The sequence below is a fragment of the Pseudomonas sp. NCHU5216 genome, assembly GCF_052156495.1.
GTDB lineage: Bacteria > Pseudomonadota > Gammaproteobacteria > Pseudomonadales > Pseudomonadaceae > Aquipseudomonas.
The window spans coordinates 113,620-171,290 of the sequence record NZ_JBQLIX010000008.1 but is presented as its reverse complement, the minus strand read 5'-3'; the positions used below and the strand labels follow the sequence as shown (position 1 = coordinate 171,290).

The window sequence follows — 57,671 nt, the reverse complement described above, 5'->3', positions numbered from 1 at the left end:
GCCGCAACTCCTGCGCATAGCCTTGACCACAAGCCTTGGCATAAGGATCTGCGCATAGCACCGTCGCGTAATATGCCAACTTGGCATGGGAACGCATCCGAGAGGAGAGAAAGACGCTGCGCAAACGAAAGTTCAGACGGTGCCACCAGACAGGTCTGGGCTTATCCGTTGGCACTTCTCGAACAGCCTCTATGGCCTGCGCAGAGAAATGTTCGCCATGACGCTGGAAGAATGCAGCGACCATATGACGCCAGTAGTTCTTCCCGGAGAAATAGTGCTTGACTACCCCCCGGGATTCCTCTGGCCGCCCTAGATGCCTGGCAGCGACGCCCACGGCGAACTGCTCGATGATATGAATCTTGGGAACCATCGGGTGCAGGATATCGATGAGCCTCAGCGTTTCATCCATAAGCAGAGAGGCATCGCTCCGAAAGCCCAGAACCCCGGAGTTGATCAGCAACATCCGTTGATCAATGCCATATTGCTCGGCCAAGTAAGGCGAGAGCACCGTATGCAGTTCATCGCCTTGGTACTCCCTCCAGACGCCCTCGATCTCATCGACCAGCCATGGAGCCTTTGCAAGACGCTCGAAAAGCTTAACCGGCGAGGCCAGGAAGAAGGTATCCGTATCGATGAAAATGCTTTGCTCGGCATACTGCAACGCGTCGCGGATGGCGGCTGCCTTGCGCCGGTGCAGATAGCTCGCCGGCCCCGTCCAAGCCCTCAAGGTCTGATCATCGAGCGCGATCACCTCGACCGGCCAACCGATGAACTGAGCGGGCTCATCGGTGTAGAGCAGGATACGCGGGCACGCCCCCTGCGCATGATGCAATGCAGAAAGAATGCTGTACTTGGCCTCCTGGTGATACTCGACCTTGCCGCCGTAGACCAGATAGACCAGTTGCTTCGATACGCGCTCAGGCATCACGACGCCCTCGACTGCATGAAGCACAGCATCGGTAGCGACCAGAAACGGGCATAGGCGCCTGCATCACTGAAAGGGGTTTGAATACTCTGCACACTCGGCTGAGTACCTGCGTTGGCTGCACTCAGCAGACGTGCACAAAGCGCCGTCTCATCGGCAAAGGCAAACAAAGCCTCCGCCTTATCCACCACCTCTGGCGCCCCACCGCAGTCACTCGCCAACACCGGCACCTCAGCCGCCATCGCCTCCAGCAACACCATGCCAAACGGCTCGTGGTCGGAGGTCAGGGCAAACACATCGAACGCCTTGAAGTAGCGACGTGCATGCGGCACCTGGCCGAGAAAGCGCACCGACTCGCTAACGCCCAACTCCGCCGCCAGAGCCTTGAGCTGTGCCTCCAGGCGACCACTGCCCATGATCGCCAGCAGGCTGCCTGCCGGCAGTTGCGGCAAGGCCTGGGCGAAGCCGCGAATCAGCGTGGCCTGATCCTTGTCCGGATGCAGGCGGCCGACGTTGCCGACCACCCAGGCATCCTGCGGCAACCCCAGATGCTCGCGCGCGGCCTCGCGGGATACCTGCTCGGCCTGCACGGCCTCGACATCGATGCGGTTATACAAGGTCTCGATACGCTCGGCCGGCCAACCAGGCAGACAGGCGCGCATATCGTCACGCACCGCATTGGACACCCCAAGCAGCGCCAGGCGCTTGCGGAAAAAATTGGCGAACAGTTGCCGGGAACGGCGCTTGTAGTCGCCGAAAGCATGATGCACGCCGATCACCGGCAGATCGCTGCCCAGCAGGGCGACGTAGATCGGCTTGAAGCGATGGGCGATGCACAGGGCGAAGTCACGCGAGGCAGCGATTCGACGGAAGTCGCGGATCGCAGCCAACTTCAGGCCACGCACCTGGGCGCTGGAATAGTCGAGGAAGATCACCTCGTCGGAAGCCGAGCCACGCTCGACCTCCGCTGACGGCTTACCCGTCAGGTAAACGGTGCAGACCTTGTAGGACGTGCCCTTGAACAGCACGGCGTATTGCCGTGCGCAGTCCAGAAAGGGGCCGTCATAGCCGTGGCAGAACTGCAGAACCCAGCGCTGCGCCTGGCCAGCAGCCTGCTCAGACGCCGTCATACCAGTCCTTGCCGTCCTTGACCACGAGGATGTCTTCCATGATCAGGTACTGCAGATCCGAGCCATAGAACATGTTCAGCGCGTCGGTCGGCGAGCAGATCATCGGCTCGCCACGGCGGTTGAGCGAGGTGTTCAGCGACACACCATTGCCAGTGAGTTTCTCCAGCTCCAGCATCAGGTCGTACCAACGCGGGTTGTACTGGCGCTCCAGCACCTGGGCACGCGAGGTGCCGTCTTCATGCACCACCTCGCCGACGCGCTCCTTCCACTCTTCGTTGACCTCGAAGGTGAAAGTCATGAACGGGCTCGGGTGATCCACCTTGAGCATCTTCAGCGCCACGGTGTCGAGCATCGACGGGCAGAAGGGTCTCCAGCGTTCGCGGAACTTGATCTGCTCGTTGATACGGTCGGCTACGCCCGGCACGCTCGGGCAGCCGATGATGGAGCGACCACCCAGAGCACGCGGGCCGAACTCCATGCGCCCCTGGAACCAGGCCACCGGGTTGCCGTCGACCATGATCTTGGCGATACGCTCGGGCGTGTTGTCGATGCGCTTGAACACCGGCTGGTTCGGGTGCTTGGCACAGGCGGCGATGACCTCTTCGTTGGAATAGGACGGGCCGAGGTAGACATGCTCCATCTTTTCCACCGGCACGCCGCGCTGGTTCGACACGTAGGCCGCCGCCCCAACGGCCGTGCCGGCATCGCCAGAGGCTGGTTGCACGAACAGCTCCTTCACATCGTCACGGGCGATGATCTTCTGGTTGAGCTTGACGTTCAGCGCGCAGCCACCGGCAAAGGCTATCTTGCCGGTTTCCTTGAGGATGTCGCCCAGGTAGTACTCCATCATCTGCAGTGCCAGCTTCTCGAACAGCGCCTGCATGCTGGCCGCGTAATGGATGTAGGGATCGTCGGCGATGTCACCCTCGCGCTTGGGCCCCAGCCACTCGATCAGCTTGGGCGAGAAGTAGTAACCCTTGCCGTTTTCCTTGTAGCGACGGAAGCCGATGACGTTGGCGTACTCGGTATTGATGATCAGCTCGCCGTTCTCGAACTTGGCCAGGCGCGAGAAATCGTACTTGGCGGCATCGCCATAGGGCGCCATGCCCATGACCTTGAATTCGCCGTCGAGCATCTCGAAGCCCAGGTACTCGGTGATTGCGCCATAAAGGCCGCCGAGCGAATCAGGATCGTAGAACTCCTTGATCTTGTGGATCTTGCCGTTCTCGCCGTAGCCGAAGAAGGTGGTGGCGTACTCGCCCTTGCCGTCGATGCCGAGGATCGCGGTCTTTTCCTTGAAACCCGAGCAGTGGTAGGCGCTGGAGGCGTGCGCCAGGTGGTGTTCGACCGGTTCGATCTTGACCTTCTTCAGGTCGAAGCCGAGTTGCACCAGGCACCACTCGATACGCTTCTTGTAGCGCTTGTAACGACGGTTGCCGAACAGGATGGCATCCAGGGCACGATCCGGCGCGTAGGCGTAACGCTTGGCGTACTGCCAGCGGGCCTTCTCGAAGATGCTGATGGGGGCGAAGGGAATGGCCACCACATCGACGTCCGAGGGCTTGATGCCCGCCTGCTCCAGACAGAACTTGGCCGACTCGTAGGGCATGCGGTTCTTCGCGTGCTTGTCGCGCACGAAGCGCTCCTCTTCCACGGCCGCGATCAGCTTGCCGTCGATATAAAGCGCGGCGGACGGATCGTGACTGAGGGCGCCGGACAGGCCGAGAATGGTCAGTGCCACAGGTTTGAGCCTCTAATTCGGGCAGGTGCCGGGCACCTGCGGTAAACGTTGGTCGAGCAACTGGTGCAGGGCGGAGTCCGCCGGCCAGTTGCGCAGAAAACGGGCGCGGTCGCGGGCATAGGCCCGGGCGAAACTGCGCGCACTGCGATGCTGACGCATGGCATCCAGGTCGATCAGCGACCAGGCACCCTGCGCGTCATCCCAGAACAGGTTGTGCCCCTTGAAATCACCGTGGCTGATGCGTTCACGCAGCAGCGCTGCGAACAGACGATCCAGCGCCAGCAGTTCGTTTTCCGGGGGCGTTGCCTGCTTGTATGCTTCAAAACGCGCGATTATATCCTGCCCGCCGCAATAGTCGGTAATCAGGTAGGCGCGACCGCGCAGCCAGCACCAGCGCCGCTCGATCACCGCCAGTGGCGTCGGCGTGGCGATACCCAGCAGTTGCAAGCGATTGCCCTCGCGCCAGCTGTGCCAGGCGCGGCTCGGCCGCCAGAAGCGCTTGAGCCAGTGCAGCCAGCTCTTCACGTTGTAGCGCTTGACCACCAGTGGCCGAGCATCGAGCTCCACCCGCGCAACGGTAGCGGCGCCGCCGGTCTTGTAGATATACCCGGCGTCGATCCGAGTATCCAGATCGGCCAACAGCGGCTGCAAGACCGGCTCGGCCTCGCGGCGTACCACGCGCAGACCGAACGCACCGATCCGCGCGGCGAACAGGCTGCAGTCGCGCGCCGCCTTCTTCAGATAATCACGCAGGCGCCAGCGCCGTACCTTGGCGATTTCCGCCTGGAGCATCTCCAATGGCAGGGCATGCTCGCCGTTGGCCAGCAGATAGTGAATCAGCAGCTCTTCGAGAACGGCATCCAGCTCGGCCGGCAATTGAGCGAAGAACACCCCGAGGTTTTCCAGCACCTTTGCCCGTGACAACGGTTGCCCCGGTGTTTCGCAGCGCACGCCGCCACCGTCGATCAGGTACAGGCGGCCGTCATGCCGCAGCAGGTTGTCCAGATGCAGGTCGGACTGCCACAGGCCCTGGGCATGCATCTGCCCGATCGCCCCTAGCGCCTCGGCCAGCACCGCCTGCTGGGCATCGCTCAGCAGCGGCTCGTAAGCGGCCTGGCGCCAGGCATCCCAGAGGCTCTGCGCCCCGGAGAGATAGTCGAACAGCAACCAGCCGCCCTGCCCCTCGACGAAGCCCTGTGCCAATAGCTCGGGCGTGACCAGGCCCTGCCCGGCCAGCAATTCGGCGCCCTCCAGCTCCCGCTGAAAATGGCGCTGCGCCTTGCTGGCGACCAGTAGCTTGGCCAACACCTGGCGCCCCTGCCAATGAGCCACAGCGACATAACGCTGCCCAGGTAGCACCCGCAGCAGGCGCTCGAGCACCAGCGTCTCGCCGGCGATATCCAGCGCCAGCGGCAGTGTAGGTGTACGCCCGGCCTGGCTAAGTTCGCTCAAGCCCATTAACGTGCCTCCTTGTTACGCTGGCGTGCCTCGAGCAGGTGCCACCAGGTATCCACATCCGCCATGCCGCCCAGATAGGCCACCAGCAGTTCACGTACCTCGGCCTCGTTCCAGACCCTGGCGCGGCGCAACAGCGGTTCGAGATCCTTGATGCGATCACGTTGTCCCAGCAGCAACGGGCGGGTTTTCTCCAGATCGATCAGTTGCGCCTCGAAGCGGCCGTCCCGCTCACGCAGGAAGATGTGCTTGGGATAGAAGCAACCATGAATCTGCCCCGCCTGATGCAGACAGCGCGCAAGCTCACCACAGGCACGCAGGATGGCCAGACGCCTGGCGCCGTCGAGGCCAGACCATTGCATCAGCCAGTGTTCGAGTTCCAGCCAGCCATCCAGCGCGCGCGTTAGCAGCACCGCACGCCGCTCGCCCGGCACGCGGCGCTCGGCAAAGAAGGCGGCCTGCAAGGCGGGGATGGCCAGGTCGGCATAGCGCCGGATATTGCGAAACTCACGTGCGAAGGTGGGCTCGCCGAACGGGTGTAGCAGACTGCGCGTCAGGTGATTGCTCTGCCGCTTGAGGTAGAAGGCGCGCTCGTCCAGTTCCAGGCGATACACCGTGCTCCAGCCACCTCGCTCGGTATTGGGCTCATCCACCGCCTCCAGCTTCAGCGACCACAGTGCGTCGAAACTGGCGAGGCCGTGGCGTTCGAGCAGGGCGCGATCCTGCGCTGCGATGAAATCGCTCATTCGCGTCCCTCGAAGAACTTGAGAATCTGCAGCACACGCCGCTTGTCGCCCTCACTCAGGCGCCGACGCCCTCGATACTGCAGATAGAAGCGCAGGCGCTGCGTGCGCGACAGGTGATACTTGGCGACCTTGTCCAGGCAGGCCAGGTCCTTGACGATGCGGTAGCGCAGCAACGGCCCCCACCAGAAACTGCCAGTGGGGCAATCGATGAAGAACAGCTCGGCGTTGTCGTTGACCAGCAGGTTGCGCCACTTCAGGTCGTTATGGGTGAAGTGGTGGTCGTGCAGGGTTCGGGTGCCATCGGCCAGTTGCCGGCTGATCCGGTCGACCCAACGGGCATCAGCCAGACGCGTATCGCGCCTGTTCGCCATCTCCGCCAGATCCAGGGTGCCTTTGAGTTCACGAGTGACCAATGCCCCCCGTACGAACGCGCCAACCTTGCGCTCGAGCCCATAGGCCACTATCGGTGCGGTAGGGATGCCCCACTTGGCGAACAACTTGAGATTCTGCCACTCGGCCTTGACCCTTGGCCGCCCGAGATAGCGCCGCAATCCCTTGCCTGCCCCCCAATAGCGCTTGACGTAATAACGCACCCCCTGGATATCAACCCGGATGACCTCGGACAGAGGGTCGGATGTCAAGCGCTCACCTTCGAGGGCAAACACCGCCTCGAGCGTACCGAACGCCTTGAGCAACTGCGGATCCTGCAACTCTTGCCGCCAGGCCGTCATGCCTGTCTTCCTTTCCAGTTCGGCAAGGCCTGGACAATCCGGCGTAGCGGAATGAAAGGACGCCACACCGTCTTGCCGAGCCACTTGAAACTCAGCACCGGATTGACCACGCAGTTGAGTTCGTTGAAGCCCGGACGCCAGGTGAAATCGCTACGGCGTCGGGTCACTGTGAAGGTGCGCAGCCCCATGAGAGAGCCGAGATGACCACCGCCGGAATCGTTGCTGACAACCACCGAGCAGGTGCGCAGAAAGTCGATCAGCCCTTTCAGATCGCTGAATGCATGCACGGGATAACCGGGATACTCGTCACTCAACATGTGCTGTTCAGACGGAATACCGACGAATTCGACCAACCACCCCCTGGCAACCAGACGACGCGCCAGACGGCGAAACCCGGAGGGTGAATAGTTCTTGCTGGCATGGGGCGTCGTCGGAAAGATAGCCACACGCCGATCCGCGTCATTGGCCACGTCAGGTAACGCCTGCAGGCCTGCAACCGGCTGACCCAGGTCTAGCCCCAGCACCTCCTGAGCGTACAGGTCGATCCACTGCACCATGGTCTTGCCAGCCTTGGGGTCACGGCAGATCACGTTATGTGCTCCAGCGATCTCACGCCCCTGCAGCAAAACCGGTTGCTGCTCGGGCTTGAACCCACGCGGCAGCTTCTTGCCCGCCAGATAAGCCACATTGCTCAATGGCAGCTCGATCTGCCAGTCGATGGCGCAGATCACCAGATCGTTGCACACTGCCAGACCAGCAACATCGGGAGTACCGCCCACTATAGCCAGGCCCGGCAAGTAGTCGCGCACCGATGCCAACGAGACGGAAGCCAGGGTGACCTGCGCGCCGGCGGCTTGCAGGCGCCAAGCTAGGCGCAGGAACAGGGAGGTATCCCCGAGTGCCGGGCAAGGGACGAGCGCGATTTTCATACCCGGGGCGATCAATGTCTTGCTCTTCGACATCTACAGTCGATCTCCATAACGCTGCTTACGCTCATACAGTTTCGCCGCCTTGCGCTCCAGCCAGGCCAGCAGGCGTGCCTCCCCGCGCAGCACCTGGCGCAGGGGGCGCTGGAAGTAGGTGCGCAGAAAGCGCAGCTTGTCGCGGCGGGTCAGGCCGATGTCCAGTGCCGAGAAATACAGGGCGGCCAGATCCTTGTCGCGCCAGCGGCGCGGCACTGCGTCGCGCACCTGGGCGCGGTGCAGGTCGATGACCGACAGGCGCAGGTCGCTGGCCTGGATCGGCCGATCCGTATGCAAGAGGAAGTGGCAGATATAGCAGTCGCGGTGATTGACCCCAGCCCGGTGCATACCACCGGTCATCTGCGCCACGCGCTCGATCAGCGCCCACTTGAGCGTGGGCTTGGGCGGTTGCTCGGCCCAGTTGAGGCTGAGCTGCTCCAGGTCGACGGTGGGCGCCAGCTCTTCGGTGACGATGAACGAATGCTGCTGCGCCGGATTGCTGCCGCGCTCGCCATAGGCCACGGCGGTCATGGTCGGCACGCCAGCCTCGCTCAGACGCTGGATAGCACGCCATTCCTGGCCAGCACCAAGCACCGGCGCCTTGGCGCTGAGCAGGTTCTTGACGATCTCGCCCCAACCGATGCCACGATGAATCTTGACGAAATAGCCACGGCCATCGACCTCGGTGCGCAGGGTGCGGCGCCCCTCCAGTTCGCGATAGACCTGGCCTTCGAGCGCCTCGACGGCCTCGAAGGCATCCCGGCCCGCCCACAGACTCTTGAAGGGTTCAGCGAGGATCAGCTTCACGCGTGCTTCTCCGCGAGAATCACGTCGGCAGCCTTCTGCGGCATCGAGTACAGATCGGCGCTGTCGGCATAGGCCAACCCATTGCGCCCCCAGAACGCACGACGTTCGGGATCGGCCAGCATATCGGCCAGGGTGCGGTTGAGCTGCTCCTGCGCGAAGGGGCTGGGCACGACCCGGCCACAATCGGCATCGGCAATGTAATGGGCATAGCCGCAGACATCGGTGACCAGCACCGGCAGGCCGGACACCAGCGCCTCCAGCAGTACGGTGCCGGTGTTCTCGTTGTAGGCCGGATGGATCAGCAAGTCGGCACCGAGCAGAAAGCGCGGAATATCGCTACGACCCTTGAGAATCTGTACCTGATCGGACAGCCCCAAGGCCTTGACCTGCAACAGGAAGGGTTTGGGATCGTCCTGGCCGATAGCGATCAGGCGCGTGCGCTTGCGCAGCTCACGCGGCAGCGCGGCCAGCGCCTTGAGGCTGCGATCCAGGCCCTTGGTCTTGAAGCCGGAGCCGATCTGCACCAGCAGCAGGTCATCCTCGGCCAGTGAGAACTCGCGACGGAATTCGGCACGAATCTCGGCAGCATTGGCCGGCGCACGGCGATCCTGGGCAATGCCTGGCGGCAGCAGGTGGAAACGCTGCAGCGGGGTCTTGTAGTGCTTGATGAACAGCGGCTGCTGCACTTCGGAGATCATCAGGATCTCGGTTTTCGACTCCGGCGCGAACACCGCGCGCTCGTACTCGGCGAAGTGCTTGTAGCGGCCCCAACGCCGGTAGATCGGGTTGCGCAGGGTCTGCGCCTTGTCCTCGAAACAGCCGTCGGCGGCGTAATACACGTCGAGGCCCGGCATCTTGTTGAAACCGATCACCCGGTCGACCGGGTCGCGCGACAGATCGGCCTGCAACCAGGCGCTGAATTTCTCGTTGCGTCGATGGTTGAACAGCGCCCGCACCGGCGCCACGCGCACATCGAAGCCGCCGGGGTTGTCCCCTTCCCAGATCGGCGTGTAGACGCGAATGGCATGGCCACGCGCCTGGCACTCCAGGGCGATGCGCATGAAATCGCGCTGCAGCCCGCCGAAGGGGAAATACTTGTAGAGAACGAAGGCCAGTTGCATAGCCGCTCCTTAAAGGGTGCCGGGAGGCGCCAGCAGCAGCGCCTCCAGTTCCAGACCGACGCGCTCGGCGCCGAGGCCATCGAAGCAAGGCTTGTCACGGTCACCGCTGCCGGCGTTCGGGCCGCTGGCGCACAGGTGAATCTGGCTACGGCCGTAGGCGCCCACCTTGCCTGGCAGGGTCGGGCCGTAGAGGGAAATGTTCGGCACATCCAGCGCCGCCGCCAGATGGCCGAGGCCGGTATCGACAGAGACGCAGGCGCTGGCACCGGCGATCACCTTGGCCACACCGGCCAGGTTCAGTTTCGGCAGCACAGCAGCATGGGCGAGCCCGGCGGCGATGCGTTCGGCGCGCGCCTTTTCCGCCTCGTTGCCCCAGGGCAGGCGCACGGCCCAACCCAGCTCGTCCATGCGCTCGGCCAGGGCGCGCCAGTCGGCTTCCGGCCAGTGCTTGCTGGCCCAGGTGGTGCCATGCAGGAACACCAGATAGCGCTGCGCTGTTGCATCCATCATCGCCGCACGGTTCAGCCCGTAATCAGCAGTGCCGGACGGCAGCGGGTAGTCCAGCGCCTGGGCGAACAACTGACGTACCCGCTCCAGGGCGTGTTGATCCTTGGGTACCGCATAGCGCCGATCATAGAAGCGGCTGGCCAGCGGCTCACGCGCCGAATCAGCATCCAGCCCGGCCACCGGCGCAGCCACATGGCGGGTCAGCCAGGCGCTCTTGAGCAGGCCCTGGGCGTCGATTACCAGGTCATAGCGGGTTTCTCGCAGGCGCTTCTTGAAGCGCGCCCACTCGCCACTGCGCCAGGTACGCAGCGGATGCTTGCGCCAACGACGAATGGCTACAGGGATGACCTGGGAAACCGCCGGATGCCAGGCGGGGATCTCGGCAAAGCCTTCTTCCACCACCCAATCGAAGCGGATGCCGGGAATGGCGCGGGCTGCATCGGTCAATGCCGGCAGGGTATGCACCACGTCGCCGAGCGACGAGGTCTTGATGATCAGCACCCGCAAATCAGTCGCCCTCGACCAGGATCAGGGCGTCACCGACCAGACGTTCCAGCGCCTCGATCACCGGCTGTGGCTTGAGCTCGCGCAGGCAGTTGTAGTGCCCGTAACGGCAGGTACGCTCGAAGCAGGGGATGCACTCCAACCCCAGACGAACGATCTCGACGCGATCGGCCAGCGGCGGAGTGAAGGCCGGCGAGGTGGAGCCATAGACCGCCACCAAAGGTCGATTCAGCGCCGCCGCGACATGCATCAGCCCGGAATCGTTGGACACCACAGCAGTGGCCGCCGACATCAGGTCGATGGCCTCGGCCAGGCTGGTCTGCCCGGAGAGGTTGCTGACTTCCTCGCGCAACCCGGGGATCAGGCGCAGGCGGATATCCTCGCCGCCGGCATGATCGTTCTTCGAGCCGAACAGCCAGACCTGCCAGCCCTCGCGAATCTTGGCCTCGGCCACCTTGGCGTAATGCTCGGCCGGCCAGCGCTTGGCCTCGCCGAACTCGGCGCCCGGGCACAGCGCCAGCACCGGGCGATCCAGTTGCAGGTCGAACTTGGCCAAGGCGGCGTCGCGGCTCGCCTCGTCGATCTGCAGGCGCGGCTGTGGATAAGGTTGCGGCAAGATCGCCCCAGGCTCGAAGGCCAGCGCCATGAAGCGCTCGATCATCAGCGGGTAGCGTGCCTTGTCCAGGGTGCGGATGTCATTGAGCAGGCCGTAGCGCATCTCGCCCTTCCAGCCGGTGCGCGTGGGGATGCCGGCGAACCAGGGCACCAGCGCAGACTTGAGCGAGTTGGGCAGCAGGATGGCCTGGTCGTACTGGCCGACCAGCGACTTGCCGATGCGCCGACGCGTGGCCAGGTCGAGCACGCCATGGCCCAACGGCAGGCTCAACGCGGCACGCACCTCGGGCATGCGCTCGAGGAGCGGCCGACTCCAGTCCGGGGCCAGCACGTCGATCTCGCAGGTGGGGTGGCGTTGCTTCAGGCACTGGAACAGAGTCTGCGCCATCACCATGTCGCCTACCCAGCTCGGCCCAACGATCAGTATTTTCATAAGAGCGGCTTCAGGCCGCAGGCTTCAGGCCGCAGGCAGAAGCGGCTACGAACCGCCTGCAGCCTGCAGCCTGCAGCCTGCCGCTTATTTGACCAATGTCCGCCATTCGGCGTGCGCGCTGGTCTTGCCGGTGACCAGGTCGAAGTAGGCTTTCTGCAGCTTCTCGGTGACCGGGCCACGACGGCCGGCGCCGATCTGGCGACCGTCGACTTCGCGGATCGGCGTGACTTCGGCGGCGGTGCCAGTGAAGAAGGCCTCGTCAGCGATGTACACCTCGTCACGGGTGATGCGCTTCTCCACCACCTTGATGCCGTGCTCGGCGGCCAGGGTCAGTACGGTGCTGCGAGTGATGCCATTGAGGCAGGAGGTGACTTCCGGGGTGTACACCACACCGTCCTTGACCAGGAAGATGTTCTCGCCCGAGCCCTCGGCCACGTAGCCTTCCGGATCCAGCAGCATGGCTTCGTCGGCACCGCCGGAGATGGCTTCCTGCAGGGCCAGCATGGAGTTGATGTAGTTGCCGTTGGCCTTGGCGCGAGTCATGGCGATGTTGACGTGGTGGCGGGTGTAGGAGCTGGTGCGCACCTTGATACCGGCTTCCAGCGCCTCTTCGCCCATATAGGCGCCCCAGTGCCAGGCGGCGACGATCACGTGCACCTTGAGGCCGGCGGCACGCAGGCCCATGCCTTCGCTGCCGAAGAACACCATCGGGCGCAGGTAGGCGCTTTCCAGGCCATTTTCACGCACGGCGGCGCGCTGTGCCTCGTTGATCTCTTCCTTGGAGAAGGGGATCTGCATGTTGAAGATGTGCGCGGAGTCGAACAGGCGGTCGGTGTGCGCCTGCAGGCGGAAGATCGAGGTGCCGTCCGGGGTGTTGTAGGCCCGCACGCCCTCGAACACGCCCATGCCGTAGTGCAGGGTGTGGGTCAGCACATGGGTGGTCGCATCGCGCCACGGTACCAGTTCGCCGTCGTACCAGATCACGCCATCACGGTCGGACATCGACATCTTGCCTGCTCCTCAATTCGCTTCGCGGTTCGGTCATGCTCGGGGCTTGGCCCCTCTCGTTCAACTCAGTTCCAACTGGCGCCACAGACGCATCACGGCGCGGCGCTCATCCTGGAACTGGTCGCCCGGCACCACCCCGGGCTGCTTCTGCAGCGCCTGGCGATGGGCAGCCGAGCGGTAAACCTTGTAGACCTCGCGCAGCAAGCCGGCATCTTCCGCCGTCATCAGGCCGACCCGCTCCAGGCCTTCCAGGATGCGGATGTTGTCGGTGAATTCGAGCAGTTGCGGGTATTGCCACGACCAGGCCAGGGCCGCGTATTGCACCATAAATTCGATATCGACGATACCACCGGCGTCCTGCTTCAGATCGAAGGAGGCCGCGCCATCGAAGGCATTCGCTCCGGTGCCGGCAGCGGTCGCACGGGTGCCGAGGTTGTCGCGCATCTTCGCCCGCATCTCGCTGACTTCGCTGCGCAGGGCCGCCACGTCGCGCTGGCGCCCCAGTACTTCGGCGCGCACCCGGGCAAACTCCCCGGCCAGGCGCTGGCAGCCCACCAGCACCCGCGCGCGCACCAGAGCCTGATGCTCCCAGGTCCAGGCCTCGTTTTCCTGATAGCGCTGGAAGGCACCGAGCGAGCTGACCAGCAAGCCGGCCGCGCCCGAAGGTCGCAGGCGCATATCCACTTCGTAGAGCGCGCCGGACGTGGTCTGGGTGGTGAGCAGGTGGATGATGCGCTGGCCCAGGCGGGTAAAGAACTGCGCGCCATCGATGGGCTTGGCGCCATCGGTTTCGGCCTGCGGGTCGCCATCATGGATGAACACCAGATCCAGATCCGAACCATGGCCGAACTCCAGGCCGCCCACCTTGCCGTAGCCGACGATGATGAAATCCGGGTCACAGGGCGAACCATCGGCGCGCTGCGGCCGACCATGGCGCTGCACAGTATGCTGCCAGGCCAGCGCCAGCACCTGATCGAGAATCGCCTCGGCCAGCCAGGTGAGATAGTCCGACACCTTCATCAGCGGCAACGTGCCGACGATCTCCGACGCTGCCACACGCAGGCTGTGCGCCAGCTTGAAATGGCGCAGCGCCTCCATCTGCTGCTCCAGATCGTCCTCGGGAATACGGATCAATCTATCGTGCAACTCGGCCACCAGTTCCGGCGCCAGCGGCGGCGAATACAGACGCCCTTCGTTGAGCAGCTCGTCGAGCAACAGCGGGTAGCGGGCGATCTGCTCGGCAATCCAGGGGCTGGCGGCGCACAGGGTGATCAGCCTCTCCAGGGCGCCAGGGTTCTCCGTCAGCAGTACCAGATAGGCCGAGCGCCGCGCCACCTTCTCCACCAGCGGCAGCACACGCTCGAGCACCAGATCTGGCTGGTCATGCTCGACGGTCTGCGCCAGCAGGCGCGGAATGAAGGCATCCAGACGCTCACGCCCGAGACGCTGCATGGCGCGCACCTGCGGGCCGTTGCGCAGGTCGCCCAAGCGCCGATTGGCCGCTACGGCCTCGCTGAAACCAGCCTCCTGCAACTGCTGGATGGCCGCCTCCTCGTCCAACGCGCCTTCCCAGAGCGGCAACCATTCGGCACCGACAGCGGCCTCGCCAGATTCGCCACCCTCCTCGTCGGGGTCGGCGATCACCTGTTGGAAATGCCACTCGATGCGCCCACGCCAATGCATCAGGCGCTCGTGGAAGCTCGCCCAGTCGGCGAAGCCCATGATCGCCGCCACCCGCACCTGATCCTGAGGGTCAGCCGGCAACATCTGCGTCTGCCGGTCGCCGATGCCCTGCAGGGCATGCTCGGTGTAACGGAGGAATTCGTAGCCTTCGCGCATTTCCGCCACCACCGCCGGCGGCAGATAACCCTGCCCTTCCAGCGTGGCCAGCACCTTGAGCAAGGAGCGCTGCTGCAGGCTGAGATCACGCCCGCCATGGATCAGCTGGAAGGCCTGGGCGATGAATTCGATCTCGCGAATGCCGCCCGCCCCAAGCTTGATGTTCTCGCTCATACCCTTGCGCCGCACCTCCTGCTGGATCAGCAGCTTCATCGCGCGCAGCGCCTCGATGGCGGAAAAATCCAGGTAGCGGCGATAAACGAAGGGTCGCAGCATCTCCAGCAATTCGGCACCAGCGGCCTGATCGCCACCTACCACCCGCGCCTTGATCATGGCGTAGCGCTCCCAGTCGCGCCCCTGATCCTGGTAGTACTGCTCCAGGGCATTGAAACTGAACACCAGCGCGCCGGAGGAACCATAAGGACGCAGACGCATATCGGTACGGAAAACGAAACCATCGACAGTGATCGCATCCAGCGCCTTGATCAGCTTCTGCCCCAGGCGGATGAAGAACTCCTGATTGTCCAGCGGGCGTTTGACGCCCTCGGTCTCGCCGCCTTCCGGGTAGCCGAAGATCAGGTCGATGTCCGAGGACAGGTTCAGCTCGTGCGCCCCCAGCTTGCCCATGCCGAGGATGACCATGTGCTGCGCCTGGCCGCTGCGCCGACCGGTGGGCGTACCGAACTGCTCGCAGTGGTGTGGATAGAGCCAGTGATAGGCCAGGTCGATGCAGGCATCGGCCAGATCGGACAGGTCACGGCAGGTTTCCGCCAACGCGGCCTGACGGCTGATGTCGCGCCAGATGATGCGTACTTGCTGGCGATTGCGAAAACGCCGCAGGCAGCGCCCCAGCGCCTCTTCGTCGGCGCATTCGGCCAGACGCTCGGCCAACTGGGCGCGCAACTCGCCCGGCGCCAGCGAGCGCTCCAGCTCACCGGAGCTGGCCAGGGCCATGAAGGTGTGCGGATCGCGCGCTGCCTGCTCGGCGACGAAATCACTGAGGGTCGCCACCCGGCGCCAACTGGCCAGCCGTTGCGCAGGCCAGCCCTGCCACTGCGCCTGCAACTCAGCCTGCTCGGCCAGCGCAGCACTGAGAAACTGCTCGGCGCGGTCGCCAAGGTGATCGAGAGAGGCAGGCAAATCGAGCAGCGCAGGCAGGCTCATGGTCTATCCTTTTTGCGGGCTGCGAACCGCAGGCCAGGGTCTCCAAGACCCTGGCGCCGCCCGAGGTGCGCGGCATACGGCACAGCTCACTGTAGTTTTACTACTGGTCAAATGTGCCCAGAGGGCTGAATCTGCCGTCGAAATGTAGTAAAACTACACACCGGCCGGTCCTACCCCCGGTACATCCAAGAATTCAGCTCGCCCGCTCAAAAAGCCAGCGAGACCCACTGGCCTCCGATTCTGGAAGCCTTTCCGCCCTGGAGCAAGCCATGCAAGACCTCGATCCGATCGAAACCCAGGAATGGCTGGACGCCCTTGAATCCGTCCTCGACCGTGAGGGTGAAGACCGAGCCCACTACCTGATGACCCGTCTGGGCGAGCTGGCCACCCGTAGCGGTGCGCAACTGCCCTACGCGATCACCACGCCGTACCGCAACAGCATCCCGGTCACCCACGAAGCGCGCATGCCGGGTGATCTGTTCATGGAGCGTCGCATCCGCTCGCTGGTACGCTGGAACGCCCTGGCCATGGTGATGCGTACCAACCTGGAAGACCCGGACCTGGGCGGCCACATTTCCAGCTTCGCCTCCTCGGCGACCCTCTACGACATCGGCTTCAACTACTTCTTCCAGGCCCCGACCGAAGAACATGGCGGCGACCTGGTGTTCTATCAGGGCCATGCGAGCCCCGGTGTGTACGCTCGCGCCTTCATGGAAGGCCGCCTGAGCGAAGACCAGATGCAGAACTTCCGCCGCGAAGTCGACGGCAAGGGCCTGTCTTCCTACCCGCACCCCTGGCTGATGCCGGACTTCTGGCAGTTCCCCACCGTATCCATGGGCCTCGGCCCGATCCAGGCCATCTACCAGGCCCGCTTCATGAAGTACCTGGAAGCGCGCGGTTTCATCCCCGCCGGCAAGCAGAAGGTCTGGTGCTTCATGGGCGACGGCGAGTGCGACGAGCCGGAGTCCCTCGGTGCCATCGCCCTGGCCGGCCGCGAGAAGCTGGACAACCTGATCTTCGTCATCAACTGCAACCTGCAGCGCCTCGACGGCCCGGTACGCGGCAACGGCAAGATCATCCAGGAGCTCGAAGGCGTGTTCCGTGGCGCCCAGTGGAACGTCAACAAGGTGGTCTGGGGTCGCTTCTGGGATCCGCTGTTCGCCAAGGACAAGGACGGCGCACTGCAGCGTCGCATGGACGAGGTGGTCGACGGCGAGTACCAGAACTACAAGGCCAAGGACGGCGCCTACGTGCGCGAGAAGTTCTTCAACAGCCCCGAGCTCAAGGAGATGGTCAAGGATCTCTCCGACGACGAGATCTGGAAGCTCAACCGCGGCGGCCACGACCCGTACAAGGTCTATGCGGCCTACCACCAGGCGGTCAACCACAGCGGCCAGCCGACCGTGATCCTGGCCAAGACCATCAAGGGTTACGGCACCGGCGCCGGTGAAGCGAAGAACACCGCGCACAACACCAAGAAGGTCGACGTGGAAAGCCTGCGTCAGTTCCGCGACCGCTTCGACATCCCGGTCAAGGACGAAGACCTGGAAAACCTGCCGTTCGTGCGCCCCGAGCCGGGCAGCCCCGAGCACAAGTACCTGCATGAGCGCCGCGCCGCCCTCGGCGGTTTCGTACCGCAGCGCCGGCAGAAGAGCTTCAGCATCCCCACCCCGCCGTTGGATACCCTCAAGGCCATCCTCGACGGCTCGGGTGACCGCGAAATCTCCACCACCATGGCCTTCGTGCGCATCCTCGCGCAACTGGTCAAGGACAAGGACATCGGCCAGCGCATCGTCCCGATCATCCCGGACGAAGCCCGTACCTTCGGTATGGAAGGCATGTTCCGCCAGCTCGGCATCTACTCCTCGGTCGGCCAGCTCTACGAGCCGGTGGATAAGGATCAGGTGATGTTCTACAAGGAGGACAAGAAAGGTCAGATCCTCGAGGAAGGCATCAACGAAGCCGGCGCCATGAGCTCCTTCATCGCCGCCGGTACCTCGTACTCCTGCCACAACCAGCCGATGCTGCCGTTCTACATCTTCTACTCGATGTTCGGCTTCCAGCGCATCGGTGACCTGGCCTGGGCCGCTGGCGACAGCCGTACCCGTGGCTTCCTCATCGGTGGCACCTCGGGCCGCACCACCCTCAATGGTGAAGGTCTGCAGCACGAGGACGGCCACAGCCACATCATGGCCGCGACCATCCCCAACTGCCGCACCTATGACCCCACCTACGGCTACGAGCTGGCGGTGATCATCCAGGACGGCATGAAGAAGATGACCGAAGAGCAGCAGGACGTCTTCTACTACATCACCGTGATGAACGAGTCCTACCAGCAGCCGGCCATGCCCAAGGGTGCCGAGGAAGGCATCATCAAGGGCATGTACCTGCTCGAAGAGGACAAGAAAGAAGCCGCGCACCACGTACAACTGCTGGGTTGCGGCACCATCCTGCGCGAAGTGCGCGAGGCGGCGAAGATCCTCCGGGACGAGTACAACATCGGCGCCGATGTGTGGAGCGTCACCAGCTTCAACGAACTGCGCCGCGACGGCCTGGCCGTGGAGCGCAGCAACCGCCTGCACCCGGGCCAGAAGCCCAAGCAGACCTACGTCGAAGCGTGCCTGAACGGTCGCAAGGGCCCGGTCATCGCCTCCACCGACTACATGAAGCTGTTCGCCGAACAGATTCGCCAGTGGGTACCGAGCAAGGAATACAAGGTGCTGGGCACCGACGGCTTCGGCCGCAGCGACAGCCGCAAGCAACTGCGCCACTTCTTCGAGGTGGATCGCAAGTGGGTCGTGCTGGCCGCTCTGGAGGCACTGGTCGACCGTGGCGAGATCGAAGCCAAGGTACTGGCCGATGCCATTGCCAAGTTCGGCATCGATGCCGATAAAGCCAACCCCCTGGACTGCTAAGGAGCGTAGCGATGAGTGAGTTGATTCGCGTACCCGACCTCGGCGGTGAAGGCGAGGTAATCGAACTGCTGGTCAAGGTCGGCGACCGTGTCGAAGCCGACCAGAGCATCCTCACCCTGGAGTCCGACAAGGCCTCCATGGAAGTGCCCTCGCCCAAGGCCGGCGTCATCAAGGAACTGAAGGTCAAGCTCGGTGACCGCCTGAAGGAAGGCGACGAGCTGCTGGTGCTGGAAGTCGAAGGTGCCGCCGAAGCGGCGCCTGCGCCGAAAGCCGAAGCTGCTCCTGCCGAGGCGCCGAAAGCGGCGGCCCCGGCTGCTGCGCCTGCCGCCGCTGCCACCAGCAGCAGCGTGCAGGATGTGCACGTGCCGGACATCGGTTCGGACGCCAAGGGCAAGGTCATCGAGATCATGGTCAAGGTCGGCGACCGCATCGAAGCCGACCAGAGCCTGCTGACCCTGGAGTCCGACAAGGCCTCCATGGAAATCCCCGCGCCGGCCGCCGGTGTGGTGGAAGAGCTGCTGGTCAAGCTGGATGACGAGATCGGCACCGGCGACCTGATCCTCAAGCTGAAAACCGAAGGGGCCGCACCCGCTGCGGCTCCGGCCCAAGCCGCAGCACCCAAGGCCGAAGCCGCTCCCGCGGCAGCCCCGGCACCGGCTGCCGCGCCCAGTGGCAGCAGCGTGCAGGACGTGCACGTGCCGGATATCGGCTCCAGCGCCAAGGGCAAGGTCATCGAGATCATGGTCAAGGCCGGCGACAGCATCGAAGCCGACCAGAGCCTGCTGACCCTGGAATCCGACAAGGCCTCCATGGAAATCCCCTCGCCGGCTGCCGGCGTGGTGGAACAAGTGCTGGTCAAGCTGGACGACGAGATCGGTACCGGTGATCTGATCCTCAAGCTCAAGGTGGCCGGTTCGGCTCCGGCAGCAGCACCCGCGCAAGCCAGCCAGGAAGTGCACCGCGTACCGGAAGGCGCCGCCCCGGAAGTGGCCGCAGAAGTGCGCGCCATCGCCTCGCTGTCCGCCGCTGCGGCCGAAGTGGCCAACGCGCCCAAGCGCGATGGCGCCAAGGTGCACGCCGGCCCAGCCGTGCGTCAGCTGGCCCGTGATTTTGGCGTGGAACTGACGGACATCGCCGGCACCGGCCCGAAAGGCCGCATCCTCAAGGAAGACGTACAGGCGCACGTCAAAGCCATGATGCAGAAGGCCAAGGCCGCACCGCAGGCAGCTGCCGCCGCCAGCGGCGGCGCTGGCATCCCGCCGATTCCGACCGTGGACTTCAGCAAGTTCGGTGAAACCGAAGAAGTGCCGATGACCCGCCTGATGCAGGTCGGCGCCGCCAACCTGCACCGTAGCTGGCTCAATGTGCCTCACGTAACCCAGTTCGAGTCCGCCGACATCACCGAGCTGGAAGCCTTCCGCGTGGCACAGAAGGCCGTGGCCGAGAAGGCCGGCGTCAAGCTGACCGTGCTGCCGCTGCTGCTCAAGGCCTGCGCGCACCTGCTCAAGGAGCTGCCGGACTTCAACAGTTCGCTGGCCCCGAGCGGCAAGGCGCTGATCCGCAAGAAGTACGTGCACATCGGCTTCGCCGTGGACACCCCGGATGGCCTGCTGGTGCCGGTGATCAAGAACGTCGATCAGAAGAGCCTGCTGCAGTTGGCTGGCGAAGCCGCTGCACTGGCCGAGAAAGCGCGCAACAAGAAGCTTTCGGCTGACGACATGCAGGGTGCCTGCTTCACCATCTCCAGCCTCGGCCACATTGGCGGCACCGGTTTCACGCCGATCGTCAACGCGCCGGAGGTGGCGATCCTCGGTGTGAGCAAGGCGAGCATGCAGCCAGTGTGGGACGGCAAGGCCTTCCAGCCGCGCCTGATGCTGCCGCTGTCGCTGTCCTACGATCACCGAGTGATCAATGGTGCAGCCGCCGCCCGCTTCACCCTGCGCCTGTCGCAGTTGCTGGCCGATATCCGCACCATCCTGCTGTAAACCCTTTCGAGCACGCCACGCTCGCATCCTCAACCCCGCCATTAAGGCGGGGTTTTTTTTGCTGCGTTGGAGGAGACTGGGTGAAACGGCGCGCGTCAGCCTTTCTGCAGATTGCGAATCAGGAAGCTCAAGGCCTTGGCCAGTTCGGCCGCGCCATTACGGTCACGCAGGATGCTCAGCAAGGGCTGGCCATCCCCCGGGCTGCGCAGGGTGCAGCGGATACCGCCAGCAGGGCATTCATAGGCAATGAAAGGGTCGAGACCGAACAGCGAGATACGCCGGTTACGCACGCTCTGGGTAACACCCTGGGTGCTACGAATTTCCTCACGTAGCACCAGCTCGCCCGGCTCACCGAGGCGCAACTGGTAAAGCAGATCCTGGCGTTGCGGCTGGCCAACCTGATAGGCCGCTCGCAAGGCATAGGTGTCGAGCAGAGCATTGCTGTGCAGCAGCAGCGCCTGACGCTCGTTCTGAGTCAGGTACAAACGTTTCAGGTTGTCGAGGTAAACCTGCCGTTCACCGCCGTGAAGGCCGGAATCGTCTTCGGCAAAGGCATGAAAAGTGGAAAAAAGCGCTCCCCAGAGCATCAAGACCATGAGTCTTCTTGTAAGTAACGATTGCATCATGCACCCTTGTCGAACGCTGTAGAGAAGTAGGCTCAAGTCAAAGTCATCATCCGTGTTGTCAGTGCTACTGAAGTAGCCATGCCCAATGCGGAAACCTTTGTTCGCCTGTTCAGCATACTGGAAGCCCACCGCCTGATGAAAAGCCGTCCCGATACTGGCAACCGCCCAGTAGCCGAGGTTGTGACGCAGTTGCCAGTGCCTTCGAGGCTCGGCATGTTGCGTTTCGAGCGCTTGAACGAGCCCAGTTGGTCATTACTCTTTCTCGACGCCACCTGTGAGCAGGTCTTCGGCGTCAGTGCCACGGATCTCTGCGCGCTGGTGGATGCGCCCTACGCCAGCCTGATGGAACCGGAAGCGCGCTACAGCCTGCATGACGACATTCAGCGTCAATTGCTCGGCGACAATCATTACCAGGTACGCTACACCCTGCATACCACGCATGGCCCGCTCGAACTGCTGGAAATTGGCGAACCCTTCAAGCAACGCAACCGCCAGTTGTTACGGGGCTATCTGCAGGTCATCGGCGAACCGGATCGCCTGTCTCCTGCCACGGCTCCGGCCTTGCAACTGACCGACCTGGCCCTGCACGATACGCTGGAACACTATCAGCGTACGCAGCACGAGCACCTCGAACACCTGGCTCGCTCACGCACGCAACAAAGCCTGATCGTGCGTCTTTCCAGGCAGCGTTACGTATCCGCCACCCCCCTGATCGAAGCGGCCGAGCTGATCACCAAGGCTGCCTGCGAGTTGTATGGCGTGGCCAGAGCCAGTATCTGGCGGCTCAATCATCATCACCTCGAACCCGTTGCCTTCTATCGCAGTGATCTGGCCCGGCACGAGCAACCCGCGCCGATCGATGCACGTCACTTTCCCAAGTACCTTGCGGCGCTGCGCAGCGGGCGCGCCATCGATGCCTACAACGCCCTGCAAGATCCGCGTACCGACGAGCTGAAAGCGTCCTACCTGCTGCCCAGCGGCATCACCTCGCTGCTCGACGCCAGCATTCGTGTCGAGGGAGAAGTGGTCGGCATCCTGTGCCTGGAGCACACTGGCTCCGAGCGCATCTGGCAGGCCGATGAAGTGGCCTTCGCCGGCGAGCTGGCCGACCAGTACGCTCAGGTGCTGGTCAATCAGCAGAAGCGCGATGCCACTCAGGCCCTGCACCTGTTCCAGCGCGCCGTGGAACAGAGCGCCAGCGCCTTCCTGCTGGTCGACCGCGATGGCCGGGTGGAGTACGTCAACCCGAGCTTCACCGCCATTACCCTGTACAGCAGCGAAGAGGTCTGCGGTTATCGCCTGTCCGAGCTGTCGGCCATGAGCAACATCAGTGACCTGCTGTTCAACGCCGAATCCAGCCTGGCCGAACACAATAGCTGGCAGGGCGAGTTCCGCAGCCGCCGCAAGAATCAGGAGCCCTACTGGGGGCACCTGTCGATCTCCAAGGTGTATGGCGACGACGGCGAACTGACCCACTACATCGGCATCTATGAAGACATCACCGAGGCCAAGCTGGCTCAGCAGCGCATCGAGCGCCTGGCCTATACCGACAACCTGACCAACCTGGGCAACCGCCCGTCCTTCATTCGCGGCCTGGAAGAGCGCTTCGCTCGCGGCTCGCAGCAATCGCTCGGGTTGCTGCTGGTGGACATCGACAACTTCAAGCGGATCAACGACAGCCTCGGCCACCAGACCGGCGACAAGCTGCTCGCCGCGCTGGCTCGGCGCCTGCGCAACAGCCTCGGTACGCAAGGCACACTGGCCCGTTTCGCCAGCAACGAATTCGCCATTCTCCTCGATGGCTGCGACCAGGACAGCGCCCATACCGTCGCCCACCAGGTGCTGCAAACCCTGGACAAGCCCCTGTTCGTCGACAACCAGCTGATCAGCATCACCGGCTCGGTGGGCCTGGCGCTCGCGCCGGCTCATGGCGGCGACCCGCAGACGCTGATGAAGCATGCCGGCCTCGCTTTGCACAAGGCCAAGGCCAATGGCAAACACCAGGTGCAACTGTTCACCGAGGCGCTCAATGCCGAGGCCAACTACAAGCTGTTCGTCGAGAACAACCTGCGCCGAGCCCTGACCCAGAGCGAGCTGGAGGTCTTCTACCAACCCAAGCTGTGCCTCAAGACGGGTCAGTTGCTCGGCATGGAAGCCCTGCTGCGCTGGCAGCACCCGGAAAAAGGCATGATCCGCCCGGATCAGTTCATCAGCGTCGCCGAAGAAACCGGCCTGATCATCCCCATCGGCAAGTGGGTGGTACGCCAGGCCTGCCGCATGAGCCGGCAGATCAAGGCGATTGGTCTGGGCAACCTGCAGGTGGCGATCAACCTGTCACCCAAGCAGTTTTCCGACCCGGATCTGGTCGGCTCAATCGCCGCCATTCTGCACGAGGAACAGCTCGACCCCCGGCTACTGGAGCTGGAGCTGACCGAGAGCCTGCTGCTGGAAGCCACCGACGATACCCGCCACCAGCTCAGTCGCCTGAAGAGCCTGGGCCTGACCCTGGCCATGGACGACTTCGGCACCGGCTATTCCTCGCTCAGCTACCTGAAGAAATTCCCCATCGACGTGATCAAGATCGATCGCAGCTTCATCAAGGACATCCCGGACAACCAGGACGACATGGAAATCACCTCGGCGGTGATCGCCATGGCCCATAATCTCAAGCTCAAGGTGGTGGCCGAGGGCATCGAAACCGGCGCCCAGCTCGGCTTCCTGCGTCGGCAGAAGTGCGACGTCGGCCAGGGCTATCTGTTCGACAAGCCGATTCCTGGCCGCGAACTGGTCGAAAGCCTGCGCCGCTATCCTTGTCGGCCAGCGACTGCGACAGAGCAGCGCGTGTAATACGCCGCCTCAGGCGTTGTCCATTGCCAGACCGACACAGGAGGACACCCCATGGTTCTGCGCTCCCAGATTCTCGCCCACAAGCTCGCCCTGCCGACACCCGAGCAAGCGCTGCCCGGCCGCGCCGAAGCCTTGCCGGTGGCCGACACTCACCACGTCAACGGCAACCCGATCAAGCCGCCCTTCCCGGCCGGCCTGCAGCAGGCGGTATTCGGCCTGGGCTGCTTCTGGGGTGCCGAGCGACGCTTCTGGCAACAACCCGGCGTGTTCAGCACGGCAGTCGGCTATGCCGGCGGCTTCACCCCCAACCCGACCTACGATGAGGTCTGCTCCGGCCTCACCGGGCACAGCGAAGTGGTGCTGGTGGTATTCGACCCAGGCCAGACCAGTTTCGAGGCGCTGCTCAAGGTGTTCTGGGAAGCGCATGACCCCACCCAGGGCATGCGTCAGGGCAACGACCGGGGCACCCAGTACCGTTCGGCGATCTACTGCCAGGACGAAGCGCAACTGCAGGCAGCGCTGGCCAGCCAGGCGCGCTTCCAGAGCGAGCTGGACAAGGCCGGTATAGGCGCCATCACCACCGAAATCGCCAAAGCACCGACCTTCTACTACGCCGAGACCTACCACCAGCAATATCTGGCGAAGAACCCCAATGGCTATTGCGGCCTGGGCGGAACAGGCGTATGTCTACCCCCTGACACCCCAGCATGAGTGCAGCACCGTGGAACTGAGCAGCCTCCCCAGCCAGGTATCCAGCCAGGCCTCTTCGCAGATCGCCGCGCAGATGTCGCTTCTACTGCTGCGCAAGACCCTGGAGCTGCAGTCTTCCAGCGTCACCGGGTTGGTGCAGGCGGCGGCGCCGACCAGCCTGGCGAGCAACCCACCCAACCTGGGTAACAGCATCGACGTGATGGCCTGAGCCTGCTCATCGGAAGAAAGGCTACGCAGCCTGGCATGCGCCGGACTAGAATGCCGGCAAACAGCCATTAGTCTGTAAAAACAAAACATGTCCGCCAGCCCTTCCTACATCACGCCAGAACAGCTCTGTGTCGGCCTCTATGTGCAGTTGGATCTGAGCTGGTGGGAACATGACTTCGCCTTCAGCAACTTCAAGATCAAGGACGAAGCGCAAATCCGTGCCTTGCGCGCCCTCAAGCTCAAGCAACTGCGCTATGACCCGGCACGCAGCGACTGCCCGCCGCTGCCACTGGGTGAAGAACCGCCACCGGCACCCGTCGAAGAACCGCAGCTCGATCCCGAGACCCAGGCCCGGCAAGTGCGGGCGCAGAAGCTGCGCCAGTTGCGTACGCGCCTGGCCGAAGTGGATCGACGCTTCATCGAAGCCAGCCAGCGCATCAAGGCGCTCAACCAAACCCTGCGCAGCCGCCCCGAAGATGCCATGCGCCAGGCCGGCGCCATCGTCGGCGAGATGGTCGAAACCCTGCTCGGCGCTCCCGGCGTGGTGCTCCATGGCATCACTGGCAAGGCCGCCGAGGACAGTTATTTCCATGCCCTCAACGTCACCGTGCTGTCCCTGCTGCTCGGTCGTCAGCTCGGCCTCGACAGCGAGGCCTGCCACAGCCTCGGCCTCGGCGCGCTGTTGCATGACATCGGCAAGCTGGAAGTGCCGAGCAAGGTGCTGCTCAAGCCCGAACCGCTGACCCGCCCGGAGCAGCAATTGCTGCAGATGCACACCGACTTCGGCCTGCGCATGGGGCAGAAGCTGATGCTTGATGACGAGGTGCTGCGCATCATCCACGAGCACCACGAACACTGCGATGGCAGCGGTTATCCACGCGGCCTGCGCGAAGCCGCCATCGGCCGCCTGAGCCGTCTGGTGGCCATCACCAATCATTTCGACGGCCTGTGCAACCCGCTCGATCCGCGCCAGGCGCTGAGCCCGCACGAGGCCCTGGCGCTGATGTTCAAGCAACAGCGCGAGCACTTCGACGAAGTGGCCTTGAAGGCCTTCGTCCGGGTCATGGGCGTCTACCCGCCCGGCAGCCTGGTGCAGCTCGAAGACGAACGTTATGCCCTGGTGCTGGGAGTGAACCCGACGCAGGCGTTGAAACCGACGCTGATTCTTTACGATGCCGAGGTGGCCAAGGAGGAAGCGCTGATCGTCGATCTCACCCAGGAGCCCAGACTGGCCATCGCCCGCAGCCTGCGCCCCTCGCAGCTACCGCTGGACGTGCTGGAATACCTCAGCCCACGGCGCAACCTGAGCTACCACATCGAGCCGAATCACAAGCGCGGTTGAGCCCCTTGTAGCCCGGATGCAATCCGGGGATCGGAGGCCACGGCTCCCGGATTTCATCCGGGCTACGCTTATGGCTTGCCGCTTGCCGCTTCTTCTATCAACCAGTCCAGGCGCCAGCCGCCCTGGCTCTGGCCGAGCGCATCGGCCAGCCAGGGCAGCAGTTGCCGAAGTTCGTCCTCCAGGCCCCAGGGCGGGTTGCTGATCACCAGGCCCGAGCCGCTCAGGCGTGTGGCATCGTCCGGCGCATGCACGTACAACTCGGCGCGTAACAGCTTGGGCGCGGCACTTTTCTGCAGGTCGCGATAGAAACGCGCCAACTGGCGCTCATCCTTGATCGGGTACCAGATCGCCACGATGGCCTGGCGCATGCGTCCGTGCGCCTCGTTCAGCGCCTCGACGCAGCGCTGCAGCTCGTCGGCCTGCTCGAAGGGTGGGTCAATCAGCAGCAGCACGCGCTTCTCACGGGTCGGCATCAACGCCCGTGGCACATGCCAGCCCTCGCCCAGGTGCACGGCCACGCGGCGGTCGCCGCGCATGTTGTCCTTGAGCAGACGGCCATCCTCAGGGTGCTTCTCGTTGAGCTGCAGGCGATCCTGCTCACGGCTGAGCAGCCGTGCCCACTCCGGCGAGCCGGGGTAGTAACGCAGTTCGCCATCGGGGTTCATCGCCCGCACCACTTCCAGGTACGCCTCCACCGCATCCGGCAGTTGCGTGGCCTGCCACAGCCGGCCGATGCCCTCCAGGTACTCGCCGGTGCGGCTGGCCTGGTCACCTTGCAGGTCGTACAGGCCAAGCCCTGCATGGCTGTCGAGGTAGGCGAATGGCGCTTCCTTTTTCGACAGCAGGGCGATCAGGCGGGTCAGCAGCAGATGCTTGAGCACGTCGGCGTGATTGCCGGCATGGAAGGCGTGGCGGTAGTTCATGGATGTCTCCGAAGCGGTCGCCAAGTTTACCGGCTGAGCGAGCTTTGCGCGCGCATCAGCTCCAGCAGCAAATCCAGAGGGGGATGCTCGCCCGCGTCGCGGCGGCGCGCCAGCAATGTGGTGGTGGCCCCGAACTCCGGGGCAATGGCCTGATAATGCACCAGATGCGCGCGCGGGTGATGCTCGAGCAGGCTACGCGGCAACAGGCCGATGCCCATACCGGCGGCGATACCTGCGAAGATCGCGTCGATCGAGCCATAGCTCTGCCGCGTCGCCACCTGCAGCTCAGCGTGGATCATCCAACGCTCCAGCCGCTCACGGTAGTGACAGCCTTCAGGAAACCCCAGTAGCGTTTGCGGGCGCCTCGCCAGATCGGCGAAGTCCTGCTCTGGCGGCAATACCAGCATCAACTCCTCCTGCCATATCGGCAGACAATCGAGCTGCGGATGCTCGAAAGGCCCAGCGATCAGGCCGGCATCCAGTTCCCCTGCCAGTATCCCCTTGACCAGTTGCCTGCTCGGCCCGGTACTCAACTGCAGATTGACCCTCGGCGCACGCTGATGAAAGGCTGCGAGCAGCTCTGGTAACCCCACTGCGGCAGTGGTTTCCATGGAGCCCAGGCGCAGGTCACCACTCCACAGATCCTCCTGAACGCTACGCCAGGCCATCTGGCAGAGCTGCTCGAGATGCTCGGCATGAGGCCTCAGCCGCTCACCGGCCTGACTCAGCCGCAAGCGCTGGCCCTGACGCTGGAACAAGCGCGTCTCGAGCTGCCGCTCCAACTGGCGCAAGCGCGCCGAAACGTTCGACGGCACGCAATTCAAGTGCGCCCCAGCAGCGCTCAGAGACCCCTCGCGGGCAACGGCGAGGAAATAGCGCAGCAGTTGCGGATTTAGGCGCTGCCAGGCATCCAAAGATGATCACCTAAAGTGAAAATTCAGCTCAGTATTTTTCACTAACAGTAATCCAAGAACAACAGCTATGGTGCGCAGCACGACCGGAGGCCCGATGCTCAGACTCGACCGCGACTGCACCCAAGCCATACTCGCCGCTGCCTTGGCACTGGTGGCGGTGCATGCCTTGGGGCGTTTTGCCTATACGCCGCTGCTGCCCCTGCTGCTCGACGACGGCCTGTTCGACCTTGCCCAGGGTGCCCAGTTGGCCACCTGGAACTACCTGGGCTACCTGCTCGGCGCCTTGCTCGCCTTGCCCATGGCCAACGCTCGAGGTCTGCGCCTGGGGCTGCCGCTGGCGCTCATACTGAACGCCGGCCTGACTCTAGCCCAGGTCTTCACTCACGACATCGACCTGCTCGCATTCCTGCGCCTGAGCAATGGCATCAGCAATGGTGTGGTCTTCGTGCTCGCACCAGCACTGGTGCTGGAGTGGCTGGCCTTGCGCCAGGCCACGGCCTTGAGTGGCCTGGTGTACCTGGGACTGGGCGGCGGTATGCTGCTGTGCGGCCTGCTGGTGGCCCTCACGCCCTGGCAAGGGCCGATGCGCTGGCTGCCTATCGCTCTGGTCGCCCTGCCGCTTGCCGCTATCAGTGCCAGGATGCTGCGACGCCTGGCTCTGGAATTGCCCGCGACACCCCAGGCCAGCGTACATGGGCGACTGATCGATCGCCGCAGCGCACCGCTGCTCTTGGCCTATCTGGGTGCGGGCCTGGGCTATATCCTGCCACTGACCTTTCTCCCCGCACTGGCCCGTGAGCAGTTGCCGCCAGATCACCCCTTGCTGATCGGCAACTGGTGGTGGACGGCGCTGGCCTGCCTGGTTTCGGCCACCTTGTGGAATCGCCTCGGCGCCTGGCTGGGAGATCGCCGCGCCTTGCAGGTCAACTATGCTTTGCAGCTATTCGGCACCCTGCTGCCGGTACTCCTACCCGGCCCACTGGGCATTCTGGGCTGCGCCGTGCTGGTCGGCGGCACCTTCATGGGCACGGTTCTGCTCACGCAGCGACTCGCCCGAGCGCTCAAACCAGGCCAGGGGCCGCGCCTGGCAGCGCTGTTGATCAGCCTCTACGGCAGCAGTCAGCTAGCCGGCCCCTGGTTCGTGGAACACTGGACGGCAGCCGGTTACAGCCTTACCAACAGCTTCGCCATCGGCGCCCTGGCACTGCTCTGGTCACTATTGTGGATCTGGCAGACACCCGCGCCTGAACCACGCCCAACCCATTGATAACGGAGACCGCCTCATGTCCGTGAATGATCTTTTCGGCACCGACCTGGCACTGATCCAGGCGCCGATGGCCGGCTCGCAGAATCATCGCCTGGCCGCTGCCGTATGCCAGGCCGGTGGTCTTGGCTCGATTCCCTGCGCCATGCTCACACCAGCCGCCCTGGGCCAGGAGCTGGAAGCTATAAAGAACCTCACAACGGCGCCCTTCAATCTCAACTTCTTCAGTCACATACCGCCCGAGCCGGATGCCGCCCGTGAGGTGACCTGGCGCGAAGCGCTAGCGCCTTACTATGACGAGCTAGGTGTGGACGTGGCGAACATCGCCAGCGGGCCTGGCCGCCTGCCGTTCAACGACGAGGCCGCCGCGCTGGTGGAGGAATTCCGCCCGGCCGTGGTCAGCTTCCATTTCGGCCTGCCAGAGGAAAACTTGCTGGAGCGGGTACGCCGCAGTGGGGCCAAAATCATCTCCAGCGCCACCACCCTTGAGGAGGCCCTGTGGCTGCAGGCGCGCGGCGTCGACGCGGTGATTGCCCAAGGGCTGGAAGCCGGCGGCCATCGCGGGCACTTTCTCGATCATGAACTGAGCCGCCAGCTCGGCACCTTCGCCTTGCTGCCGCAACTGGTGGATGCACTCTCGGTGCCGGTAATCGCCGCTGGCGGTATCGCCGACGCCCGTGGCGTGGCCGCCGCCATGGCCCTTGGCGCCACCGGCGTGCAGGTGGGCAGCGCTTACCTGCTGTGCCCTGAGGCCAGCACCAGCCCCCTCCACCGCGCCGCCCTGCAAAGCCCAGCCGCGCGCCATACCGCCCTGACCAACCTGTTCAGCGGCCGCCCGGCACGGGGCATCGTCAATCGCCTGATACGCGAACTGGGGCCGCTCAGCACGCAAGGGCCGGAATTCCCCCTGGCCACCGCCGCCATCGCCCCACTGCGCGCCGCAGCCGAAGCAAAGGGCAGCGGCGATTTTTCACCGCTATGGGCCGGGCAGAACGTCGCCAATTGCCGACCGATGCCAGCGGCGGAGCTGACCCGTGAGCTGGCGCGAGGCTTCCGTCGCGCATAGCGATGAGCGCTCTAACCTATGCACAATTGGCACGTTAAAAGTGGGCTTGTATCTCCAACATCTACTCCTTGCCTGCTCTTGACTCGCATTGGATGCCCAACTCAACTCATGATGAAATTTAATATAACCTCCATACAAATCCACTGCCTATGGATTGTAAACATAATTGATCTTGCAACGCCCATAAAGCACTTCAGAGCTAACAACCTGCATACAAATTTTATTTCCTTGTGCTTTTTCAGCCAAAAGAAAACTCATAACATAGCTTTTATTATCCGACTGATGCGGCAAATAAAACCCACTAGGACACGCCCCTGGATTGGCTTTATACTCCACCCAGATTCCATACGTATCACTTCCAGCAGCCCATATCCTGAACCTTTCGACTTGACCGCAGTAGCTAGCCAGCTCGGCAAATGTGCTCGTGCTCAGCAAAGCTAAAAACAGAAAAGTCAAATATCTCATCTCACATTCCCTCATGCACATTAAAAATAACTCAAGACACACACCACCTTAAACAAATTTGCCCCACAGAATAAAACGCCTGACAAAAAGCAACAACACCAACGAGCATGGTATTTTATTTCCACCAAGCAAACTCAATCACGAACCAGGATATAATTAATATCCTCACCATCTCCCCATCTGGAACAAGTATTTGAACCCACTATAGTGACTTTCTTACCTGTCATTTGCGCAGCAAGCAACTGACTAAATTGTGATTTACCAGCAACTGATGCTTCATCTTTAATCAACCAATATTTATGTGTAGCACATGAAGGGGATCCTGTCTTTTCCGTCCCGCCCGACAACTCGACCAAATGCAAGTTATCACTCGCCCGCGCAAATAGAGTGCTGACCTTACCAACCTGCTCTCCCGCAAGAGCACACCCACTCAGCAGGGCTAGCACCCCTAAAATTAATTTCATGTGTCCCCCATACTTTAAATCCATACCAAACCACAACCTGAAAACCCTTTACTGCCGGTCATGCATGATATAGGTAACGGTGCAGCCCTGGCTGCCATCTACAATCCTTAGCGACACCTTACGATCCGAAATCTGTGCAGCAAGAAGAGTCGAGTAAAATACATTCCCAGCAGGTTCGGAGAGATCAAAAGTCAAATACACCTGTGAAACCGCACTGCAATTCAACTGCGTTTCGTCGCCACTAGTAGCAACATACACTTTCCCATTAGCATTCGGATTGAGCCTTTCCACATAGACATTCTGACACATCACAGAACTGCAAGCAGAATATGCCATCTCGGCGAAAGCCAAGACGCTCACCCCTAAAACCCATTTAGCACGCATACAACACCTCAGTCTTGCCTCTCAAGGCTATTTAGTTACCCTCGTAAACCCATTCAAAATCACCCACCCCAGACATCCGCATTTAAACCTCGAAAAGTCAACCAGCACAATCAGCAGATGAAACCTAAAGCAATTGAGAAACTATAAAGCACTACACCAGAGCACTTCATAATGCACCTCAAGGCGCAGTCACCATATAGGCATGCCTTAAATCTTCTGACCCATTAGACAATGCGCAAGTACCTTTACCACCAATGCTGATCGTCTGCCGGGATACCTGAGCTGCGAGTATGATGGAGAGCAGATTTTTCCCTTCAGAGGTACTGCCATCAAAGGTATAGTGCCAACTGGATGTTGCACAGGCAGCTAAATTAGGGGAACCATTTAATGAAACCTGACAGAGTGGAGAAACATTCCCAGCATGACACACCACACGAAGGACAGTCCCTGTAGAGTCCGCATAAGCGCTTTTACACAACACCGAAAAAATAGCAAAAAGCAGAAATACCTTTTTCATAAACCCCGCCCCTAATAACGATAACAGCGATAAACCAGACCTGAAACAATGTTGACCCAAGCCCACTCAATCAGCATGAAGGCTCTTATTAAACTATTCGAGAAAAACAGCCCGAACCTTACAATAAGGGGTACTGGAGCCAGCCCAGTACTGGTCATCATACACCTGCACCCTGACGGTCTTATTTGCGACATAAGCACTCAGGGCCGCAGAGTAAGCCTTGCTGGAGTTTTCGGTATCCTTAATATAAACACCATTTGGACACTGAGTTAAACCGGTGTCTATATGCAAGACCGCATCCCCATCTACTGAAGTCTCTGTTTGCGCCCAAGACCAAAACCCGCTGATGGTCGCGGCTTTTGAATAGACAACCTCACCCAGACAAACACCCGGAAGCAATAACACAGCAAAACCTAATTGCCACACCTTATTCATCGCCTCTCTCCCTTGCAACGGCGTCCCTTAACCGAATGGCGCCCCATTAAAATCAAGCGCGACCAGTTACCCTGAACAAGGCTTAGTAAATAAAATGACGTATATTGGCTGACTGCCAATTAGACCATGCATCACAGGCTGCAGGCACTTGATCGCCATCAAAGAAAAGGTTATTGATCGGCTCGCCAGACATTCTGGCAGCAAGGAAGGTCGAATAAAATGCTTTACAAGTCTCTGCTCCGGTTTTATAGCCTGTACCCGCAACAACCCACTCACGCTCCGGACTACAGAAAAAAACCGGAACATTCATACTGCTCAGCTTTATCATAAATTGGTTATTAGCATGATAAGATAAAGCTTCAACCTTACCGCTACAGACCAAACTTGCCGAATACGACGAGCTTGCACTCGCAATCAGCCAAAAGCCTACAACCAAGCTTGAAAGTCTTTCCTTATCCATACTACCTCCATATCATCGCCATTTAACCCGACATCTCAAACAGGTTCCCTCAGCTGGCTTTCCTTTCAAACAATACGTATTAAATTAAAAATCAAACAGCAAGATCCATATAGCGGGAGTAATTTTGCATCCGAAGCCAAAAGCCAGGACATGTGCACCCCAAAAAGCAAATCCGCCCCTTTCCCCATCATTGTCTTATTGTCTCAATTAGAAAGCGCAACTTTTTCTAGATACTCAAAAAGATCTCTGTATTTCGCACCTTGCCAGACGCCTACATCGTGATCATAGAAATATATCTCCGAATCACAAACACCATTAACCACCTTATACCCATAAAAGTCCCCAACACCGTTCTCCGAAACCAAAACATAATCACCACGGAGTTTTTTATACTTGCAATTCATATCAACCAAATTCCAATCACTTCCCACCTCCAGGGAATACACAGATGAGAACGCAAAATATCCTCCACCATATTCACAAACGAAATCCTTATAATCAACAGGAAGCTTTACACCGAGCTTTTCTTCCGCGTCGCTCACAACAAAATTCGAGGGCGCGTCATCAGGCTCCATATCAAACCATACCGGGTGGTTTTTTTTAACTTTATCAACTAGCTTTTTGAAATTTTCAAAATCCACAAATCAACCCCTTAGTCATATATCCGATCTGGCAAAACATCATCTGCGCCTTGCTCTCGAGCCCGGTACCACCAATGTAATTTTCTATCAGAATCCCTCATCTCCGGGGTAACCCCCTGGTTAAATTTATTGGGGTGCAAATCTTTGTTACCGCGATGCAAATCAGGTAGTATTTCATGAATACCAGAACCAGGCATTTGATCTGCATGATGTAGGTCTGGCCTCCCTAAGCCTTTAGGTGGATGACCAAGCAGAGCAGCTTTCATGTCGTTAATGGACCAATTACCATCAATTCTCACCGGAGGATCATTCGGGCCATACCTTGTAGCTCTTTCATATCTTTCATAGAGCCCGTCAGCAGCACGCACATACGGGTTTTTCTTTACAAGAATTCCTCCAATAGCTAGCGCTCCATCCTGCGCCACCTCTTGTATTATCGCCTCCGGCCTATAACCATCAAGCAATTCTTTCGCGTTGCGGGCGAGAGCTCCCCTCGTCCATTCACCCGAACTATAACTATTGGCTAACCTGTCACTTTGCACTCCATATTTGAATTGCCCCAGCGGATCGCTACCCATGTACCTACGTTCAGGCTGCAGATCATTTCCAAACAGTCCATTCAAGAAGCTGTTAAATGACTGTAGCGGGCTCGTATAACTTAGGTTATTTAGTTCAAACCCAAGCGGAATATTAGTAAATGGTATATTCCAACCACACAGGCCGATACAAGCATACCCCGTCGGATCCACCCCACTAAACGGCGAGTTAAACCCATACGAATACCGATTAAACGCCTGCCCATTGGCCGTATCCTGATACACGATATCGGCACTCAGAAAACGCCCCAGCGCTGGGTCGTAGACCCGGCCGTTCATATGGATCAACCCGCTTTCCGGCAGGTGTTCATGGTCGGTAAAGCCACGGCGGGTGGTCATCAGAGGCGCAGGCGTATCACTCCAATCCGCGCCACGCACCGCACCAAAGGGTGCATAGCTGCGCCGCTCCACCAACGCGCCACTGCCATCGGTGACGCTCTCCAACGAGCCTAGCTGGTCGCGCAACTGGTAGTTGAACTGGAACTGCTCGCTGCCAACGACGCGTGACACCTGAAGGTAATCACCGATATAGCTGTTCTGCCGCCGTTGACCTTGCTCGTGAACCTCCTCGAAGCGCCCTTCATCGATATAGACCGTGAGGCGAGCACTGGTTGTCTGCAGATAGCGACGGCGCTCGGGGTCGTAGCGAAAGTCGCTATGCTGGCCACCTTCGCTGATGCGCAGAGGCTTGTCGTAGAGGCTGTAGTCGATCGTGCGCCCTGGCGCGCCGATCTGATTGCCGCGCGCGTCGTAACAGTAATAGCCACTCGGGCTCTGTAGCACGGCATGTGGGCCAGGGCTGGCCACCCCACCCTGAGCCGCACAGGTCGACTGCCCGGCATCGCTGTAACCGCCATAACTCAGTTCGTTGAAATTGGGGTTCTGCAGCAGATTGCCCAGCGCGTCGTAGCGGTATTGCTGCTGCAGTGTCTGCCCGGCCAGTTGCCGGGTGCTGCTGGTAAGGCGCTGCAGCAAGTCGTAGTCGAAGCTTTCGCGCAGTCCGCGACCGTCCTCGCGGGTCAGGAGCAGGCCATTCTGCGCATAGCTGTAACTCAGTTGCTGGAAGTTGCCCTGGGCAGTACCAGCCAGTTGTTGTTCGAGCCAGCCGGTGGCCTCATCGTACTCGGACTGACTGGTTATGCCATTGCCATAGACCACGCGCGTGATCTGATCCCGCACGTTCTGGGCTTCGATACGCCGTAGCGATGCACCACTGGCCTGGTCACTCTCACCCTGCAAATAACCATAGCCATTGTAATGCTTGACGTAACGGAAGCCGCTGGCGTCCAGGACGCTATTAGGCCGACTGAAGCCGTCGTAGTTCATGCCGTCGTTATAGGTCAAGGTCGACCCGGCTGCCTGGATGCTGGTTTGCCGGGCCGAAGGGCGCGACAAGGCATCGTAGCTGTAGACCTGCATGAAACCCTGGTCGTTACTGGCCATGGCCGATAGCTGGCCAAGGCCATTGGCTGCCTGGTCGTATTGCCAGAGCGAACCTTCTTTAACCTGGCCGTCTACATCATAGTCGGTACGACTGATACGCCGCCCTAGCAAGTCGTACTGGCTGACCACACGGCTGCCATCCGCGGCCTGTGCCTCCAACAGATTGCCCAAGGCGTCATAGCGCATGCGCAACTCGCCGCTGTTGGGATCATGGAACAGGGTACGGTTGCCGGCAGCGTCATAGGCCATGCGGATGACAGTACGCGGGTCACCATTGACCCGTGTCCAACGCAGGTTACCTGCCGCGTCATAGGCATATGCCGTGGTGGTTTCCAGCGCAGAGCCAACGGCATTACGGCTCAGTACCAACTGGCCGAGGGCATCGTTTTCACGACGCTCGACGCGGGTCTTGCTGCCTTGCTGCTCGTAGCTGAGGCTGTACTCGCGCCAACTTCCGCCGCCGCTGCGTGCTCCGTAGGAGTAGGCGATCTGCATGCCACTGGGCAATGTCCGGGTAACAGGCCTGTCCTTGAAGTCCCAGCTGGCTTCCTCATACACAGGCGCCTGAGTATAGGGTTCACTCTGCCGAACCAGGCGCCCCAGTGCGTCGTAATCGCTGTCAACATTGATCCAGGCACCATCGAAGCCTTGGTGGCGCGTGCGAACCTCTCGACCAAGGGCATCCAGATAGCGCCAGCGCTCTGGAGCCCCTTGCTGGTTGCCACTGGCATTGAGGATACGCTCCCGTATGGCCAAGTGTGCCAGGGTCGGGCATGCCAACATGCCGGAGCAGCGCTGGTAGCTACGCTGAACCTGCGAGCCATCGGGTTTGCGCACCAATACTTCACGCCCGAAGGGGTCATAGCTGGCAAGGGTGAGAAGACCGTTTGCATCCTGATGCTGGCTGACCAGGTCTGTGCCCGGCACATAGCTAAAACGCTCTTCATGGCCTAGGGCATTACGTTGATACCCCGGTGAAGCGCCTTGGTAGTCGCCATACTGCTCGCTACGGCTGGAGAAACCCGCTCCAGAGCGCGAAACCTTAGCAACACGCCCCCGAGTATCGCGTTGATAGGTGATGCTCTGCTTTAACGCCGGGTCATCGGCATAACGTTCTTCCTCGGCGACCAACAAGGTGCCTGCCTGAGGGCTGAAGCGATGCAGGTAAGAAGTGCTGTAGCCGTCGCTCTGGATCTGGGTCTGTTCCTGGCTGAGAAAGCCGATCAACCACGTGCTGTCTTCATTAAGGTACTGACGCACGGTTCGGGTGGTGCGCAATGCCGGCCCCGTTGCGCTTGCAGCCTCTTCCAGGCGTTCTTCGAGCAGAGTGCCGTACTGGATATCCAGCGTCTGCTGGCGACGGGTAGCGGATACGGCGACGCCCTGCTCGAACTGCTCCTGCACGCTGGACTCAAGCTGGGGAACATGAACCTTACCGGCGAAGGTGGTATCCGAGCGCCATTGCCAGGTCGCACGAGATTGCAGCTCACCGTTACGCTCGACACGCTCCTGGCTCAGGCGACCAATGAAGGGGAAAGTCTGCTGCAACTGCTGCATCTGGGTAAGCTGGCGAGCCGGTTCATGGCGGATGATTTCGGCAAAACCCAAAAAGCCGCGACCCAGCAGATTGATCTTGCCATTGCGATACTCGAAGCGAGTCTCGCGCAAACCTCCGATGCCATCGCTTTGCTTAAGAGCGGACACCAACCAGTTAGGTCCACGCCAATCCAGCACCGGGAACTGTCCGCCCGTGCCCCCCTGGTAGACCGCCGAATCACGTATCGAGCCGTATTCAGCCAGGGTGCGATTGCCGAGGCTATCGGTGATGCCCTGTAGCCATTCAGTATGCTGACGCGTCTGCGCATAGAGGCGCCAGGTAATAGCACTATCATTTTGTGCAGCGAGCAGCAGATCGTCCTGCCCATCACCATTCCAGTCGCCAACCAGACTGTGATGAGGAGCAGTGAGCGGGCCGGCAGGGACATAGTCACACTTCATATCAAGAAGAGCTATCAGCCCATAGACCCTCCATTTGTCATCTGGTTCTGCATCCGCAGCCAATGCCAATGCGTTAGCCCGAATACTGGGATAGTCTTTACATTCTGGCGCGCTGGGGTTATTGAAAATCTCTGCCGTTATTTGTACCGGCACTTCGGTCTTCACACGCTGAAATCCGTCCCCGGATGAACGCAATACTTCATAACGCTGACTAGCACTATCGAGGAACAGCAAATCCTGCCGGCCATCGCCGTCATAATCCATGGACTTGGGTATATAGTTCTCACTGTCGCGACGCAGCCCTGCAGGTGCGAAGATGCCGGTAGACGATAGTCCCGTATTGACCAGTTTGTACCCCGTAGCCGATGGTGTACCGCCCTTGTTGAGGTAGAGCTGGATCTGGTTCGAGGCATTCGGCACCGCAAAATCCAGAAGCCCATCGCCGTTGGCATCCAGGATCACCGAGCGTTCGACTGGAATGCCCAAGCTGATCTTCTGCGCCGCTGTGACACTGCCCTGCCGGGGCACAGGCAATACCGCGTATGTCTGAACGCCGTCAGCGACGATACTTGTCAGCAGTTGCCAACGCCCATCACCATCGAGGGCATAGGGCTCGAACCAAGGATTTTCTGCTACGGCGACATTGGAGAAACGACCGCTTTCGACGAAGCCACTGCCGCTACCCGGGCGGTTCTCATAGATTTGCCAACCTCCCTTGGTTGGTAACAAGAGATCCAGGCGACCATCATGATTGAAGTCCAGCGCAACGGCACTGGCTGCCGTAACCATAATGCTCTGTTCAGGAGGTAGAGAACTGCCGAAGTTGGTCAAAAAGTATTGCAGGTCGACATCAGAAGATGGCCACTCTACGATCTTGTGGGAGGTTCCATCTTGTTTCAGATATTGCCAAGCAAGACTACTCGAACCTTTATCGAGCGAGAGATAGAAAATCTCTTGCGCTCCATCGCCGTCTACGTCTATTGGGGTGGCTGTCAGGAAGAACAAACCTGCGTTAGCAGATGACAAACCTGGACCGGATGCTATCTGAGTGGCCGCAGCGAGCCCCGTTTCAGAGCCTAAAGCGACGCTAATACGATCAGCATAGACCGTCAGCAGATCATTGATGCCATCGCCATTCCAGTCCATTGCGGTTTCAACGGACAGGTAGAGGCTGGACATGGGTTTGGCTGTCGCCAGCAAGCCCTTATCGTTCAGTTCACCAGGCTGCGCCTTGTAATCGAAACGTACCGGCTCCAGACACTGACTGGCGGCACAGTGTTGAATAAATGCGACCCGAGGTTTGCGGGTATTCGGGCTATAGCTGTAGCCCAAACGGTATTCACGTAACCGGCTTCCATCTGCGGCAAACATCTGCACCCTTTCCAGCAGGTGATCGAGGCGCAGCTCTCCACCTAGGGCGAATTGGCTGAAGCCCGGCTGACGAGCCTGATACTCGAACTCGACACGCCCCTCGGCATAAGTGATGGACTGCGGCAGCCCCATGCCATCGTTGCCATAACGCACATCGAAGCGATTGCCGGAGCGATCCTCGACAGTTTCCGTCTGCCAGGCCAGCGGCTTGCCTCCGCTGGGCACTATGCGGCTAGAGGCTGTCTTGCCCAGCGTAACGATCAGGCCAGATGACGTGCGCACCTCGAAATAAGGGTCATTGGCGCTGCCTTTCTGGATGACTTTGTGGAAGGCGTCTATTTCCGTACGGTATTCACTACCTGGTTGCCATGCCTGCCCCGCTACGAGCACCAGACGCTGGCCATCGAGACACAAACGATCCTGGGCACTGCCGCTGGGGAGGCCGCTAAAGCCATCTTGATCAATGGTGGCGGGGCAGCGCTGAATCCGCATCAAGCCACCCAGTCCCCACCCCTGCCCCAGAAAGGATTCACTCTCCGAGCCCTGATAGGCGAAGGCCAGATTCGGCTGAACCTGGTTGACTGCTGGCGGAGCTTGCAGTGGAAAGTTGTAAGCCAGGCGACCGTCCAGAGTGACCTGAGCCTCACCCTCGGCAATTCCCCAGGCGGTAGCCCGAGCAGCAGTGCCATCTTCAGGAACAGCCACACTGGAATAAGGGACAGCCATGGCAAGCCCAGAGGCACTGCCCAATAGCAGCAAAGGCTCGGTGCCTGGTTTGGACAAGACCAGATCGGCCTTGCCATCACCATTGGCGTCCTGCCACTTCATCGCATAACCGCCAGCCTGCGACAGCTCAACCCCCAGTTCACGGGAATTGAGTACCTGCGCCAGCGTAGGCGCGCCATTAGCATTGAGGGTCAATAGAAGAGCGTTTTCCCCTGACGCCGAAGGGCGCAAGAGAAGATCTGGAGAACCGTCGCCATTGAAATCACCGGACAAGAGCTCATAAGCCGCTGGCTGCCACGTGATGGCGCCAAGGGCCTGACGATCGATGCTGCCAAGAACGCTGAACTGCCCCGCGCCATCGCCCAGCAAAACCACATCATGCTGACGGCGCGGCACGACGAGTGGCATGCCTTCCAACTGAGGCAACGGCACGATGAGAGGATTTGCCCGCAGATAGATGTCTGAACGACCGTCCTTGTTGTAGTCCCCCATATAAACCTGGTGACTACTATTCGACCACTGCAGCCCCTCTGCCAACCCTTGGTTGATCGGCAACAGCGCCAGGACGATGAGCAAATACCAGCAGCTAGAAAATCCTTTTACCCTGTGCATTACACATCCTTATGACTTCTGGATAACGCAGACAGTTAAGTTCGGGTCGTACGGTCGACCACGCTCGGGGACAACTTCATATGAAACATGGCATACGGCCACCCTACTTATGTATGGTTTCCGTAGCCATCGAGGAATTGACTTTCCTGAACGGGTAACACGCATCCTGAGCGAAATCAGCCAGATGTAACGCTTTATCACGGCCAATGATGATGCTGGGCAGCCGGGCGGCAGGCTGCCTAGACTCGATGGATCATCTGGAGGCCCGTTCCATGTCCGAGACCCTGCTCAGCTCCCGCAACCTGGTGTTTGAACTCTTTGAGGTGCTCGACGCCGAAGCACTGACCCAGCGTCCGCGCTTTGCCGATCACAACCGCGAAACCTTCGACGCGGCGATCGATACCGCGCGCGGCATCGCCGAGGAGCTGTTCGCTCCGCATAACCGCAAGAACGACGAACACGAGCCGCAGTATGTCGACGGCGGCGCGGTGCTGATCCCCGAAGTGGAGCCGGCGTTACGCGCCTTCCACGAAGCTGGTTTTCTCAATGCCACCCGCGATTTCGAGCACGGCGGCATGCAACTGCCCAATCTGCTGTCGCAGGCCTGCTTCGCCCATTTCCAATCGGCCAATATCGCCACCAGTTCCTATTCCATGCTGACCATGGGCGTGGCCAACCTGATCGAGGCCTTCGGCAGCGAGGAGCAGAAGGCCCGCTACCTGCAGCCAATCATCGACGGCCGCTTCTTCGGCACCATGGCGTTGACCGAGCCGCATGCCGGCTCGTCGCTGTCGGATATCCGCACCAAGGCCGAACCTCACGCCGACGGCAGCTACCGCATCAAGGGCAACAAGATCTTCATCTCCGGCGGCGACCAGCCGATTTCGGAGAACATCGTGCACATGGTACTGGCCAAGCTGCCGGACGCACCGCCAGGGGTGAAGGGCATCAGCCTGTTCCTGGTGCCCAAGTTCCACGTCAATGACGACGGCAGTCTGGGCGCACGCAATGACGTGACCCTGGCCGGGCTGTTCCACAAGATGGGCTGGCGCGGCACCACCTCCACCGCGCTGAACTTTGGCGACAATGGCGAGTGCGTCGGCTATCTGGTGGGCAAGCCGCATGCCGGTCTGTCCTATATGTTCCAGATGATGAACGAGGCGCGCATCGGCGTCGGCATGGGCGCGATCATGCTCGGCTACGCCGGCTACCTGTACTCGCTGGACTACGCGCGCAACCGCCCGCAAGGGCGCCAGCCGGACGGCAAGGATCCGAGCAGCCCGCAAATTTCCATCATCGAGCACGCCGACGTGCGGCGCATGCTGCTGACGCAGAAAGCCTACGTAGAAGGCGCCTTCGATCTCGGCCTGTACGCCGCGCGGCTGTTTGACGACACCCAGACCCTGGAAACCGCCGAAGACCGCACCCGCGCGCTGGAGCTGCTCGACCTGCTCACCCCCATCGTCAAGTCCTGGCCTTCGGAGTTCTGCCTCAAGGCCAACGAGCTGGCCATCCAGATTCTCGGCGGCCACGGTTACACCCGCGAGTACCCGGTGGAGCAGTACTACCGCGACAACCGGCTCAACCCGATTCACGAAGGCACTCATGGCATCCAGTCGCTCGACCTGCTCGGGCGCAAGGTGTCGATGAACGGCGGTGCGGCGCTCAAGCAACTGCTCAAGCTGATCAACGCCTGCTGCCAGCGCGCCAGCGAACATGAGTCGCTCACCGCCCTGCGCCAGCCGCTCGAGCAACTGCTGGCCCGCCTGCAAGCGGTGACCCTGGCCCTGCTGGGTGATCTGATGAGCGGCAAGATCAATCAGGGCCTGGCCAACTCGGCGCTGTACCTGAAAGTGTTCGGCCACACGGTGATTGGCTGGCGCTGGCTGGAGCAGGCGATTCGCGCCGAAGAGGGCCTGGCGCGTACGGACAATGCCGAGGAGCAGGCCTTCTATCGGGGCAAGCTGCAGGCGGCACGTTACTTCCTGACCTGGGAAGTGCCGAGCTGCCACCACGAGCTGGCCATTCTCGAGGCTCGCGACGACACCTGCCTGGCTATGCAGGACGCCTGGTTCTAAGGAGCTGCCACAAGCTGCAAGCCTCAAGCGGCAAGAGAAAGCAGCACAGCGCTCCGCTCAAGCTTGTGGCTTGTGGCTTGTGGCTTGTGGCTTGTGGCTTGTGGCTCGAAAAATGTAATACCTTTTTTGACAGCGGCACGAAGGCTACGGTTAGAATCCCCTGGCACGCACCATGCATGATGGTGCCTTTCCTTAACCGGACCAGGGAGTACGCCGTTGGACGCAAGCGCCATCAACAATCTGTTCTTGATCGGCGCCTCACTGGTAGCGGCCAGCATTCTGGTCAGCGCCTTCGGTACGCGTTTCGGCATCCCCATTCTGGTGATCTTCCTCGGTGTCGGCATGCTTGCCGGCGTCGACGGCCCCGTCGGCATCGTCTTCGACAATTACCCTTTGGCCTACCTGGTGGGCAACCTGGCGCTAGCGGTGATCCTGCTCGATGGAGGCATGCGCACACGGGTCTCGACCTTCCGCGTGGCCTTGTGGCCGTCGCTGTCCCTGGCCACGGTCGGGGTGATGATCACCGCCGGGCTCACCGGCCTGGCCGCGGCCTGGCTGTTCGACCTGAGCCTGCTGGAAGGACTGCTGATCGGTGCCATCGTCGGCTCCACCGACGCCGCGGCGGTGTTCTCTCTGCTCGGCGGGCGCGGGCTCAACGAACGGGTCAGCTCCACCTTGGAGATCGAGTCCGGTAGCAACGACCCGATGGCGGTGTTCCTCACCGTCACCCTGATCGCCATGCTCGCCAGCGGCCAGACCGGCTTTAGCTGGGATCTGCCGATCCAGCTAGTGCAGCAGTTTGGCCTCGGCATGATCCTCGGTCTGGGCGGCGGCTGGCTGCTGCTCAAGCTGGTCAACCGCATGGAGCTGGCCAGCGGGCTATATTCCCTGCTGGTGGTCAGCGGCGGCCTGATCATCTTCGCCATCACCACTGCCGTGGGCGGCAGTGGCATCCTCGCCATCTACCTGTGCGGCCTGCTGCTGGGCAACCGGCCGATCCGCTCGCGCCACGGCATCCTGCACATGCTCGATGGCCTCACCTGGCTGGCGCAGATCGGCATGTTCCTGGTGCTCGGCCTGTTGGTCACGCCGCACGAGCTGCTGCCCGTCGCCCTGCCGGCCCTGGCACTGGCACTGTGGATGATTCTGTTCGCGCGGCCGCTGTCGATCTTTCTCGGCCTGCTGCCGTTCCGCGCCTTTCACGACCGTGAGCGCATGTTCATCGCCTGGGTCGGCCTGCGCGGCGCGGTGCCCATCATTCTCGCCGTGTTCCCGCTGATGGCCGGCCTGCCCAACGCGCAGCTGTTCTTCAACGTGGCCTTCTTCATCGTGATCATCTCCCTGTTGGTGCAAGGCACCAGCCTGCCGTTGGCTGCCAAGCTGATGCGCGTCACCGTACCGCCGGAGCCGGCACCGATCTCGCGCGCCGGGCTGGAGGTGCACCCCACCAGCCAGTGGGAGTTGTTCGTCTACCGCCTGGGCGCCGAGAAATGGTGCATCGGCGCAGCGCTGCGCGAACTGAACATGCCCGACGGCACCCGTATCGCCGCCCTGTTCCGTGGCCGTGAACTGCTGCACCCTTCCGGCAGTACCCGCCTGGAGGCCGGCGACCTGCTCTGCGTGATCGGCCACGAACATGACCTGCCCGCCCTCGGCAAGCTGTTCAGCCAGGCGCCCAAGCGCGGCCAGGATCTGCGCTTCTTCGGTGATTTCGTGCTGGAAGGCGACGCCGAACTGAACGCCATCGTCGCGCTCTATGGGCTCAAGCTCGGGGATGTCGAGGGCAACCAGACGCTGGGGCGCTTCATCGCCCATGAGATCGGCGGCGAGCCGGTGGTCGGCGACCAGGTGGAGTGGCAGGGCCTGACCTGGACGGTAGCGGCCATGGAAGGGAACAAGGTGCGCAAGGTCGGCGTCAGATTCCCCGAAGGCAGTCGCCCCGGTCCCGGCCTGTTCCTCTGAGACTTTGCTAGGATCGCGCACCTGACGCCGATCATTCATGATCGGCGTCGTTGCCTCTGCTGCTTCATACTGAGCACATCCATACTTCCTCGGTCATCGGATCATCATGCCCAAGCTGCGCCTTTCCCTAGCAGTCACTGTCTTTCTTCTGTGTTTCGGTCTGGGCGCTGCGCAGGCCGACGAGCCACCCAAGGCGGCCGATATTCAGCAGAGCCTGGACAGCCTGGCCGACCGCAAGCTGCCCGAGGCCGAGCAACTGGCCCTCAAGCAGACCCTGGAGCAGACGTTGCAAATGCTTCAGGACCGCGACAACGCCGAACAGCGCCTGGACGACCTGCGCCAGCAGATCGACAAGGCCCCGCGGCAAATCAGCGAAGCACAGCGCGAATTGAGCCGGCTCAAGGCCAGCCCCGAAGTGCCGGTGGCGCAACGCTATGGACGCCTGTCGCTGGATCAGCTCGATCAACTGCTGAGCGAACGCTCCAACCAGATCAGTGACTGGAACAAGGCGATCATCGACGCCAATAGCCTGATCATCAGTGCGCAGAACCGCCCCGAGCGCGCCCAGACCGAGATCAGCCAGAACCAGACACGCAGCCAGGACATCAACAACAGCCTCAAGAGCGGCCGCGTGGACGGCAAGCCGCTGAGCCCGGAACGCCGTGACCAACTCAATGCCGAGCTGGCCATGCTCACGGTGCAAACCCAGCTGCGCCGCCAGGAGCTGGCCAGCAACAGCCTGCTGCAGGATCTCGGCAGCGCGCAACGCGCCCTGCTCGATGAGCGCATTCGCCGCGCCGAGCAGGAGCGCCAGGCGCTGCAAGGCCTGATCAACGAGCGCCGTCGTGAAGATTCCGAGCAGACCGTTGCCGAGCAGTCGCGCGAGGCTGAGCGCACCAGCTCGGACAAGCTGCTGGCCAAGGAAAGCTCGCTCAACCTCAAGCTCTCCGACTATCTGCTGCGCTCCACCGAACGCCTCAACAGCCGCACGGAAGAGAACCTCAGGGCGCGCCAGCAACTGGACAACCTGAATCAGGCCAACCAGGCCCTGGACGAGCAGATCCGCGTGCTGCAAGGCAGCCTGCTGCTGTCGAAGATTCTCTATCAGCAGAAGCAGGCGCTGCCGCAACTCAAACACGAGGATGGCTCGCTGGCCGACGACATCGCCGATATCCGCCTGTATCAGTTCGACCTGAACAAACAGCGCGACGAGATCAGCGACCCCAACGCCTATGTGGACAAACTGCTGGCCGACCAACCCAGCGAGGAAATCACCCCCGAGCTGCGTAAGGCGCTGCTCGATCAGTTGGCGACCCGCCGCGAGTTGCTGGAAAAGCTCAGTCGCTCGCTCAACGCCCTGCTCAACGAATCCATCACCCTGCAGATCAACCAGAAGGAACTGCAGAGCACCGCCAGCAGCCTGCGCGCCACCATCGACGAGCAGATGTTCTGGATACCCAGCAACAAGCCGCTCGATCTGGACTGGCTCAAGCTGGTGCCCTACCAACTGCAGCGGCAGCTCGCGGAGATTCCCTGGGCCATCGCCATCAGTGAACTGGGCGCCGGGCTGATCGAACGCCCGCTGGTGTTCCTGCCGCTGATTCTGCTCTGCGCCGTGATTCTCTGGCGCCGCCAGTACCTGTTAGGCAAGCTCGGCGAACTGCATGCCGACATCGGCCACTATAAGCACGACAGCCAGTTGCATACGCCGCTGGCCCTGGGGCTGAACCTGATACTGGCGCTGCCGGTCGCGTTACTGCTGGCGCTGTGCGGCTATGCCCTGCTGCACGATGCGCGCGGGCAGAACCTCTACCTCGGCGGCGCGCTGTACGAGATGGCCGAGGCCTGGTTGGTGTTCTACACCCTGCACCGCATCCTGGCCCCCGATGGCGTGGCCGTCCTGCATTTCCATTGGCCACCGGCCAACGTCGCCTTCTTCCGCAAGCACATGCGCCGCCTGGGCCTGGTGGTGATGGCGCTGGTCGCGGTGGTGAGCATCGCCGAGCACCAACCGGAAAGCCTGGCCAGCGATGTGATCGGCATTGCCGTGGTGATCACCTGCTATGCCCTGATGGCCTGGATGCTGTTCAACCTGCTGTTCAATGCGCCCTTGCGCGAGAACACCTCGGGGCTGCGCACCACCCTCGGCGTGCTGTTCAACCTGCTGCCGCTGGCACTGATCGGCGCGGTCGCCTTCGGTTACTACTACACCGCGCTCAAGCTCACCGACCGCCTGATCGACACGCTCTACCTGCTGATCATCCTGCTCATCGTCGAGGCGGCGCTGGTGCGCGGCCTGAGCGTCGCCGCCAAACGCCTGGCCTATCAACGCGCCCTGGCCAAACGGCAAGCACAGAGCAAGGAGGGTGCCGAGGGCGAAGCCGCCATAGAAGAGCCCACGCTGGACATCGAGCAGGTCAACCAGCAGTCCCTGCGCCTGATTCGCCTGGCCCTGCTCGGCGGCTTCCTGGTCTGCCTGTACTGGGTCTGGGCCGATCTGATCGGCGTGTTCACCTACCTGGAAACCGTCAACCTCTACGAGTACAGCAGTGGCACCGGCAATGCCGCGACGCTGGTGCCCATCAGCCTGCTGGATGTGCTCGGCGCGCTGCTCATCGTCGCCATCACCGTGGCCCTGGCGCGTAACCTGCCCGGCCTGCTGGAAGTGCTGGTGCTGTCACGCATGAACCTGGCGCAAGGCAGTGCTTACGCCACCACCACGCTGCTGTCTTATGCCCTGGTCGGCATCGGCATCGTCACCACCCTGTCCACCCTCGGGGTGAGCTGGGACAAACTGCAATGGCTGGTAGCGGCGTTGTCGGTGGGGCTGGGTTTCGGCTTGCAGGAGATCTTCGCCAACTTCATCTCCGGCCTGATCATCCTCTTCGAGCGCCCGGTGCGCATCGGCGACGTGGTGACCATCGGCAACCTGTCCGGCACCGTGAGCAGAATACGTATTCGCGCCACCACCATCACCGATTTCGACCACAAGGAAATCATCGTCCCGAACAAGACCTTCATCACCGGCCAGTTGATCAACTGGTCGCTGACCGATACGGTCACCCGCGTCACCCTCAAGGTCGGCGTCGGTTACGGCTCGGATCTCGAGCTGGTGCGCAAGCTGCTGCTGCAGGCCGCGCAGGAGAACCCACGGGTGCTCAAGGATCCAGCGCCCATCGCCTACTTCCTCAATTTCGGCGAGAGCACGCTCGACCACGAGCTGCGCATCCATGTGCGCGATCTAGGTGATCGCAACCCGGCCACCGACGAAATCAACCGTTTCATCGACCGCGAGTTCGCGAAGAACGGCATCAACATCGCCTTCCGCCAAGTCGAGGTGTACGTGAAGAATCTGGAACGCGGCGAACAGAAACTCGATCAGAAAGAGATCGCGCAAATCGCCGCGGCCGGCGCAGCGGACATCCAGACACCGCCACCACCGGCCACACCCTGACCGCCAGAGGAGCCCATGGTGAAACACCTCGATGAGCTGACCTTCGACAACCGCTTCGCCCGCCTCGGTGATGCTTTTTCCACCGAGATGCTGCCCGAGCCCATCGAGCAGCCGAGGCTGGTGGTCGCCAGCGAAGCGGCCATGGCCCTGCTCGACCTGGATCCTGCCGAGGCGCAGCGCCCCGAGTTCGCCGAACTGTTCGCCGGACACAAGCTCTGGGAGGAGGCCGAGCCACGCGCCATGGTCTACTCCGGCCACCAGTTCGGCGGCTACACGCCGCGCCTCGGTGACGGACGCGGCCTGCTGCTGGGTGAAGTGCTCAACGATGTGGGCGAGCACTGGGATCTGCACCTCAAAGGCGCCGGCATGACGCCCTACTCGCGCATGGGTGATGGCCGCGCGGTGCTGCGTAGCTCGATCCGCGAATTCCTCGCCAGCGAACATCTGCATGCGCTCGGCATTCCCAGCTCACGGGCCCTGTGCGTCACCGGCTCCGATACGCCGGTGTGGCGCGAGAAAAAGGAAAGCGCCGCCATGCTGCTGCGCTTGGCGCAGAGCCATGTGCGCTTCGGCCACTTCGAGTACTTCTACTACACGCGCCAGCACGAGCACCTGAAAACCCTCGGCGAGCATGTCATGGCCTGCCACTTTCCCCACTGCCTGGAGCAGGACGAGCCCTGGGTGGCGCTGCTAAGCGAAGTGATCGAACGCACCGCAGCGATGATCGCCCACTGGCAGGCCTATGGCTTCTGCCATGGGGTGATGAACACCGACAACATGTCGATCCTCGGCATCACCTTCGATTACGGCCCCTACGCCTTCCTCGACGACTTCGACGCCAACCACATCTGCAACCATTCCGACGACACCGGCCGCTACAGCTTCAGCAACCAGGTGCCCATCGCCCACTGGAACCTCGCGGCCCTGGCCCAGGCGCTGACCCCCTTCGCCCCCGTCGACAAACTGCGTGAGGCCCTGGAGCTGTTCCTGCCGCTGTACCAGGCGCATTACCTCGACCTGATGCGCAAACGCCTGGGCTTCACCAGCGCCGAGGACGACGACGAAGCACTGATCCAGCGCCTGCTGCAACTGATGCAGGCGGGCAAAGCCACCGACTACACCCTGTTCTTCCGCCGCCTCGGCGAGCACGCACCTGCCGATGCATTGCAGGTGGTGCGCGACGATTTCGTCGATCTCGCCGGCTTCGATGCCTGGGGCCAGGACTACCTGACGCGCTGCCAACGCGAAGCTGGCGAGCAGGCCGAGCGCCGGGCGCGCATGCACGCGGTCAACCCCAGGTACATCCTGCGCAACTACCTGGCGCAGCAGGCCATCGAGGCGGCCGAGGCCGGCGACTATGGCCCGGTGCGCGAACTGCACGCGGTATTGTCCCGCCCGTTCGACGAACAACCAGGCAAGGAACGCTACGCCGAGCGCCCGCCGGAGTGGGGCAAGCACCTGGAGATCAGTTGTTCGTCGTAAAGTCAGCCGTGGACGGAGGGGCCTCAGGTATCCGGCTAACCCTTATCTGTTAAATCGAAAAGGCATATCAATCTGCCCAAACATTCTTAGACTATCTAAAAGAACCCCTCTATCTTGGCGCCCAGCCAGGCCGCCCCGGTGCGTGCCGATACCTCGTACGAGATTCGCAGCCAAGGATTTTCATGCCCTGGGACTCCCTCCCCCTCCTCTTCGTCGGCGCCCTGCTGATCTGGGTGCTCTATGCCTTCGTCCGCGAGAAGTGGAGCCCGGACATCGTCGCGGCCATCGCCGTGGCCGCCTTGCTGGTCAGCCAGTTGCTGACACCGGGCGAAGTGCTCAGTGTGCTGTCCAACTCGGCACCGGTGACCATCGCCTGCATGTTCGTACTCTCCGCTGCCCTGGAGCGCACTGGCTGCATCGACGCCCTGGGCAACTGGCTGGGTGACCTGGTCGGCACCAGCCCCATTCGCGTGCTCACCGGTCTCACCGTCACCGCGCTGGTGGTGTCCGCCTGCCTCAACAATACGCCGGTGGTGGCCATCCTCACCCCGGTGGCCATCGCCCTGGCGCGGCGGGCCGGCACACTGCCCTCCAAGCTTTTGATCCCGCTGTCCTATGCCACCATCCTCGGCGGCACCCTGACCATGATCGGCACCTCCACCAACATTCTGGTCGATGGCGTGGCGCGCAAGGCGGGCATGGCGCCGTTCGGCATCTTCGAGATCACCGGTGTCGGCCTGGTGATGGCGGCCTTCGGCATGCTCTATCTGCTGATCATCGGTCATCGCCTGCTGCCGGAGCGGGAAACCCTGTCGCGCCAGCTACGGCCCGACCTGTCGCGCACCTTCATGACCGAGCTGCTGGTGCCCCACGACTCGCCGATGATCGGCAAGACCCTGCACGAGGCCAACCTCAACGGCGGCAGCGGCCTGCAGGTGCTCAAGCTGTTTCGCGACGAGCAGGAGCTGACCGAGCCCGGCGCCGACACCCTGCTGGCCAGTGGCGACCGCCTGATGCTGCATGGCCAGGTCAAGGACGTGGTGGAGTTGCGCGAGAGCGGTCATCTGAGTTTCAACCGCGGCGATGCCTTCGAGACCCTCAGCAGCCATGACGTGATCCTTGCCGAGGCCATAGTCGGGCGTAACTCGCGTTACAGCCACCGCCCGATGCGCGACCTCGACCTCACCGCACGTTACGGCATCGCCGTGCTGGCCATTCACCGCCAGGACGAGAACGTGCAGGGCAACCTCGACGATTTCCAGTTGCAGTTCGGCGACGTGATGCTGGTGGAGGGCACCCCGGCGCAAATCAAGCGTTTCGCCGACAACGGCGAGCTGATCAGCCTCAACGCCGTGCAGGAGCGCGCCTTCCGCCGCGACAAGGCGCCCATCGCCATCCTCGCCACCCTGGCGGTGATGCTGCTGGCGGCCTTTGGCGTCATGCCCATCGAAGGCCTGGCGATCATCGGCGCAGTGACCGTGCTGGCCACTCGCTGCCTGGACGTGGAAGACGCTTACAAGGCGGTGGACTGGAAGATCCTCAGCCTGATCTTCGGCATGCTGGCCATCAGCATCGCCATGGACAAGGTGGGCCTGGTCAGGCTGCTGGTGGAGAATGTCATGGGCTGGCTGCCCTGGGCGGGGCCGCTGCTGATGCTCAGCCTGATCTACCTGCTGACCTCGATACTCACCGAAATGCTCTCGAACAATGCGGTGGCGGTACTGGTCACGCCCATCGCCATCGGCCTGGCCCAGCATCTGGGTATCGACCCGCGCCCCTTCGTGGTGGCCGTGATGTTTGCCGCCAGCGCCAGTTTCGCCACCCCCATCGGCTACCAGACCAACACCTTCGTCTACAACGCCGGCGGTTATCGCTTCACCGATTTCATGAAGGTGGGCATCCCTTTGAACCTGCTGCTGTGGGGCGTGGCGACAGTGGTCATCCCCTGGTTCTTCCCGCTGACTCCGGTTTGACGGCATAAGCGGCGAACGCAATGTTCTAATCCGGGTAGCGTTTTGCCGCCTCCGTGCATTGACCGGCTCCTGAGCCTTATCCATGCTGCGAATCTTTCAATCTGCCCTTGAAGGAACATGCGCATGAAACTGGAAACCCTGGCCATTCACGCTGGCTACGACGCGGATCCCAGCACCAAAGCGGTGGCGGTGCCGATCTACCAGACCAGCTCCTTTGCCTTCGACGACACCCAGCATGGTGCCGACCTGTTCGACCTGAAGGTGGCCGGCAACATCTACTCGCGCATCATGAACCCCACCAACGCCGTGCTCGAAGAACGCGTGGCGGCGCTGGAAGGCGGCGTCGGTGCCCTGGCCGTGGCCTCCGGCATGGCGGCCATCACCTATGCGATCCAGACCCTGGCCGAAGCCGGCGACAACATCGTCTCGGTGGCCAAGCTCTACGGTGGCACCTACAACCTGCTCGCCCACACCCTGCCACGCTTCGGCATCCAGACCCGCTTCGCCGCGCACGATGACATCGCCGCATTGGAAGCGCTGATCGACGAGCGCACCAAGGCGGTGTTCTGCGAATCCATCGGCAACCCGGCCGGCAATATCGTCGACCTCCAGGCACTGGCCGACGCCGCTCACCGCCATGGCGTGCCGCTGATCGTCGACAATACCGTGGCCACGCCGATTCTCTGCCGCCCGTTCGAGCATGGTGCGGATATCGTCGTGCACTCGCTGACCAAGTACATCGGCGGCCACGGCACCAGCATCGGTGGCATCGTGGTCGACTCTGGCCAGTTCCCCTGGGCCGATAACAAGACGCGCTTCCCGCTGCTCAACACGCCCGACCCGTCCTACCACGGCGTCACCTACACCGAAGCCTTCGGCCCGGCCGCCTTCATCGGCCGCTGCCGCGTGGTGCCACTGCGCAACACCGGCGCAGCGCTGTCACCGTTCAACGCCTTCCTCATCCTGCAAGGCTTGGAAACCCTGGCCTTGCGCATGGAGCGGCACACCGACAACGCACTGAAAGTGGCGCAGTACCTGCAGAACCATCCGCAGGTGGCCTGGGTGAAGTACGCCGGCCTGGCCGATCACCCCGAGCATGAACTGGCCCAACGCTATTTCGCCGGCAAGCCGGCGGCGATCCTCTCCTTCGGCATACAGGGCGGGCAGGAGGCTGGGGCGCGCTTCATCGATGCGCTGCAACTGGTGGTGCGTCTGGTCAATATCGGCGACGCCAAATCGCTGGCCTGCCATCCGGCGTCCACCACCCACCGCCAGCTCAGCGACGAGGAACTGCAGAAGGCCGGGGTGCCACGCGACATGGTGCGCCTGTCGATCGGCATCGAGCATATCGACGATATCCTCGCCGACCTCAGCCAGGCGCTCGAAGCGGCGCGCGGCTGAGCGCTTGAAAAGCGACGGTTTCGGCTCCAGATAAGCATCATTGCCGCTGGAGCCGAATCATGAGCGATCCCCTGCTAATCCCCTGCCCGCACTGCAACGGACTCAACCGCATTCCCGCCGATCGCCTGGACGATGCCCCACGCTGTGGGCGCTGCAAGAGCGAGGTGCTGCCTGGCACGCCCATCACCCTGACGCAAGGCAACTTCGCCAGCCAGCTCAAGGGCGACCTGCCCCTGCTGGTGGATGTCTGGGCCAGCTGGTGCGGCCCCTGCCAGGCCTTCGCGCCGACCTTCCAGCAAGCCGCCGCACAGCTACAGGCGCGCTGTCGCCTGGGCAAGCTGGACAGCGAAGCCAACCCCAACCTGGCCGGACAACTGGGCATTCGCTCGATCCCCAGCCTGATCCTGTTCAAGGGTGGCGTCGAAGTCGCGCGTCAGAGCGGCGCCATGCCGCTGCCGCAACTGCAGGTCTGGTTGCGCCAGCAGGGTATCTAGCGTGCTGGCTATCCCCGGATTGCATCCGGGCTACGTGTCTGGATCCTTGAGCGCATCGGTCAGTCGCCACGGACGCTGCGGTCAATTGCAACGAGCTTAACGCCCCTTAGTCTGTTGAAGTCCCCGTTCAAGGAGCTTCGCCATGCCGCCGCCCGAGAAGATCGCTCGCCAACTTACCGAAGAACAGATTGCCTTCGTCAAACGCAGCGGCCTCAAGGCCGATGTGCTGGAGCCCGGTTTCGTGCGTCTGTGCATGCCGCTGCAAGGCAACCAGAACCATATCGGCAGCATGTATGCCGGCGCGCTGTTCACCCTGGCGGAAATGCCCGGCGGCGCGCTGTTTCTCACCAGCTTCGACACCGAGCGCTTCTACCCTGTGATCAAGGACATGAACCTGCGCTTTCGTCGCCCGGCCATGGGCGATATCCGCGTCGAGGCGCGGCTGTCACCGGAAGACATCGCGCGACTGCAGGAGCAAGCGGGTCTGCACGGCAAAGCGGACTACCTGCTGGAGCTGCAACTGACCGACGGCAACGCGGAAGTGGTCGCGGAAAGTCGCGGCCAGTACCAATTGCGCTTACGCTGAAGACAGCCGCTGCCTGCATTCGTAATCGGTAACAGTCCCTGGCCTTGCCATACGTCAAAAGAGCGGCTATCTGAACAGGCACAATAAAATTGCCGACGGGTATCGGCAGGAGAACCGTCACCATGTACCACCACATCCTCATTGCCCATGATCTGCGCGACACCGCCGACATGGCCCTGTGCCGTGCCAGTCAACTCGCCAAGCAGCACGATGCACGCCTCACGATCCTGCATGTGCTCGACCCGAGCCAGAGCAGCGAACAGCACGACAAAGCCCGCCAGGCACTCGACCGCAGCCTGACCCAGTACGCCCCGCCCGGCACCGAGCTGCGCATGCTCAGTGGCAAGCCATCGGAGGTGGTGCTGCAGCAGGTGCAGGAGACGGGTTGTGACCTGCTGGTGCTCGGCGGCCATCAACAGCGCCATGATTTTTTTTCCGGCACCAGCCTGGATCGCATCGCGCGGCGTTGCAGCGTGCCGCTGTTGCTGGTGGCCCGCAACGAGTCGGCCCCCTATCAGCGTGCAGTGGCCGCCCTGGACTTTTCCCTGTGCGCCTGCAGCGCCCTGGGCCAGGCTTACCGACTGCTGCCTGGCAGCGCCGAGCTGCATGCCCTGCACGTATTCGAGCCGGACAAGGGCACGCCCAAGCAGATCGCTGAACAGCTAGAGACCCAGCGCGGCCTGATCAGCCAGTTGTTGCACGACGAAGCGCTGCTGCTACCGCCTGGTGGCCCGACGCTGAGCCATGAAGTGCTGCAAGGCGGCATCCTGCGCAGCCTGCAGGAACAGATCAAGGTTCGTCGCAGCGAGCTGCTGGTACTCGGCAGCCATGGCCGCAGCGCCTTCTCCCAGGCCTTGCTGGGCAGCCTGGCGCAGCACTTCCTGCACAAGGCACCGTGCGACGTGTTCGTAGTGCGCTGAACGCCTGAAAGGCAAACGCCGCGGCCTGCCTGAGGCAGTCGCGGCGTTCTTGTTGACTCAGGCGTTGAGCAGATCGTGCAGCTCTACGAACTGCTGGGTCAGCTTGTGCCGTGCATCCAGATGGATCAGCGGCGTGCATACCTGGTGCGATTCGCGCATCTTCACCGAACTCATCAGGTTCACCGGCAGCACCGGCAGCCCTTCGGCGATCAGCTCGTCAAGCAACTGCTGCGGCAGCACGGCACGCGGCTGGAACTGGTTGACCACGATGCCTTCCACTTCCAGCTTCTCGTTGTGGTCTTCCTTGAGCTCTTCGAGTTCGGCCAGCAGCCCGTACAAGGCATTGCGCGAAAAGCTGTCGCAGTCGAAGGGAATCAGCACACGGTCCGCCGCGATCAGCGCCGATACGGTGTAGAAGTTCAGCGCCGGCGGCGTGTCCAGGTAGATGTGCTCGTAGTCTTCGCTCAGCTCGTCGAGGAGTTTGCGCAGCTTGTTGATCTTGTGCTTCTGCTCCAGCTTGGGCTGCAGCTCCGCCAGTTCCGCCGTGGCGGTGATCACGTGCAGGTTGTCGAATGGCGTCTCGTAGATGTCCACCTTGCCTTTCTTGGCGAAGGGGCCGGACGACAGCGTCTGCTTGAAGAAATCGGCAATGCCCACCGGGATCTCGTCGCCAGTCAGCCCGGTGAGGTAATGGGTCGAATTGGCCTGGGCGTCCAGGTCGACCAGCAGAGTGCGGTAGCCCTGCGCCGCACTCACCGCTGCGAGATTGCAGGCAATACTGGATTTGCCCACGCCGCCTTTCTGGTTGAACACCACACGTCGCATCGTTGCTCTCCCCGATCTCGAACGTTACAAATTCTATGCAAAGCCCATGACAAGCACGAGACGCAGCCCCCTGCGCCATCATCCATCCATCAGAAGACACTGCGCAACATTTGCACAGTTCCACGCGCATCTAGATAATGCCCGCCCGAATTAATACCGGCACTATGCCACGGCACTGACTGACACTGTTTCTTTCAGGCGCCTTTTCGTGCCCACCAGTCTGCCCGGAGTGGCGAAAAGCCTCGTGCTATGAATTTCCAGATCGAAGGATGGCGCGCCTGGGCTCCGGGCTTAGAGTCAATGGATGATTGGCGTGCCTGGTGCAACGCCCCCAAAGTCGTGCCCGACGACCAGCAACAACCTGACGTGAGCTTTCTGCCCGCCATGCAGCGCAGGCGCCTCAGCCGACTGGCGCGGATGATGTTCCATGTGGCGTGGCCACTGGCCGATGAGCAAGGCGCCCTACCACTGGTTTTCGCGTCACGCCACGGCGAGACGCCACGGACGCTGGCGATACTCGGCGAGCTGGCGAAAGACGAGCCGCTATCCCCGACCCAGTTCAGCCTGTCAGTACACAATGCCATCATCGGCTTGTGGTCAATCCTGCGCAACGACACCAGCGAAATGACTGCAATGTCAGCCGCCGGAGATGGCCTGGAGCAGGCCCTGCTCGAAGCCAACGGCCTGCTTGCGGAAGGTGCTCCTGCTGTGTTGCTGGTCATCGCTGAAGAGTTACCGCCTGACCTCTACACGTCACATATAGATGACATACCCTTTTCCTACGCGCTGGCTCTGCTGCTGAAACCAGGCAGAACCTGGACCTTGAGCCTCGCCCCTGCCGATTCTGGTATACCCGCCGCCTGGCCACACCCACTGAACCTGCTGCGCGCCTTCTACGGCGAGCAGCGAACGCTGATTCACTACTGCAAAGGCCGCCAATGGATCTGGTCACGCAACGAAGACTGAGCCCCTACAGCCCCCCCTATGCCTGGAGGCTGATTGCTACCGCACTGAGCTTTGCCCTGTTCGGCATCGGCGGCGTACTGCTGCGCGTGCTGGTGTTTCCCCTGCTCGCGCTGCTGCCTGGCGATATCCTGCGTCGTCGCACGCGTGCTCGCGCAGTGGTTAGCTGGACCTTTCGCGTGTTCGTCCAGTTCATGTACCGCACAGGCGTACTCACCTATGAGGTCGAGGGTGCCGAGCGCCTTGGCCGCCCTGGGCAAATGGTGATCGCCAATCACCCGTCGCTTATCGATGTCGTGGTACTGATCGCGTTTATTCGCGACGCCAACTGTGTCGTCAAACAGAGCCTGTGGGACAACCCCTGTATGCGGGGGCCGATCCGCGCTGCCCAGTACATCAGCAACAGCGGCAGCCTGGACATGCTAGATGAGGCCGCCGGCGCCCTGCAGAGCGGCGAGACCTTGATCGTTTTCCCTGAAGGGACGCGCACCGTTCCCGGCAACAACCCGGAGTTTCATCGTGGTGCGGCGGCTATCGCCGTACGCGGCGCCAGCATCGTCACGCCCGTGGTGATCAGCGTAACGCCCACCACCCTGACCAAAGCCGAGCCTTGGTACAGCATTCCATCACGCCGTTTTCACTTTCGTTTACGCGTCGGCGAGGATATCGACCCACGACAATTCACCGAGCAGGCTCCACTGCCTATTGCGTCGCGTAAGCTCAATGACCGTCTACACCAACACTTCATGAAGGAGCTCGCAACAGATGAGCGATCTACAACTTGAAATCAAGAACCTGATCATCGATGCCTTGGGTCTCGAGGACATGAGCGCCGACGATATTGGCACGGAGCAGACCCTGTTTGGCGAGGGGCTCGGCCTGGACTCGGTGGATGCCCTGGAGCTGGGCCTGGCGATTCAGAAGCGCTTCGGC

General features: G+C 61.8%; 45 protein-coding genes (2 of these 45 only partly in view). 20 read left to right on the top strand and 25 right to left on the bottom strand.

The window, feature by feature from the left end:
* The 13 genes from ACSVIK_RS09050 to glnE form a co-directional block, all read right to left on the bottom strand.
* Nucleotides 1–925: the 5' portion of a hypothetical protein gene (locus ACSVIK_RS09050; protein WP_442444009.1), read on the bottom strand. The gene continues 122 nt to the left of window position 1, outside the view; 925 of the gene's 1,047 nt are visible here — the first part of the coding sequence; it begins with the start codon at nt 923–925; its stop codon lies off the left edge, out of view.
* The gene (locus ACSVIK_RS09045; RefSeq protein ID WP_442444008.1) at nt 925–2,055 is read right to left on the bottom strand and encodes a glycosyltransferase; all 1,131 of its coding nucleotides are present in this window, start codon (nt 2,053–2,055) and stop codon (nt 925–927) included. The genes ACSVIK_RS09050 and ACSVIK_RS09045 overlap by 1 nt, the downstream gene beginning before the upstream one ends.
* Complete coding sequence (locus ACSVIK_RS09040) at nt 2,042–3,796, bottom strand: carbamoyltransferase family protein (protein ID WP_442444007.1); 1,755 nt, start codon at nt 3,794–3,796, stop codon at nt 2,042–2,044. Before ACSVIK_RS09040 ends, ACSVIK_RS09045 begins: the two co-directional genes overlap by 14 nt.
* Nucleotides 3,797–3,808: 12 nt before the next feature.
* Complete coding sequence (locus tag ACSVIK_RS09035; RefSeq protein ID WP_442444006.1) at nt 3,809–5,254, bottom strand: lipopolysaccharide kinase InaA family protein; 1,446 nt, start codon at nt 5,252–5,254, stop codon at nt 3,809–3,811.
* A complete protein-coding gene (locus tag ACSVIK_RS09030; RefSeq protein WP_442444005.1) occupies nt 5,254–5,997 on the bottom strand; it encodes a lipopolysaccharide kinase InaA family protein in 744 nt (247 codons plus the stop codon). Before ACSVIK_RS09030 ends, ACSVIK_RS09035 begins: the two co-directional genes overlap by 1 nt.
* Entirely contained in the window at nt 5,994–6,728 is a 735-nt protein-coding gene (locus ACSVIK_RS09025) for a lipopolysaccharide kinase InaA family protein (protein WP_442444004.1), read from the bottom strand. Before ACSVIK_RS09025 ends, ACSVIK_RS09030 begins: the two co-directional genes overlap by 4 nt.
* Nucleotides 6,725–7,690, bottom strand: a complete 966-nt coding sequence (locus ACSVIK_RS09020; protein ID WP_442444003.1) for a glycosyltransferase family 9 protein — start codon at nt 7,688–7,690, stop codon at nt 6,725–6,727. Before ACSVIK_RS09020 ends, ACSVIK_RS09025 begins: the two co-directional genes overlap by 4 nt.
* Complete coding sequence (rfaP, locus tag ACSVIK_RS09015; RefSeq protein ID WP_442444002.1) at nt 7,691–8,497, bottom strand: lipopolysaccharide core heptose(I) kinase RfaP; 807 nt, start codon at nt 8,495–8,497, stop codon at nt 7,691–7,693.
* Entirely contained in the window at nt 8,494–9,618 is a 1,125-nt protein-coding gene (locus tag ACSVIK_RS09010) for a glycosyltransferase family 4 protein (RefSeq protein ID WP_442444001.1), read from the bottom strand. Before ACSVIK_RS09010 ends, rfaP begins: the two co-directional genes overlap by 4 nt.
* Before the next feature lie 9 nt (nt 9,619–9,627).
* Nucleotides 9,628–10,632 (bottom strand): lipopolysaccharide heptosyltransferase I, encoded by a 1,005-nt coding sequence (gene waaC, locus ACSVIK_RS09005; RefSeq protein ID WP_442444000.1) that lies wholly within the window; start codon nt 10,630–10,632, stop codon nt 9,628–9,630.
* A gap of 1 nt (nt 10,633) precedes the next feature.
* Nucleotides 10,634–11,677: a lipopolysaccharide heptosyltransferase II gene (gene waaF / locus ACSVIK_RS09000; protein WP_442443999.1), complete on the bottom strand. Its 1,044-nt coding sequence runs from the start codon at nt 11,675–11,677 to the stop codon at nt 10,634–10,636.
* A gap of 84 nt (nt 11,678–11,761) precedes the next feature.
* Nucleotides 11,762–12,685 carry a branched-chain amino acid transaminase gene (locus ACSVIK_RS08995; RefSeq protein ID WP_442443998.1) on the bottom strand — a complete coding sequence of 308 codons (924 nt, stop codon included), beginning with the start codon at nt 12,683–12,685 and terminating at the stop codon, nt 11,762–11,764.
* Nucleotides 12,686–12,745: 60 nt separating this feature from the next.
* On the bottom strand, nt 12,746–15,688 hold the full coding sequence (glnE, locus tag ACSVIK_RS08990) for a bifunctional [glutamate--ammonia ligase]-adenylyl-L-tyrosine phosphorylase/[glutamate--ammonia-ligase] adenylyltransferase (protein ID WP_442443997.1): 2,943 nt from the start codon (nt 15,686–15,688) through the stop codon (nt 12,746–12,748).
* A 269-nt stretch (nt 15,689–15,957) separates the two neighbouring features.
* Between glnE and aceE the strand changes: the two genes are divergently transcribed.
* Together aceE and aceF are read left to right on the top strand one after the other, a co-directional pair.
* Nucleotides 15,958–18,603, top strand: coding sequence for a pyruvate dehydrogenase (acetyl-transferring), homodimeric type (gene aceE / locus ACSVIK_RS08985; RefSeq protein ID WP_442443996.1), 2,646 nt, complete (start codon nt 15,958–15,960; stop codon nt 18,601–18,603).
* A gap of 11 nt (nt 18,604–18,614) precedes the next feature.
* Entirely contained in the window at nt 18,615–20,588 is a 1,974-nt protein-coding gene (gene aceF, locus ACSVIK_RS08980; protein ID WP_442443995.1) for a dihydrolipoyllysine-residue acetyltransferase, read from the top strand.
* Nucleotides 20,589–20,683: 95 nt separating this feature from the next.
* On the opposite strand, the gene ACSVIK_RS08975 is transcribed toward aceF, so the two are convergent.
* A complete protein-coding gene (locus tag ACSVIK_RS08975; RefSeq protein WP_442443994.1) occupies nt 20,684–21,184 on the bottom strand; it encodes a hypothetical protein in 501 nt (166 codons plus the stop codon).
* A gap of 165 nt (nt 21,185–21,349) precedes the next feature.
* On the opposite strand from ACSVIK_RS08975, the gene ACSVIK_RS08970 reads away from it, so the two are divergent.
* From ACSVIK_RS08970 to ACSVIK_RS08955, 4 genes are all read left to right on the top strand, one after another.
* Complete coding sequence (locus tag ACSVIK_RS08970; RefSeq protein WP_442444017.1) at nt 21,350–24,061, top strand: putative bifunctional diguanylate cyclase/phosphodiesterase; 2,712 nt, start codon at nt 21,350–21,352, stop codon at nt 24,059–24,061.
* Between the two features lie 51 nt (nt 24,062–24,112).
* On the top strand, nt 24,113–24,772 hold the full coding sequence (msrA, locus tag ACSVIK_RS08965) for a peptide-methionine (S)-S-oxide reductase MsrA (protein ID WP_442443993.1): 660 nt from the start codon (nt 24,113–24,115) through the stop codon (nt 24,770–24,772).
* Between the two features lie 10 nt (nt 24,773–24,782).
* Nucleotides 24,783–24,980, top strand: coding sequence for a putative motility protein (locus ACSVIK_RS08960; RefSeq protein ID WP_442443992.1), 198 nt, complete (start codon nt 24,783–24,785; stop codon nt 24,978–24,980).
* An 87-nt stretch (nt 24,981–25,067) separates the two neighbouring features.
* Nucleotides 25,068–26,321 carry an HD-GYP domain-containing protein gene (locus tag ACSVIK_RS08955; RefSeq protein ID WP_442443991.1) on the top strand — a complete coding sequence of 418 codons (1,254 nt, stop codon included), beginning with the start codon at nt 25,068–25,070 and terminating at the stop codon, nt 26,319–26,321.
* Between the two features lie 68 nt (nt 26,322–26,389).
* On the opposite strand, the gene ACSVIK_RS08950 is transcribed toward ACSVIK_RS08955, so the two are convergent.
* Together ACSVIK_RS08950 and ACSVIK_RS08945 are read right to left on the bottom strand one after the other, a co-directional pair.
* Nucleotides 26,390–27,244, bottom strand: a complete 855-nt coding sequence (locus tag ACSVIK_RS08950) for a 23S rRNA (adenine(2030)-N(6))-methyltransferase RlmJ (protein ID WP_277373652.1) — start codon at nt 27,242–27,244, stop codon at nt 26,390–26,392.
* 26 nt (nt 27,245–27,270) lie between these two features.
* Nucleotides 27,271–28,158, bottom strand: a complete 888-nt coding sequence (locus ACSVIK_RS08945) for a LysR substrate-binding domain-containing protein (protein WP_442443990.1) — start codon at nt 28,156–28,158, stop codon at nt 27,271–27,273.
* Between the two features lie 94 nt (nt 28,159–28,252).
* On the opposite strand from ACSVIK_RS08945, the gene ACSVIK_RS08940 reads away from it, so the two are divergent.
* Entirely contained in the window at nt 28,253–29,425 is a 1,173-nt protein-coding gene (locus ACSVIK_RS08940; protein ID WP_442443989.1) for a YbfB/YjiJ family MFS transporter, read from the top strand.
* A gap of 16 nt (nt 29,426–29,441) precedes the next feature.
* Nucleotides 29,442–30,488, top strand: coding sequence for an NAD(P)H-dependent flavin oxidoreductase (locus ACSVIK_RS08935; protein ID WP_442443988.1), 1,047 nt, complete (start codon nt 29,442–29,444; stop codon nt 30,486–30,488).
* 147 nt (nt 30,489–30,635) lie between these two features.
* Here ACSVIK_RS08935 and ACSVIK_RS08930 read toward each other — a convergent pair whose 3' ends face one another.
* The 8 genes from ACSVIK_RS08930 to ACSVIK_RS08895 all read right to left on the bottom strand — a co-directional run bounded on the left by ACSVIK_RS08930 (nt 30,636) and on the right by ACSVIK_RS08895 (nt 40,600).
* Entirely contained in the window at nt 30,636–30,953 is a 318-nt protein-coding gene (locus ACSVIK_RS08930) for a hypothetical protein (RefSeq protein WP_442443987.1), read from the bottom strand.
* Between the two features lie 134 nt (nt 30,954–31,087).
* Nucleotides 31,088–31,417, bottom strand: coding sequence for a hypothetical protein (locus tag ACSVIK_RS08925; protein ID WP_442443986.1), 330 nt, complete (start codon nt 31,415–31,417; stop codon nt 31,088–31,090).
* Nucleotides 31,418–31,465: 48 nt separating this feature from the next.
* Complete coding sequence (locus tag ACSVIK_RS08920) at nt 31,466–31,801, bottom strand: hypothetical protein (protein WP_442443985.1); 336 nt, start codon at nt 31,799–31,801, stop codon at nt 31,466–31,468.
* 178 nt (nt 31,802–31,979) lie between these two features.
* Nucleotides 31,980–32,318, bottom strand: coding sequence for a hypothetical protein (locus ACSVIK_RS08915; RefSeq protein ID WP_442443984.1), 339 nt, complete (start codon nt 32,316–32,318; stop codon nt 31,980–31,982).
* A 93-nt stretch (nt 32,319–32,411) separates the two neighbouring features.
* Nucleotides 32,412–32,753, bottom strand: coding sequence for a hypothetical protein (locus ACSVIK_RS08910; RefSeq protein WP_442443983.1), 342 nt, complete (start codon nt 32,751–32,753; stop codon nt 32,412–32,414).
* A gap of 82 nt (nt 32,754–32,835) precedes the next feature.
* On the bottom strand, nt 32,836–33,213 hold the full coding sequence (locus tag ACSVIK_RS08905) for a hypothetical protein (protein ID WP_442443982.1): 378 nt from the start codon (nt 33,211–33,213) through the stop codon (nt 32,836–32,838).
* 203 nt (nt 33,214–33,416) lie between these two features.
* Nucleotides 33,417–33,854 (bottom strand): SMI1/KNR4 family protein, encoded by a 438-nt coding sequence (locus ACSVIK_RS08900; protein WP_442443981.1) that lies wholly within the window; start codon nt 33,852–33,854, stop codon nt 33,417–33,419.
* A gap of 11 nt (nt 33,855–33,865) precedes the next feature.
* A complete protein-coding gene (locus ACSVIK_RS08895) occupies nt 33,866–40,600 on the bottom strand; it encodes an RHS repeat-associated core domain-containing protein (RefSeq protein ID WP_442443980.1) in 6,735 nt (2,244 codons plus the stop codon).
* Nucleotides 40,601–40,872: 272 nt separating this feature from the next.
* Between ACSVIK_RS08895 and ACSVIK_RS08890 the strand changes: the two genes are divergently transcribed.
* The 9 genes from ACSVIK_RS08890 to ACSVIK_RS08850 all read left to right on the top strand — a co-directional run bounded on the left by ACSVIK_RS08890 (nt 40,873) and on the right by ACSVIK_RS08850 (nt 54,950).
* The gene (locus ACSVIK_RS08890; protein WP_442443979.1) at nt 40,873–42,678 is read left to right on the top strand and encodes an acyl-CoA dehydrogenase; all 1,806 of its coding nucleotides are present in this window, start codon (nt 40,873–40,875) and stop codon (nt 42,676–42,678) included.
* A gap of 216 nt (nt 42,679–42,894) precedes the next feature.
* Nucleotides 42,895–44,640 (top strand): potassium/proton antiporter, encoded by a 1,746-nt coding sequence (locus ACSVIK_RS08885; RefSeq protein WP_442443978.1) that lies wholly within the window; start codon nt 42,895–42,897, stop codon nt 44,638–44,640.
* 106 nt (nt 44,641–44,746) lie between these two features.
* Nucleotides 44,747–48,094 (top strand): mechanosensitive channel MscK, encoded by a 3,348-nt coding sequence (gene mscK / locus ACSVIK_RS08880; RefSeq protein ID WP_442443977.1) that lies wholly within the window; start codon nt 44,747–44,749, stop codon nt 48,092–48,094.
* A gap of 18 nt (nt 48,095–48,112) precedes the next feature.
* On the top strand, nt 48,113–49,576 hold the full coding sequence (selO, locus tag ACSVIK_RS08875; protein ID WP_442443976.1) for a protein adenylyltransferase SelO: 1,464 nt from the start codon (nt 48,113–48,115) through the stop codon (nt 49,574–49,576).
* 182 nt (nt 49,577–49,758) lie between these two features.
* Entirely contained in the window at nt 49,759–51,549 is a 1,791-nt protein-coding gene (locus tag ACSVIK_RS08870) for an SLC13 family permease (RefSeq protein WP_442443975.1), read from the top strand.
* A 123-nt stretch (nt 51,550–51,672) separates the two neighbouring features.
* Nucleotides 51,673–52,950: a bifunctional O-acetylhomoserine aminocarboxypropyltransferase/cysteine synthase gene (locus tag ACSVIK_RS08865; RefSeq protein ID WP_442443974.1), complete on the top strand. Its 1,278-nt coding sequence runs from the start codon at nt 51,673–51,675 to the stop codon at nt 52,948–52,950.
* Nucleotides 52,951–53,009: 59 nt separating this feature from the next.
* Nucleotides 53,010–53,444, top strand: coding sequence for a thioredoxin TrxC (gene trxC / locus ACSVIK_RS08860; RefSeq protein WP_442443973.1), 435 nt, complete (start codon nt 53,010–53,012; stop codon nt 53,442–53,444).
* Between the two features lie 142 nt (nt 53,445–53,586).
* Nucleotides 53,587–54,030 (top strand): YiiD C-terminal domain-containing protein, encoded by a 444-nt coding sequence (locus tag ACSVIK_RS08855; protein ID WP_442443972.1) that lies wholly within the window; start codon nt 53,587–53,589, stop codon nt 54,028–54,030.
* A 122-nt stretch (nt 54,031–54,152) separates the two neighbouring features.
* On the top strand, nt 54,153–54,950 hold the full coding sequence (locus tag ACSVIK_RS08850) for a universal stress protein (RefSeq protein ID WP_442443971.1): 798 nt from the start codon (nt 54,153–54,155) through the stop codon (nt 54,948–54,950).
* 57 nt (nt 54,951–55,007) lie between these two features.
* On the opposite strand, the gene ACSVIK_RS08845 is transcribed toward ACSVIK_RS08850, so the two are convergent.
* Complete coding sequence (locus ACSVIK_RS08845; RefSeq protein ID WP_442443970.1) at nt 55,008–55,775, bottom strand: ParA family protein; 768 nt, start codon at nt 55,773–55,775, stop codon at nt 55,008–55,010.
* A gap of 249 nt (nt 55,776–56,024) precedes the next feature.
* On the opposite strand from ACSVIK_RS08845, the gene ACSVIK_RS08840 reads away from it, so the two are divergent.
* The 3 genes in view from ACSVIK_RS08840 to ACSVIK_RS08830 are tightly spaced (each overlapping or abutting the next) and all read left to right on the top strand, a layout consistent with a single transcriptional unit that may run on beyond the window.
* Nucleotides 56,025–56,741: a beta-ketoacyl synthase chain length factor gene (locus tag ACSVIK_RS08840; RefSeq protein WP_442443969.1), complete on the top strand. Its 717-nt coding sequence runs from the start codon at nt 56,025–56,027 to the stop codon at nt 56,739–56,741.
* A complete protein-coding gene (locus ACSVIK_RS08835; RefSeq protein ID WP_442443968.1) occupies nt 56,714–57,523 on the top strand; it encodes a lysophospholipid acyltransferase family protein in 810 nt (269 codons plus the stop codon). The genes ACSVIK_RS08840 and ACSVIK_RS08835 overlap by 28 nt, the downstream gene beginning before the upstream one ends.
* Nucleotides 57,504–57,671, top strand: partial view of a phosphopantetheine-binding protein gene (locus tag ACSVIK_RS08830; RefSeq protein ID WP_442443967.1) — the 5' portion only. Its footprint extends 93 nt past the window's final position; only the first 168 of its 261 coding nucleotides appear in the window; its start codon is at nt 57,504–57,506; the stop codon falls past the right edge of the window. Before ACSVIK_RS08835 ends, ACSVIK_RS08830 begins: the two co-directional genes overlap by 20 nt.

Coding starts and splice junctions, on each gene's coding strand:
- ACSVIK_RS09045 (WP_442444008.1), bottom strand. CDS start 2,055: ATGACGGCGTCTGAGCAGGCTGCTGGCCAGGCGCAGCGCTGGGTTCTG.
- ACSVIK_RS09035 (WP_442444006.1), bottom strand. CDS start 5,254: ATGGGCTTGAGCGAACTTAGCCAGGCCGGGCGTACACCTACACTGCCG.
- ACSVIK_RS09030 (WP_442444005.1), bottom strand. CDS start 5,997: ATGAGCGATTTCATCGCAGCGCAGGATCGCGCCCTGCTCGAACGCCAC.
- ACSVIK_RS09025 (WP_442444004.1), bottom strand. CDS start 6,728: ATGACGGCCTGGCGGCAAGAGTTGCAGGATCCGCAGTTGCTCAAGGCG.
- ACSVIK_RS09020 (WP_442444003.1), bottom strand. CDS start 7,690: ATGTCGAAGAGCAAGACATTGATCGCCCCGGGTATGAAAATCGCGCTC.
- ACSVIK_RS09010 (WP_442444001.1), bottom strand. CDS start 9,618: ATGCAACTGGCCTTCGTTCTCTACAAGTATTTCCCCTTCGGCGGGCTG.
- waaF (WP_442443999.1), bottom strand. CDS start 11,677: ATGAAAATACTGATCGTTGGGCCGAGCTGGGTAGGCGACATGGTGATG.
- ACSVIK_RS08995 (WP_442443998.1), bottom strand. CDS start 12,685: ATGTCGATGTCCGACCGTGATGGCGTGATCTGGTACGACGGCGAACTG.
- glnE (WP_442443997.1), bottom strand. CDS start 15,688: ATGAGCCTGCCTGCGCTGCTCGATTTGCCTGCCTCTCTCGATCACCTT.
- aceE (WP_442443996.1), top strand. CDS start 15,958: ATGCAAGACCTCGATCCGATCGAAACCCAGGAATGGCTGGACGCCCTT.
- aceF (WP_442443995.1), top strand. CDS start 18,615: ATGAGTGAGTTGATTCGCGTACCCGACCTCGGCGGTGAAGGCGAGGTA.
- ACSVIK_RS08975 (WP_442443994.1), bottom strand. CDS start 21,184: ATGGTCTTGATGCTCTGGGGAGCGCTTTTTTCCACTTTTCATGCCTTT.
- ACSVIK_RS08970 (WP_442444017.1), top strand. CDS start 21,350: ATGAAAAGCCGTCCCGATACTGGCAACCGCCCAGTAGCCGAGGTTGTG.
- msrA (WP_442443993.1), top strand. CDS start 24,113: ATGGTTCTGCGCTCCCAGATTCTCGCCCACAAGCTCGCCCTGCCGACA.
- ACSVIK_RS08955 (WP_442443991.1), top strand. CDS start 25,068: ATGTCCGCCAGCCCTTCCTACATCACGCCAGAACAGCTCTGTGTCGGC.
- ACSVIK_RS08950 (WP_277373652.1), bottom strand. CDS start 27,244: ATGAACTACCGCCACGCCTTCCATGCCGGCAATCACGCCGACGTGCTC.
- ACSVIK_RS08940 (WP_442443989.1), top strand. CDS start 28,253: ATGCTCAGACTCGACCGCGACTGCACCCAAGCCATACTCGCCGCTGCC.
- ACSVIK_RS08935 (WP_442443988.1), top strand. CDS start 29,442: ATGTCCGTGAATGATCTTTTCGGCACCGACCTGGCACTGATCCAGGCG.
- ACSVIK_RS08930 (WP_442443987.1), bottom strand. CDS start 30,953: ATGAGATATTTGACTTTTCTGTTTTTAGCTTTGCTGAGCACGAGCACA.
- ACSVIK_RS08925 (WP_442443986.1), bottom strand. CDS start 31,417: ATGAAATTAATTTTAGGGGTGCTAGCCCTGCTGAGTGGGTGTGCTCTT.
- ACSVIK_RS08920 (WP_442443985.1), bottom strand. CDS start 31,801: ATGCGTGCTAAATGGGTTTTAGGGGTGAGCGTCTTGGCTTTCGCCGAG.
- ACSVIK_RS08915 (WP_442443984.1), bottom strand. CDS start 32,318: ATGAAAAAGGTATTTCTGCTTTTTGCTATTTTTTCGGTGTTGTGTAAA.
- ACSVIK_RS08910 (WP_442443983.1), bottom strand. CDS start 32,753: ATGAATAAGGTGTGGCAATTAGGTTTTGCTGTGTTATTGCTTCCGGGT.
- ACSVIK_RS08905 (WP_442443982.1), bottom strand. CDS start 33,213: ATGGATAAGGAAAGACTTTCAAGCTTGGTTGTAGGCTTTTGGCTGATT.
- ACSVIK_RS08895 (WP_442443980.1), bottom strand. CDS start 40,600: ATGCACAGGGTAAAAGGATTTTCTAGCTGCTGGTATTTGCTCATCGTC.
- ACSVIK_RS08890 (WP_442443979.1), top strand. CDS start 40,873: ATGTCCGAGACCCTGCTCAGCTCCCGCAACCTGGTGTTTGAACTCTTT.
- mscK (WP_442443977.1), top strand. CDS start 44,747: ATGCCCAAGCTGCGCCTTTCCCTAGCAGTCACTGTCTTTCTTCTGTGT.
- ACSVIK_RS08870 (WP_442443975.1), top strand. CDS start 49,759: ATGCCCTGGGACTCCCTCCCCCTCCTCTTCGTCGGCGCCCTGCTGATC.
- ACSVIK_RS08865 (WP_442443974.1), top strand. CDS start 51,673: ATGAAACTGGAAACCCTGGCCATTCACGCTGGCTACGACGCGGATCCC.
- trxC (WP_442443973.1), top strand. CDS start 53,010: ATGAGCGATCCCCTGCTAATCCCCTGCCCGCACTGCAACGGACTCAAC.
- ACSVIK_RS08855 (WP_442443972.1), top strand. CDS start 53,587: ATGCCGCCGCCCGAGAAGATCGCTCGCCAACTTACCGAAGAACAGATT.
- ACSVIK_RS08850 (WP_442443971.1), top strand. CDS start 54,153: ATGTACCACCACATCCTCATTGCCCATGATCTGCGCGACACCGCCGAC.
- ACSVIK_RS08845 (WP_442443970.1), bottom strand. CDS start 55,775: ATGCGACGTGTGGTGTTCAACCAGAAAGGCGGCGTGGGCAAATCCAGT.
- ACSVIK_RS08840 (WP_442443969.1), top strand. CDS start 56,025: ATGAATTTCCAGATCGAAGGATGGCGCGCCTGGGCTCCGGGCTTAGAG.
- ACSVIK_RS08835 (WP_442443968.1), top strand. CDS start 56,714: ATGGATCTGGTCACGCAACGAAGACTGAGCCCCTACAGCCCCCCCTAT.